Source organism: Nostoc favosum CHAB5714 (assembly GCF_020829495.1).
Taxonomy (GTDB): Bacteria; Cyanobacteriota; Cyanobacteriia; order Cyanobacteriales; family Nostocaceae; genus Nostoc; species Nostoc favosum.
In genome coordinates, this window is record NZ_JAIVFQ010000025.1 from 1 (window position 1) to 57,671 (window position 57,671).

The following is a 57,671-nucleotide window of genomic DNA, read 5'->3' on the forward strand; positions in this document are numbered from 1 at the left end:
GAAATCGCGTTCCAAACTATATTCCCACACTTGGCGGTGTTATTTCTTTTACAAGACATTCAACGCCTGAGAAACTTAGCACTTAGTCAAGGAATTGACATTCAAATTTCCAGGTGCAAGATATGAGGTTGGTTTTATCAATAAACCAGGGACTATTACTTCCATCGCTCCTGGTACAACGGTGAATGGCTTCTCGATTCAGCTAGCGGTTGAATCAGGTGTAACTTCATCATCATTAACCGTTGCTAACATTGCTCAATTGTTTGGTCAAACACCTGGCACTAACGCCCCAGTATACGACGAATCTGGCGACCAAAATCCCAGCAACTACGACGGGACTCCAGGCAGTATGACACCTCCTGTGGGTACAGATACCAATGCTGACGGTGTTCCTGATACTCTACCACTTAACAGTGTTGATGACGGCTATATTGATACCCCCACAACTCCTGAAACTGGAGTTGACACGGGTAACAATAATAGTGGCGATGGTTCAATCGGTGGTGAGGCGAACGTTTTCACAGTGCAAGCACCTGTGGCTTCAGCAGTACTCAACGGCCCACAGAATAAGCCAGATGCTACTGGACTAACGGATCAAAATGATGACTTCACTAACAAATCTTCACTTGTTCCTGCTGGTACAGCCCCTGGTTCCACATTAGACCCCTCACCAGTTGCCTTCACTAACACCATTATTAATAGTGGTACTGACACTGGCACTATTACACTAACCCCAACGCAACCAGCAAATAAACTAGATTTACGAGATAACACTCAGGTGACTATTACCTATGGTAGTAGTTCTGCTGTCTATACCTACGATCAAACAGCAGGAACCTTTACACCAACTAGTGGTGCAGCAATTACAATCCCTAACGTTGCTCCTGGTACAACTGTCAACTATGGTGTAGAAGTTAATCTACCAAGCGGTACTCCCCTCTCAACTGATACTATCGCCAACTACACGGGCGATAAAGAATTTGGTTTCCCTGTACCCATTACTGCTTCCATTAATGCCAACGGGAGTATTAGTACAAACATCACCATCGATCGCGTCTACACTGGCTTCCTGAAAATGGTGAAAGTGTCACGAGTTCTGCCAGGAACTGGGCCAGCAGTTGGTGCAGGTCAAGATGACTTTGAGTCTACACCAGCTTACACAAATCCCGTTACCAATACTGTTATTGATCCGAATTCAGGAACTGCTGATGTAGCCAGAAAGCCTGCTCCAGGGAACATTATTGAGTACCAAATTCGGTACAAAAATATTTCTGATACTCAAGCTGGAACCGGTAACGTGATTTTGAATGCTGATAAGGTTGTGATCACTGAAGATGGTACTGTCGGGGGCAACAACTGGGCGCTAGACAACGATGTTAGTGGTCAAATTGATACCAGCAATATCGTTGGTTCAGCTAAAGATTCTGGGGCTTCAACTATTCAGTTCTTCAGTGGTAGTCCCGCTAATAGCTCTGGCATCGACCAAACCGGAACCACGGTTAACACTGATATTACCAAATATGTAGATACTGCCACTGGACAGGTTGCACCGGGTGTTCAAAGAACATTTACCTTCCAACGCAAGGTTAATTAGATAGTTTGATCTTACTCCCCTTTGTTTGCAAAGAGGGGTGTGATAGCACCTATGTTTTTGTAGTTGGCGCTTTAGCGCTAAATCGCCAACTACGAACTGATTATTCCCCAGCAACAACAGGGAAAGATAAATCAGCAATCGACATTCTAGAAGTTTTTGAGGTTATTGACTATGAAGCGGCTTTCTTTTGCAAGTTTAGGAGCGATCGCACTCATTGCTACAGTACCATTTGTCAGTCAAGTGCCGGGAGTGGCTTCTCTATGGCATTCTACAAGTGCTGTTGCTGAGAATGTCAAAACTCAAGGGCAAATACAGTTGCGCTTAGAGGCAGAAAAGCAAGTAGTGGCACAGGATCAACAAGGTAAGCAAAGCAAGACATGGCAACCTTTAAAAGGTCAAGCTGTGGTGCGACCAGGAGATGTGCTGCGCTATACCTTGAGTGGGGAGAATAAGAGCGATCGCGCAGTTAAAAATCTAACTCTAAATCAGCCCATTCCCAAAGGAATAATGTACGTACTGAAATCTGCTAATGCCACTAATAATGCCAAAATTACTTACAGCATTGATGGTGGACGCAGCTTTGTTGAAAATCCCACTGTTAGAGTAACCCTCCCTAACGGCAAAGTGGAAACTAAACCAGCACCAGCAACTGTTTACACCCACATCCGTTTGCAAGTTCCATCAGTTGCAGCAAAGACGATAGTCAAAGCGACTTATCAAACTCAAGTGCGCTGATTCAACAATAATTACTAATTCGTAATTCGTAATTCGTAATTCGTAATTCGTAATTCGTAATTAAACCGATAGCGCAACGTTGGCCAGTATTCGTACTTCTGCAAAGAAGCAAGTTACGCGCAGCGTCTGTTAGAGAGCGTCATTAGTAATTACGAATTACGAATTGTTAATGTGGCATCCCAGAGGAGACATGTTTAGTGATCCTTCCTGACAAAAAAAAGCAGAGGAGTTCTAACAATAGCTGGTGCCGACAGTTAACAGCAACTGTTCTGCTGGGAAGTGTGTTGCATACTACCATCCCTACACCAGCAACAGCACAACAGGTCAAAAATCTTATAAATCAAGCTACTTATACTTATACAGATCCTGCTAATAGTTATCAATTTCGGGGAAGTTCTAGTCAAATCAACCTTACACTTGATCCATTAGTTGACCCATTAGGGCGGATTTTAGGTTGCGCTGGCCAACTTTTACCTGATTATACAGGTTTTTCAGTTAGCGTATACGAACCTAATCCCAGCGACCCAACGGGGACAGAATTGGGAAACTTAGTTCCTCTAACTCGAACAGAGTTACCTGATATTCCTAGTAACAACGTTTCCGGTGGTAAATCGCCAAATATCGAGAATAGTAACCCTTACTTCGTTACGAATAACCCTGCGGGTGTCTACAATTTCCTACTCGATCCCAACAAAGGTCAAACCGATCCAGGTAGAACCTACATTTTTGTAGTTAATCCACCACCAAATTCTATCTACAAACAACGGCGGATCAAGATTCAAATTATTGCTAGCACTGGTACACAAGGTAATAATATTGTGCGATACGTCGCTACCTCTCTAGATGGTCAACCAATCAGTCTCACAGGCGAAACTAAAGTAGACCAAACAGTTGTTTTAGTTCCCGATGCAGAAACGGTGGGGCTGGATTTATTAGCATTTGAATTCACCACAAATTTGTGTCAACCCAATCAGTTGCAGATTATCAAAACAGGCGATCGCGCTGTGGCTGAACCTGGAGATACTGTGATCTACCGTCTCTCAGTAAAAAATCTCGCTGATGCTGGTTTGAATAATCTAGTTATCACCGACAACCTACCTTTAGGGTTCCGCTTTTTACCTAAATCTGTGCGGGGAGAAATAGATGGACAGCCAGTTACCATCACCGCCGAAGGTAATGGAAACACGCTGACATTCCGCACAGACATAATAATTCCTACAGAGAAAGTCCTGAATATTGCCTACGCGGCTCAACTAACAGCCGATTCTTTGCGGGGAACAGGTCGCAACAGTGCGATCGCTAATGCCCAACGATCTGACAACGGTTTTAGCACCAAGGATGGGCCAGCAACCCACCAGTTGAAAATTCGTCCAGGAATCCTCTCTGATTGTGGCACAATCATTGGTCGCGTGTTTGTTGACAAAAACTTTGACGGTGAACAACAGCGTGGTGAGCCTGGAGTTCCAAATGCGGTGATTTTTCTGGAGGATGGAAACCGCATCACCACAGATCCGAATGGTTTGTTTTCATTAGCCAATGCCTTACCAGGAAACCATACAGGTGTACTCGACCTCAGTAGTGTACCCGGTTACACCTTAGCTCGCAACGATAAATTTCGTGAACGGAATAGCCAATCTCGTCTAGTGCGTTTAGAGCCTGGTGGCTTGGTACGCATGAACTTTGCAGTTACCCCCGCCTTTCAGGAGCCAGTCAAGAAATGAAACCCAGACTGCACTGTGTAACTACATTTAACATCAGGTTGATAGGGGCGATGCCGGTAGTAGCTCTCAGCCTTATTTTGTACCCTGCAATAGTCAAAGCAGAACCCGTCAATGAAAATCTCTTTTTCTCTGATTCCCCTTCGCAAGCAGATAAGGGGGCTGAAGATCCTTACTTTTCACGGGATCTGAAAAACCTCTCTCCAAACCTCTCCCCTAGAAGGGGAGAGGCTTTGAATTCTACCCCTTCCCTACAAGGGAAGGGGGCTAGGGGCTTAGATTTCGCTTTGGTTGTTGCAGATGATGTGAAAAATCAGATCGAAGTTCAAGCAGATCAGAACAAAGTGCTTGAAAAAAGTATGGATTCAAATTCTCCCCATCTTTTGGGAAGTTCGTTGGAACTTCCCTCAACTTCTTCAGCACCAACTACTGATACTTCAATTCCAGATGTTCAGCCAAGTGAAACGGAAATACAACCATTTCAACCAGCAACCTCCGTAGGTTTACCCAGAGGCTTACGCAAAATAGCCGGAATCGAGAACAAGAATAATCGAAGTAAAGATACGGAAACACAGTTGCAAGCTTCTCCAAGGGAAATACAACCATTTCAACCAGCAAGTACCGTAGGTTTACCTAGAGGCTTAAGCAAAATAGCAGGAGTAGAGAACGGGCAAGGGGTGAATGAAAATTTTTCCGTGTCCCCCACTCCCGCCATTTCCACAGCAATCAAAATCCTGAATCCAACGGCTGACAGCGTTGTAGATGTACAAGCTACCACAGTAACTGTGCAATTTGCTGCTGGAAGTCAGGTGGAATTGCGGGTAAATGGCGTGTTGGTAGACTCTTCTTTGGTGGGACGGACAGAAAGTGATGCCACTACCAACTTATTAACGCAGACATGGTATGGTGTCTCGTTAAAAGAAGGTAATAACACCATCTCTGCACAAGTAGTTGGAGGAAAAGAATCCCCTGTAACGGTGCAAGTCGCAGTCCGGGGAGCGCCACAGCGACTAACTTTAGAAACTGTTGAGTCTCGTATCCCGGCAGATGGACGTTCCATAGCCACAATTCGGGGTCAACTCATTGATGCAAGTGGCAATCGCTCTAATCGTGATGCTGTTGTCACTTTGATAGCCACTGCTGGGGAGTTTGTCGGGAAAGACTTCAAACCCGATGAACCCGGATTTCAAGTGGAGGCGAAAGGGGGACAATTTACAGGGATTTAGCGATCGCAACTCAAAGCAGAAACTGTCCGAATTCGGGCGATCGCTAATGATTTAGAAGCCTTTACCCAACTACAATTTGAAACGGCACTGCGTCCGAGTTTGGTGACAGGAGTAATAGATTTACGTTTGGGCGCTAGAGGTACAAATTATTACGGCAGTTTCCGTGATTTCCTCCCTCCTGACAAAGACAACGGGACGCAATTAGATTTCCACTCAGCGATATTTGCCACTGGTGCGATCGGGGAATGGTTATTTACAGGCGCATATAACAGTTCTCGTAGCCTCAATGAAGATTGCAACTGCGATAATCGTCTGTTTAGAACTTACCAATCCAGTGAGCAAAATTATCCTGTCTATGGCGATAGCTCGAAAGTTGATGTCGTCGCTCCTTCCATTGACAGCGTATATCTGCGTTTTGAGCGCTCAACTGGTATTCCCGGATCTTCCTCTGATTATGCCATGTGGGGTGACTACAACACAGAAGAATTTGCGCGGCGATCGCAGCAATTTACTTCTATCACCCGTCAACTCCACGGTTTTAAGGCTAACTACAATTTAGGTAACTTACAAATTACAGGTTTGTATGGCAACCATTTAGAAGGGTTTCAACGAGATACCATTGCTCCCGATGGTACTAGTGGTTATTACTTCCTATCTCGCAGAATACTACAACCAGGTAGCGAAAATGTCTTTATTGAGTTAGAAGAACTCAATCGTCCTGGGACTGTACTAGAACGCAAACAGCTTAACCGAGGCCCAGACTACGAAATCGACTACGATCGCGGCACATTATTATTCCGCGAACCCATCCTCCGCACCGATATTGATCAAACCGGACAAGTATTGGTACGCCGGATTGTTGTTAGCTATCAATACGACAGCGAAGATTCTGATAGCAATATCTATGCTGGTCGTTTGCAATATAACCTTTCCCGTAAGCTGAACTCTGAAAGCTGGATTGGAGCAACTTACGTTCAAGAAAATCAGGGAGTGCGTGACTTTCAACTCTACGGTGCAGATGCGCTGATTTCTTTGGGTAATCAGGGTAACTTAATCGCAGAATATGCCCATTCCACTAATGATTCTGACGTTGTGGGAAAGGTTAGCGGTGAAGCGTACCGACTGGAAGCTGAGGGACAAATTACTAATGGAATTCAAGGTCGTGCTTATTATCGCTTTGCCGATACAGGTTTTGCCAATAATGCCACTATCAGCTTTGTCCCAGGACAAACCCGTTATGGAGCGCAGGTTACAGCTAAACTGACCTCAACCACCAATGTCAGAGTGCAATATGACCACGAAGACAATTTTGGGATTGCTCCCCAACCTCTAGATACCTTTGAAGAACTGTTTACACCGCGTTCTGAAGCGATACCTGGGAGCAAAGTTGATAATTCGCTGACGACGATTTCCGCCGGGATTCAACAACGCTTGGGTAAAGCTACCTTTGATGTGGATTGGATTCATCGTCATCGAGAAGACCGCATCCCCGACAGCGCCCTAAGTAGTACTTCTGATCAACTGCGTTCACGAAGTGCGGACTCCGTCCGTTCGCGTTTTTCAGTCCCCATTGCGAAGAACTTGACTTTTCAGGCGCAAAATGAATTAAGTTTATCTTCCCAAAAAGATACTGTTTACCCAGACCGTACCATCTTCGGGTTGAATTGGGCAGCAATTCCTGGTGTGAATATCAGTTTGGCCCAACAGTTTTACACTAGCGGTCAATATTCGGGTAATTCCATCACCAGCTTGAGTGTCAACGGTGAACACAAACTCGGATCAGATACTACTTTGATCGGTCGTTACTCAATTTTGGGTGGTGCGAATGAAATGACTACTCAAGGAGCAATTGGTCTAAATAATCGTTGGACTATTGCTTCGGGATTGCGGCTGAACGTTGCTTATGAACACGTATTTGGCAACTTCTTCGGACGGACTGGAGCAGGCCAACAATATGCCCAACCCTTCGCTTTTGGTCAATCAGCATCTGCGATCGGCTTTGATGGTGGCGATAGCTACAGCGTTGGGCTGGAATACTCTGATAATCCGCAGTTTCAAGCCAGCGTCCGTTATGAACATCGTTCTTCTTCTAGTGGTAGCAATACAGTAATTACCGCAGGTGCTACGGGTAAAATTTCTCCGGCTCTCACAGCTTTAGTACGTTATCAACAAGCCGGTTCTTCCAATCAAAAGCTTTCAGGATTGGGAGATACTGCTAACTTGAAGCTGGGTTTAGCTTACCGCGACCCCAATAGCGATAAATTTAATGCCTTATTGCGTTATGAATATCGCCAAAATCCATCAACCATCCCTGACACCATCCTGTTAGGGAGTGGTACGGGTTCCCAAGACCATACCTTTGCTTTAGAAGCTATTTACGCTCCTAACTGGCAATGGGAATTCTATGGTAAGTATGCCTTGCGTAACAGTACTTCTTACATAGCCAGTGATTTAGCTGGTACTAGCACAGTAAATCTGGCCCAATTACGCGCTACCTATCGTTTGGGATATAGCTGGGATTTGGTGGGTGAGGCTCGTGTAATTAGTCAGTCTAGCTACAGCGAAACAGGGTTTGTTGTAGAAACAGGCTACTACCTCACGCCTAACCTGCGCGTTTCGGCTGGATATGTGTTTGGTAAAGTTGATGATCGGGATTTTTCAGGAACACGTTCTGCGGGAGGCGCGTATTTAGGCTTTACGGTTAAGCTCAACGAATTGTTTGAGGGTTTTGGACAACAAAAGATTCCGCCACGCCAGCCACAGGAATCTGCAATGAAAACTTTGGTGAATAAACTCAAAGCCGCAATGACAGGGATGCAAAGGCGTGAAATATAAAGCGGTTATTTGTACAGACGTAGCACCACTAAGTCTCTACAAACCGAAGTAATGACAATTGAATTAAGTGATTTTGCTTAGAAGTTCAACCCTTACCCGTGGGAATACTATTGTAGTAACTTTGAATCTAGTGAAAAAACGCTTCAATTTTCATTCTGATATCTGTAAATTTAATTTATAAATTCAACATTATTGCTTGCAAATTATGTATTTTTATTGGAATTAAATGATGAAATCTTTATTGAAAAATTTAAGAGCGATCGCCATAGTAAATATCGATGAAAATGATAGATTTACTCCGACTATAGGCAACCTAATAAAAAAAACTATGGAAAAGCCATTAACAATTAGCTGCCAAAAACTATGGCTGAGTAGCTTCGGCTTTTTTTTGTGTATTTTAGGAAATAGTATTATCCAACCTAGCTGGGCTGAAGGCAGCAAAGAGTTAGTTTCTGATGGTGGATACAGACCCTATCTAGAATGGTCAGATTTAACAGCAGCAGGTATTGTTCGGAAAACCACACTCAAAGTTTATGTGGAAGCGGGAGAAACAGTTAATCTTGGCTCTAGTGTGATTACTAGTTCCTCGAACCCACAAGATATCGTTTACCGCAGTCCCTTTAATAATCAAAATGGCTTTTGTGATGTTCTGAATTCTGGTTTTGGTTTCATTGACACCGTTGCCAAAGAAGGGGCCGGCCCCTTACCTAATCCCGGTGGCTATACCCCTTGTAGTTTTGTCGCTACAGAAACTGGTATTTACGAAGTTCAATTTCGTTCTCCAAATACAACTGGTACAGGTAATCCGCCGCCTAGAACCACAACGGCAGCATTTCCTACAGGTAGTACTCAACTTTCAGGGGTAGCCGCTTGGGATATTACAGTTCGAGATGGTAACGGCGTTACCAAAACAGGGCGAGTATTTACCAACTATATCGCTATGAATATGGGGGCAAATGCTAGTGGTGGCACTCCCGTAGCACTCAACTCTAAGCTTTATATTCAAACCAAAGATGGGTATCGGTACGAAACTGACATGAATGGAGTCGATCCCTTTGGTTTCATCTTTTTTGCTAATAGCCGAGGATATATTGATAGAACAAATAACAGCACTGTTTACCATTCTGCTGGCGGCGCTACTGATAATAGTTTGAACTTTAGCGGTAATGTGCGAGTCCAAGATCCAAATGTTGCTGATACATCAACAGACATTACCCACCTAGTTTTTTTCAATCGACCCGACACCGCAACCCTCAATGGTTTGAGTATTCCTATAGCAGCGACTGTTCCGACAGTACCGATTTCGTTCAAATTCACTGGGGGTACTGGAGGTAGTGGGAACCAAACTCCTGTGGGTGTCGGAGGCAATTTTAGCTTCAACGCTGTCTCAACTGGTAGCTATCAAATAATTATTGACACCAACAATGATGGCATTTATGACCCTAGTAGCGATAGAGTACTACAAAATGTGCTGTCTGTCGGCTCAAGTGTGGTGGCTTGGGATGGGAAGAATGCAAGTGGGACAAATCTCCTACCTCTACCAGGAAATGTACCATACAATGCCATAATCACAACACGGTCTGGTGAATATCACTTTCCTATGTTGGATGCCGAAAATAATCAGCTGGGGTTTAAAATCACAATGGAAAACCCTCCTAGTGCTTTCCCCAACCTTGTAGATCAAAATGGACAGCAGGTTGGATCGACTACCATTTATTACAACGACAACAATTATACTACCGCTAATAGTACGGCGATGAACTTAAATCCTACGGGAAGTATGGTAGCTACTAACCCACGTAATGCCGCTAGAGGGATCAATAGTGCGTTAGGAGAGCATGAATTTAGTGGTAGTTATGGAGACTTTAAGGGAATAGATACTTGGACATATTTCCCAAGTCAAGCAATCACTACTCCCTTGGTAATTACTACTAACACTCAAGCAAATGTCAGAGGAACCAAATCTGTTCGCTTCCTCACAGACAATGATAGTAGTGGAACAGTGACTGTAGGCGATCGCATCGAATATACCATCACTTACTCCAACCTGAATCCAGGTAATAGCGATGCAATTAACTTTGTCATTAACGACTCATTACCCTCACAGTTAAACTCTGTGAGTGCAGCAATTACTGCTGCAACTTCGGGGAATAACATCACAATCAATCCTAGTTACAACGGTGCTGGTGTTGTTGCTGTTACAAATTCTGGAACTCTACGTGTAGGCGATACTATCACCATTAAAATTACTGCCACGATTAATAATGCCAATGGCGGTAATCCAATTAGTAACCAAGCAAATGCTACTTTCAACACACCAGATAATGCTACGGGAACTGCTGGTACAGTGTTCACAGATGCAGACTCTGCTGGCGCTACGAATAACCCACCTACCCCCGGTAATTCGTTCTTGCAAATTACTGATAATGGTGTAGACACTGGTAATAATCCTGCCAATACGGCAGATGATGACCCCACTTTATTTACAGTATTAAATATTATTAGTTCTAATCCTAAGTTGCTGTTAACTAAACGCATTACCCGCATCAATAACCAAGATTTAACTGATATTGTAAATGGTCGCAGTGACGTTGTTATTACTGATGCCAACTATGTACCAGAACCCTATGCTACTGATGATGACGATTCTAAATGGCCTGCTAATTACTTGCGAGGATTGATTAATGCTGGCACTGTTAAGCCAGGAGATGAATTGGAATACACCATCTATTTTCTTTCCAATGGTCTGGGTAATGCAACTAATGTTAAATTCTGTGACTTAGTTCCGACTAATGTTAATTTTATTCCTAGTGCTTTTAATAGTATGACTCCTAATGATGGTGGCTTACCAGGGGCAGATCAAGGTATTGCCTTAGGTATTGGTTCCACTACACCGACGGTTTATTTGAGTAATGTAGCAGATAGCGATCGCGCGCGTCTTTATATAGCTAACGACTCAGCTACACCATCATACTGCGGTCTCAACACCAATGGTGCAGTTGTGGTCAATATTACAGCCCCAAGTTTACCCAATCTACCCCCAGCCACTGGATCTGGCACACCAGCTAATTCTTATGGCTTTGTTCGCTTCCGCGCCAAGGTGAAATAGGGCAAGGGGAAGCGAGCAGGGGGAAAGAGGATTTTCCGATTTTTGCACAGATGTGGTAAAACTGTAACTAATTAGCCGGATATGATATCACCCCTCAAAATTAGAGCGAACGTACAGTAATGAGTCCAGGAAGGTGGACGAGAACTTATGTAGTAGCAAATTATATTCGCCCAATCCTTTTAAAAGATTTTCTTAGACAGACAAGGCTTGTTTGACTTCAACTGGTTCACCCGTCAAGCTAAAAGGGCGAACTTCGGTAATTTTTACCTTTACTAACTGCCCTTTCAATTCTTTGATGTCGCCACTGAAGAATGTTAGACGATTACCGCCAGTGCGTCCCATCACCTGAGCTTGATCTTTTGCATTTTGGTCTTCTACTAAAACTTCTTCAATGCGTCCAAAGTAACGTTGCGATCGCTCGGCTACTTTCAAGTTTCCTAAATGATTCAGGCGTTGGAGGCGATCGCTTTTAATTTCTTCACTTAGCTGATTATCCCACAACGCGGCTGGTGTCCCTGGACGCGGCGAATATGCTGCTGTATTTAACATATCAAAGCCAATATCTTCCACCAGTTTCAGGGTATTTTCAAACTGTGCTTCTGTCTCCCCAGGAAAACCGACAATCGCATCGGCACTAATGGAAGCATCTGGCATATACCGCCGAATCGTATCGATAATCCGGCGATATTTTTCATGGGTATAACCCCGCGCCATCGCCTTTAAAAGTTCATTATCCCCAGATTGAAAGGGAATATGGAAGTGTTTGCACACCTTTGGCAACTCAGCACAAGCCTTAATTAATCTCTCTGTAAAATAACGGGGGTGGCTAGTAGCAAATCTTAACCTTTCAATCCCTGGTACATCATGGACGTAATAAAGTAAATCTGTGAAGTTGTGCAGATGCCGTCCTTCTGATGTTGCTCCCGGCAAATCTCTGCCGTAAGCGTCAATATTTTGACCAAGTAGAGTAATTTCCTTGTAACCTTGCCGTCCTAATTCTTCCATTTCAGCTCGGATAGCTGAGGGTATACGAGATTGTTCAACACCGCGCACATTGGGAACTACACAGTAGGTGCAGCGTTCGTTACAGCCGTAAATTACATTTACCCAAGCTGTTACCTTACTATCCCGTCGCGGCTGGGTGATATCTTCAATAATATGAACAGACTCGGTTGCGACAACTTGGTTGCCGTCGAAGACTGACTCCAGCAAATCTTTGAGACGGTTGGCATGTTGTGGCCCCATTACCAAGTCTAATTCTGGGACTCGCCGCAATAGCGCTTCACCTTCTTGCTGGGCAACACAACCTGCAACTATGAGTGTTAAATCAGGCTGCTCATGCTTACGCTTTGCTTGTCTGCCGAGGTAGGAATATACTTTTTGCTCGGCATTATCCCGAATTGTGCAGGTATTGTAGAGAATTACATCTGCATTATTCGGATCTTCTGACCATTCAAAGCCCATGTCTTCCAAAACGCCAGCCATGCGCTCTGAGTCAGCTTTATTCATCTGACAACCGAAGGTAGTGATGTGGTAGTGGCGTTTAGAAGTGGTCATGTTGCTTAGTTAACCAGTTAGAGTGAGGTTATTCTTTAGCCTCAAAGTCAACTTTATCATAAATATCTGATAGAATGATTTGAAATTGAATAGAGGATAGTGTTACAATACTACTCTCTTCTTCATACTCTGAGAAAATCCATTTATTTTCGTCAGTTTTAGAATACTGTTCTAGATGATTTTTGTACTGATCAATCAGAACATATTCCTGAAAACTGGGGATGGTGCGATAAGCCGCAAATTTTTCATCTCTATCATAGCTTCTGGTAGATTTGGATAGCACTTCACAAATCACTAAGGGATTAGTAATTGTATCTGTACGTCCTTCAGAAAATTCTAATGAACCTGCAACAACCATGACATCAGGATATGTATGAATTCGCTTTTTGGGAATCCATAGACGTTGATCGGCGACGAATACTCGATAAGGTTGTCGCTTCAAAGCAAAATTCAGGGTTGCACTCACATTAAGAGCTATTTGGTTGTGATTTGGTGTTCCACCTGTCATGGGTATAATTTGACCATCTATATATTCATGACGATACTCGGAAATGACTTCTAGTTCTAGGTATTCTGTGGGAGAATAATGGCGTTTTTCTTGTAATTGCATAGGGCAAGATTTTTGGGATTTTTGATTTTGCATTGACCAGATGCGAAAAATTTATGTCTGATCAATGCTATTTGTTTTTTTGTTTTTTAACGCAGAGGATCGCTAAGGGAAACGCAGAGGAAACGCAGAGGGTTTGTTAGGCTGGGTTCCAAGTGCCGTGGAAGCTGTGGGGGATGACGCTGGGTAATCCTAGTTTGCAAACGGGTTCGGCATCCAGGCGATCGCTATCAAATATCCAAACTTCGCTAGTATGAGAATTAGCATCGTAGACAACGGTTAGTATCCAAGCTTGTTCAGGGTTTTGGGTGTCTTGGGCGTGGATGGGTTCTGAAGGATAACGGTTTTCTCCTAAGTCTGCTTCGGTGAGGGTTTCAGTTTTGTTGTCGAAGCGGGCGATCGCATTTACTACTTCTTGGCTAATATCTGTTCCTGAACGGAATGTTGACATATATGTGTAACGGGAAGGTTGTCCGACGTTTTGCTGTGGTACATTCGGAAATTCACAATATCTGTTTAATAGTTGCTGAATTGACGTAACTTTGCCAGTTTGGGGATGCAGATGAACTCGCCCTAGTGTACTTTTAGCTGGGGTGTGAGTCTCACCTGTAGCTACTTCCTTGAGATATTGGTTAGTTTGAAAATCTTCATAACGGGCGATATCCACAATCACTGAGCCGCTAGCATCTACATAACCGTTACCAAAATGCCATTGGAACCAAGGTTCGGTTTCTCCACGACTCACCACAGATAGGGTTTCTCGATCAATAACTAAAATCTGAGTTCCTAATCTAGGTTGCCACTCTAGCGAATCACTATAGTTGTTTATCCCTATTAGCAGGGGTAAGACATTCACCCGCACTGGCGGAAGGAAAAATACAATATATTGTCCTGCTAAAATAAAATCATGCACCAATGGTATACCATCTAGCTGGTATGCGGCTTGTTGGATAATCCGGCCAGTCGAATCGCTTTTGTAAATATTAAGCGTCGCATTTAGTCCAGGGCTGATGCCAAAGTTAAAAATCTCCCCTGTTTGCTTGTCACGCTTATAATGTGCGGAATAGTTTAATCCTTTAGTTAACCCCCCTAAATCATCTTCGCCCGAAGTTTCTAAAGTTTGTAAATCGAGGGCGTGGGGTTTACCACCTTCCCACAGCGCCAAAAGTTTATCTGGAAGTGCTAGCACTGAAGTGTTGGCAGCATTCTTGATGGGCTTTTGCCATTGATTCCAAATTGGCCCTGGTGCAGTCATGCCATAATTGCCGTAGAGTAGTTTACCTGCTGCGGCTTCTTCTTGATAGCCAGAGGTTTGCACGTAGCGATAAACCCCGGTTGCGACTGCATCGTTAAAATTTACAGCCAGAATTGCTCCATCTCCATCAAACCAGTGTCCCATGCGAATGCCACCGCGTTCTAGCCGTGCGGGGCCATTGCGGTAAAGTGTGCCACGCAAACCATCTGGAATTTTGCCAGAGAGTATTGGCAGTTGGGTAGGGGGAAATTCTGTAGCTGGTTTAGCGTTAGCGAAGCTCACCGTACCCCTACGGGGAAGCAAGCTACGCGTAGCGTCTCGCAGAGAAGGTATCGCACCTGCCCAAGCTTTTTTATTTGACTTTTTCTCAATGGTATGCATATAAAATATTTGCTTGATAAATTATCGATGTACATAGTTGCATTCTTACATTTTCATCTTTGTTGCAATTTTTTAACAATGCCTCTGGCTGTAGATGTATAGAGGCTTTGACAGGATATTATATCATGTCCGCCAAGTTACCCATAATAAAAGAACCCCACCCCCAACCCCTCCCCGCTTGCGGGGAGGGGAGCGAAAGCGTAGCTTTTGCGGGGTGGGGTTCTTCGGGTTTAATAAGTAATCAAGCGGACATGATATTACTCGTTAAGTGAGCTAGCTCATAGTAACCAATAGGAATAACCACTAAATTGAAGTCAATCAACATTCCCAGTGGTTCAAGATACTATGATTAGCCAACAAACAATAGATATCGTTAAATCTACAGCACCTGTTTTGAAAAAGAACGGCCAGCGAATTACAACTCGGATGTATGAAATTATGTTTCAAAACCATCCAGAAATCAGAGAGCAATTTGATATGTCTGCTCAAGCAAATGGTTCTCAGCCTGCGAGGTTGGCTACAGCAGTTTATGGCTATGCTGCCCAAATTGATAATCTGCCTGCTTTAAAATCGATGGTGGAAAAGATTGCCCATCGTCATGTGCAAACCCATGTTACACCAGAGCAATATCCTATTGTTGGAGAAAGTTTACTGCAAGCGATGAAAGATGTTTTAGGGGAAGCAGCTACAGAAGAAGTTATGGCGGCTTGGAGTGAAGCTTATCAGGCATTGTCTCAGGTTTTCATTCATAGAGAACATGACATATATATAGATGAAGAGAAAAAACCACAGCTTGTGCATTCCTAACGATAAGACTTAGTGTCATAACAACAGCTTGAGGGTTTGTTATGACAACTTCAACGTTTATAACCACAGCTTGAGTGTTTGTTACAACAACTTCAACGTTTCTAACTACAGCTTAAGCATTCATAACAACAGCTTAAGTTGTATTAACAACAGCTTCAACTTTACTTATAATAACTGGAGTTGTAGTAACTACAGCTTGAGCATTCATAACAACAGCTTAAGTTGTATTAACAACAGCTTCAATTTTACTTATAATAATTGGAGTTGTAGTAACTACAGCTTGAGCGTTTGTTACAACGACTCAAATTCTGCTAATGAAAGCTTTTAGCGTAGCGACTTCAGCAAGCGGGAACTCTTCTAAATATAGTTTCGTTGCTTCTCGCAAATTAGCGATCGCTTCTTCTATCGTCTCTCCTTGGCTGGCGGTTCCCACCTCTGGACATTCAGCTACATAAACATCCTCTTCCCAGTGCAAGATTGCTGTAAAGGTTTGAGTTTTTGTATTTTTAGCCTGTTGTAATGATATGATGTCCGGGTAATTAACCATAATAACCGGAACCCCACCCCGCAAAAGCTGCGCTTTAGCTCCCCTCCCCGCAAGCGGGGAGGGGTTGGGGGTGGGGTTCTTTTATTATGGGTGATTTGGCGGACATGATATGAACTCATGGAGCGTTTATCTGGCTATCTTTTCATTTTTCTATTGTTGCTTAACTATCTGGAACCAACAACATCCGCGCCTCAATGGCTTCCCAGGTTTGGGGTGACACCCGCACTGCTGCTTGTTTGCATTGGATGATGAGGTGAGTAGCGTAGAGATAATTTCCCAGTGCTTTCGCTTCTTCCTCAGATAAATCAATCATTTCTAGGGTGAGATGGAAAGCTTTGAGTAAGGTTTGTTGCAGGTGTTTAGCAAATGCCAGATGCACTTCCCTTGGCTGTTTATCATCAGGAATTTTCGCTTTCAGTGCTTTTAATTTAGCGACCAGTGTAGTAAAATCAATGTTGTTGGTGAGATAAGAATAGCCGTTGTGATTTAAAGCTGTGATATGTTATGGCGCTTGTGGTATTCAATAATATATTGCTCAGATGCTTGATAAATTAATTTTGTGGTTTTCTCATCTAAAGGGCGGTCAAGTGTGTTTATATAAATAATGTCAGCAAAATGTTTAACTGCTGCATCTGGTGCAACTTCCGGCAGTGCAATCAGCTGATCTAAAGTGACATGATTAACTCCAGATAGTGCAATAATGTAAACGCTCATCAAAGACTCCTTATTATAAAATAAGCAAGATGTCTGCTTCACGAATAGACTATTACATTTTTTACAGTTTTCATAGTAGTAAATACCTGCCCTTGTGCAGTGATTTGGTATGATATGAAGCAGGTTCTATAAGCTACAAAAGGTGAAACAGCTAATTCCGGGTCTATTATGACAACTACACCAAGCTTCAATTCCTGGGTTATCTGTCCCCAACCAAATCCTCAAGCCAACTTGCGTTTATTCTGCTTCCCCTACGCTGGTGGGAACTCGGCGATTTTTCGCACCTGGCCTAATAATCTACCTAGTAATGTCGAAGTCTGCGCTGTGGAATATCCGGGACGAGGAAGACAGATTAAGTCAGCACCATTGACGCGATTAGAATCTCTTGTTGAAGCGATCGCTCCAATTCTCATGCCATACTTAGACAAACCATTCGCCTTCTTCGGTCACAGTATGGGCGGATTAGTTAGCTTTGAGTTGACCCATCTACTTCGTCAGTATAGTCTTGCTCCCTTTCACCTCTTCATCTCTGCTCGTCGCGCCCCGCAAACCCCGTTCACAAAACCACCCCTCCATATCCTATCAGACCCTGATTTGCTCAATGAGCTACGCAGTCTTAACGGTACACCCAAACCAGTACTAGAAAGCCAGGAACTAATGCAGATGTTCCTCCCCATTTTGCGGGCAGATTTTGCCGTTCTGGAAACTTATATTTACACTCAAAAACAGCCTCTGGAGTGTCCTATTACTGTTATTGGTGGTTTGCAAGACCAAGAAGTTAATCATGAGGAACTGCAAGCATGGCAAGAGCAGACGATTGCTGCTTTCTCATTACATGAGTTCAACAGTGACCACTTTTTTATCCATTCACAGCAAGAATTATTATTAAAACTTATATCTCAAGAATTGCAGATGCGTCAGCGTAGCTCGTATTAGTACAGCGCGGTTTTAAACAAGCAAAAGCCTTGATATACAAAACTTTTGACTTTTGACTTTTGACTTTTGACTTCCGCCTTGCGGTACTGGTCATCACACAAAAAAGAGTTAGGAGTCAGAATATAGAATTTTCCTGACTCGCTGAACTTCTTATATACAATATTTCTACTGTTTATTTTTGGGTAGCGATCGCTAACTTTGCCCCTTCAACTTGACGTACCCGATCCATCACCGCTACTACCCGACCATAATCAACTTTCTCATCAGCATTAATAATTACCAACACTTCTGGGTTAGAACCAACTAGAGTACGTACTTGCTTTGTCAAATCATCAATTTCAATTGGTTTACGGTTCAAACTCACTTGTTCTTTTTCATCTACCGTAATCGTAATTTTAGTGGGAACTTGCTGTTGTTTCGCTGTGCTGGCCTTCGGTAAATTTACTGGTAAACCTTCTGAGCGGGTTAAAAACAGAGTTGACATGATAAAAAATGTCAAAATTGCAAATATCACGTCAATCATCGGCACGATGTTGATCTGTAATGGAAGTTCTGGCTCATCTGGTAGACGCATACGTTTTTTCTCCTCGTTCATAGCGACGGCGGTAAAGTAATTCTAGCTGTCCCCCATACTCCTGAATTAGTGCAATTTGCCGTTGGTACAGTCCCCGGAAGGTATTGGCAAACATGAGTATGAATATAGCAACTATCAATCCTGATGCTGTTGATACTAGAGCCTCACTAATCCCAGCCGTAACACTTGCCGTTTTGCTACCTCCCACGTCACCAAGATTTAGGGAAGCAAAGGAGGCTATCAATCCTAATACTGTGCCGAGAAGACCCAACAGTGGTGCCAGACTAATGATTGTCTCGAAAAGGTTTTGGAAACGTTTTAACACAGGTATCTCAGCCTGCGATTCGCTTTCTAAGGCCAAACGAAATTCCTCTGGATTTGGCTCCTCTAGTTCTAAAGCCGCCAGAAAAATCCGGGCGAGTGGCAAATCTGCGTTTTTCTGAAGTTTATCCATTGCACCGACAACATTATCGAGACGGTAGAGATTCAAAACATCTCGCACCACGCGGCTTTGACGCTGATTAATCCTTACCCAAAACCTGATCCGCTCGATGATCAGTGCCACACCCAATACCGAAAACGCCAACAGGGGCCACATGACGATACCACCTGCTGCAAACAAATTCTGAATTCCCATGTAGTGCCTCTATAACGTCGTCCACAATACAAAATCAGACTACCAGAATCTAGATAAAAGCTGAAACTTTTTCTCAATAAAATATAAAATATAATGATAAATTTTTCAAATGTAATGCTTATGACTTTTATTTACTTGTTTGTTTGTTTTACATAAATTAATTTAATTTAATTGCAACAAAAATTAATTTTGTCCAAAAACCATGATATTGATGGTTTGATAAAGATGTTTTTGCTAGTGCAGGGTTCCGTAACGCGATCGCAATTAATTTTAATTTTTTACTTGATATTTGTAACCTTGCATTCTAAGATAACTAAATTAGTGAGAATAGGTAGCAATAGCTATGAGCTTTTCTGGCATTACTGTCGAGCAACGTTCCAAAGAAGTTGAGGCTCTCAAGTCTTTTCTGACTTACAGTCTAATAGGTTCACTGGCGCTGCATATCGGCGTACTGTCCTCAGGCATAAGTAATTATTTGACGAGAGTCCCTACGGGAGAAGAAGAACCAATAGAGGTGGCGATCGTTGATTCTCCGGCTGCGGAACCAGAAAAACCGCTTGAAAAAATTCCAGAAGAACCCAAAAAATTACCAGAAGTTGTTCAAAAACAGTCTATAGAAACTCCCCAAGTACAAAAACCAGTACAAGAATTTATTGAAAGACCAAAAATTGAACCAGTTGAACAACCAAAACAAACTACTCAAATTCAGCCAGTTGAACAACCAAAACAAACTACTCAAAACCCACAGCCAACAAATACGCAAATTGCTCCGAAGCCATTCGTCCCTGTTACAACTGTTGCTCCTCAAGGTGGCTCAGGTGGCGGCTCTGGTGTTGGTTTAGGCTCAGGTAGTGGCATTGCTGTAGGTACTGGCAGTGGTACTGGCACTGGCGGAGGTACTGGCACTGGCACTGGCGGTGGCATTGGCACTGGTACTGGCACTGGCACTGGTAGCGGTACTGGCACTGGCACTGGTAGCGGCACTGGTAGCGGCACTGGTAGCGGCACTGGCAGTGGAATTGGCAATGAAGTAGGAAACCGTCCGCCAGTAGCAACAGCGCCAACAGTGCCAACACCTCCAAAAATTAACAGTTCAGGTAATGCTAATGGTCGTGCAGCCTGCCGCGAATGTAATGCCAAATATCCAGAGGCAGCAAGACGGCGAGGAGTTGAAGGCAGAGTAGAAGTAGCTGTCGATAGTGATGCAGAAGGCAATGTTACCAATGTGCGGCTAACCAGATCCAGTGGAAACCGTGAATTGGATGAAGCCCAATTGAGACAAGCGCGTGAGTGGAAATTAAAACCCACAGAAGGTGGTAGACAAGGGGTGTCTATAGCCACTGAATTTGCCATAAAAGGTTCACGGCGATCGCGCCAAGTTCAAGAACGGCAAGCACAAAGAGAAGCAGAACAAAGAACTCGGCAGGCAACTACTGCAAACTCGACACAGCAAACTTCAACACGCAGGCGACGAGAGTTAACACCCGCATCTAATGAAGCTAGAGCCACAAGACCAGCAGAATCTCGATTGAGTCGGCGGCTGCGTCGTCAGCCTGTGGAAAGCGCTGCCCCCAGATCATCTGAAGCTAGGACAACTCGCACTCAAGGAAATGCAAGAGAGTCTTTACGCCGTATCCGGCGTGAACGAGCGGCTACTAATTCATCACAACAGCCACAAACAACCACAAATCGGAGGCGGCGAAGAGATAATAACACTAGCCAGAACAAGTTGCGGGACTCTTTGCGCCGTTTACGCCAACAACCTCAATCACCTCAATCGCAACCTGCTGCTCCCAGTCAAGAGTAGCTACGGTGGTTAAAAGTGATGTCCCGCAAGGAACTGAAGTTCCTTGCTAATAGCAAAAGTCATCTGAAAGATGACTAAGATATACCCAAAAATCTTTAGTCTACTTGAGTAGACTAAAGCTTCTAGCGTTGAACTTTAGTTCCAGGCGGGTGAGTCAGCCAAGAGTTATCAGTTATCAGTTATCAGTTATAACTGTTAACTGTTGACTGTTCACTGATTTAAGCTATTTCTAGGCTTTTGTTGACACCAATGCAGTTCGGTCTTCTCCTAAAGAGAGAGGTTAGTCGAACTCACCTTAATCTAAATCCGTAGATGGACGCAGATGGACGCAGATAATTTTGATAATTAATTATCTGTGTTCATCTATTTTGATTAGTTATGAATGAAGAATTAGCAACTAATTTTAAGCTACACATTAACCACTGGACTGATGCTGCTGCTCGTAAGGCTTTTGTCTGTGATGTTACATTTGAAGGAAGGATGATAAGTGATGTCTACGACGGGCTACGCCTACGCGCTTTTTCTCATCTAGAGCAACCAATACCCCACTCTCTACAACATAAGTGGGTATTATTGTCAAGTGAACTTGCGGTAAGTATAAATAGTTCACTTCCTTGCTTCGAGGTGAGTGATGCAGCCTAAAGTTATTTTTGGGAATGCTGCCAGCGAAGGTGCAAATCGCTGGGGTTGGTTTATGGGTTACTTTATCACCCCAGATGATGATCCTCGCTCAACCACAGCGCTAGAAATGAAGTGGGGTGTCCATAAAGCAGGAGACTGTAGAACCGAGTGGGGAGTAAATGACACCGCAGCCACTCTTTCCATCTTGATTAATGGCCAATTTTGCCTTCAGTTTGAGGATAGGGAGATGATTCTATCTCGTGAAGGTGATTATGTGCTGTGGTGTGCGGGTGTGCCACATTGTTGGGTTGCTCAGTCCGACTGTACTATTTTGACGGTAAGATGGCCTTCAACACCAGGTGATAGTGTAGCAGTGCGATCGCCACAATAATAATTTTAAAACCACATTCCGCACTTCTTTGGAATAAAGCGGTAACTATTCACGGTTAGACAAATTAAGTTCAAATCAAGCCAAGAGCAAGACGGACTTTTATACTTAGTACATGAATAGTATGGTGGTGTTAATGTTCCAGCAGTAGCGCGTGCTTTCCTAAGCGAATATTTGCTCAATTGGACAGAAAATTCTATTTGGAATAAAGTGCGAACTTGCATGATTGCCAATTTTACAACTTATTAGTCAATAGTTTATATAGCGGTTCCCATTCAGATGTGGTACAACATTACATCACGAGGTGTAGGGGCACGGCAGTGCCCATTGGTGTCAACTTAAGTTACAAATAGCTTAACTGTTGGCTGACTCACCCGCCTTGAACTAAAGTTCTTTGGCTTTTAGCTAAAGTCTACTCAAGTAGACTAAAGATTTTTGGATATATATTTAGTCATCTTCAGATGACTTTCGCTATTAGCAAGGAACTTCAGTTCCTTGTGGGACATGAGTTTTGCGTTAAGTTGACACGTATGGGCAGTGCCGTGCCCCTACGGGTGTACCTCACGTAAACTCCAAGCGCTATAGCTTTTGATGACACATTAACACAGTCAATCTCCCAAATATTAAGCAAAGTTACGTCCAGCACTGCTGTGAATAATGAAAATGGTTGCCTTTTTAATTGGAGCAAATTTTATAATTTTATTTTAGATTACTCATCCTAAATTAAAGAATCTTAATCAAAAATCTCATCTTAAAGGATGTATTTCAATATTTCTAAGGACTGATGAAGTAGTGTTAATTGTCATAGTTAATTGAAATTACTTAATTTAATATCAGGAGTCGTTATTGTGGAAAGTAATAGCAAACAACTCATAATTATTGGCGGAGCCGAAGATAAAAAGGAAGATTGTGAAATCCTGCGCGAGTTTGTACGACGTGCTGGGGGTACGAAGGCAAGAATAATAATTATGACAGCAGCAACAGAACTACCTAGAGAGGTTGGAGAAAATTATATTAGAGTATTTGAACGGTTAGGATGTGAAGATGCTCGGATTGTTGATACGGAAACTCGTGATGATGCATCTTCTTCTAGTGCATTAGAAGCTGTCAGCAAAGCCACAGGAATATTTTTTACTGGAGGAGATCAAGCTCGGATCACAAGCGTCCTTAAGGACTGGATGTCAGCTACAGCCTGATCTAAGCGTTCTTGATTGCGGGCTGCGTAGGCGTAGCCCGTCGCAGACATCGCTACATTTACACCCTCACTATAAAGTGCTTTGGCGGTGGCTAAACCAATTCCCGCACTTCCTCCTGTGACGATCGCTGTTTTACCTGATAATTTTAGTTCTAAACTCATACTACCTTACGCTCAAAAATGTAATTTACTTGCGAACCAATAATATTGCCGATTGAGAGCCTGTATTGTGGATATCCAAGATGACTCGACTTTCCTCAGATGTACAACCCAGAAGTATCTTGATTTCTGTATCTCGCTTTTCCAAGTCAACACCACAAATGACGGCAGTTACTGTTTTACTAGACAAGCTACCTATCCAGACATCAATATCATTTCCATCTCCAGAGCGAGTGTCTTGTAAATATCCATAGTCAAGCGGATAAACTAAGGATGGATAACGTGGATGTAATGACCCTTTTGGGCGTTCTATCTTGAGGTTACTAGCGGCTACAAGCTGATCTAGCTTGAACCAGAAGTCATACCTGCAATCGATCAACTCCATAGATTAATTATTTCTTTTTAGCTCCAAATCCCTCTATAATAAGGGATTTCCAAGAAATAAATTATCCAATCTTGTGGGATAAGCATCTTGCTTGCCCGTAATCAAGTCCGGGCGATACGCTCATCCCACAATAAATAGTTGGATATTTTTTGTTTGGAAGTTCCTAACGTTAATGATATTTAATAAATAAATTTACTTGCTCTGTACTTTTTTATTTCTGGTCATAGCTCTCAGACTGCTTTGCATTTTTCAACACCATGTTTGCACAACATGACCCTTCAACTGTTGTCCTAGCCAAGGTGTATTTTGTGAAAGTGTATAAAGACTTTTCCGTTCGACTTTCCAGGTTTGCTGGGGATCAAATAAAGTAAGTTCTGCTGGTTGATGAGGTAGAATCGCACTGACTTTTTGCCCCAAACACTCTGCTGGACTGCTACTCAATGCCCGCCATAATTCTAAAGCGGTAAATTCTTCAGTTTCAACGAGATATTGCCACAGCAAAGGTAATGCTAACTCTAAACCAATTGCCCCTGGAGGTGCTTCGGCAAAGGCTTGGACTTTTTCTTCGTAGCTGTAGGGTGTGTGATCAATAGCGATCGCATCTATCACACCCGCACGCACCCCTGCACGTAACGCCGCCACATCACTAGGATTTCCTAAAGGTGGGTCTAAATGCAAGCTAGTGTTATAACTCTTAACTGCTTTTGTATCAAGTAAAAGGTGCATCCAGGTGGTGCTGGCGGTGATGGGTAAACCAGCAGCCTTGGCTGAAGCGATCAGTTCCACGCTGCGAGATGTGGAAACGCGCATGATATGGACTGGTGTACCGATGGTTGCAACCAATTCAAGCATTGCTGCTAACGCAGTAGTTTCTGCACTGACGGGTATTGGGGGTAAACCGAAACGCAGAGCATCTGGCCCTTCTCTCATTACACCATTTGCTGTTAACTGGCGATCGCTAGGCCAAAATGCTATTGGTTTACCCAACGGCTGGACATACTCTAACACTCGCCGCACCAGCGCCAAATTCTCTAAGGGCTTACCATCGCTAAAACCAACAACTCCAGCAGACGCTAAATCTGCCAATTCCGTCATTTGCTTCCCAGCAACATCTAGGGTGATAGCACCCCAGAGATGAAGCAGGGGGAGAGGAGAGGCAGGGGGAGCAGGGGAGGCTGGCGTTGCAGGGGGAGCCGAATTAATTTTTTCCTTCTTCCTCATCTTTCCGTATCTCTTTTGCTGCAATTGTGCTAAAAGTGCAGGGTTATCAATAGCTGGGGATGTATCGGGTAAGATGCTAACTCTGGTAAAGCCGCCAGCAGTAGCAGATTGTAACAGAGACAACAGGGTTTCCCGTTCTTCAAACCCTGGTTCACCGGAGTGGCTGTACAAATCCACCAACCCCGGCCCGATAACTAATCCCCGACAATCTCTGATTGGAGTATCGGGGCTGATGTCAGTAATGTGCGAAGCCACTTCTTGGATATAACCATCAGCAATCAGCACATCAAAGAGTTCATCGATTTCAGAAACTGGGTCAATTACCCGTACTTTTTGCAACAGTTCAGTCATAAAAGTTTTTAGTTATCAGTTAGGGGTAGAGACGCGATTAATCGCGTCTGTACAAGAGTTAGGAGTTAGGAGTTAAGAGTTAGGAGTTATTTGTTCCTCGCTCATCACTTCTAACTTTATTCATCACTCATAATTTTTCACTCCTAACTTTATTCCTAACTCCTACCTCCTCACTCCTAACTTTTTCACAAGGCCCCTGCTGCTGTTTTATCTAGTACCCCTCCACCGAAGTGAGTGGTGATGTTCATCGCTTGCAATACTGGTAAACCATCGATTCCAGAAGGGTAGTCAATAACGCTAACTGCACCATTACCCTGGCGGAAATTCCAGAAATTTTCCAGCGATAAACCCAGAATGTGACAAAGTAAAGTTTTGTTAGTTGCGTCGTGAGCTACTACTAAGACAGTTTTAAATTGATTCGTTGATGCAGCTTCCAGAATTGATTGCCAAGCTGCAACGCTACGTTCCCACACCTCTTGCAAATTTTCCCCTTCAGGCATTTGCACTTGGGTCGGTACTAACCGCCAGCGCTGCAATTCTCCGGGAAATTCTTGCTCTATCTCTATTTCTAATTTTCCTTCCCAGAGTCCGTGACTAATTTCTCTTAAACCATCTTGCAAGTCTAACTTTACATTAGGATGTTGTTTTAGGATGATCTCTGCTGTTTCTTTAGGGCGCAGCATTGGGCTACTGCAAGCATTATCAATCGCTACCTCTTGGAGAAATTCGCCTGCTTTTTGCGACTGTTGTCTACCGTTGTCGTTGAGGGGGACATCAATTTGCCCTTGAAACCTGGTTTGGCGATTCCAGTCGGTTTCACCGTGACGCACCAATAACAACCGTATTCCTTGATGATCCGGTCGCAATGAGGGTAGACTTTCCCCAGTGTGTTGCGTCTGATTTAAGGATTCTAGCTGAACTGGTTCCCCCAATCCTCCAGCAAAATTTAGTACGCTGATGCCACAGTTAGATTGTTGTATTGAATGGTAGCGACTTGGAGGAATTCCCAAGGCTGTGCTAATTAAGGCGCGGTTAATGCCGTTATGTCCCACGATGAGAATAGTTTCGCCTTGATGTTGGGACAAAGTTTCTTGCCAAAACTGCCGCGCTTGTTCGTACAAAGCAAGAACGGGAAAATGTTCTCTTGTCCCTTGTGCATCATTCAGCAGCATCCGCAGTTCGTCGGGGCGTTGATGCCAAGTGCGGTAGTCTTCGGCAAATTTCTGCTTAACTTCAGCAGTCAGCAGTGCTTCCCATAAAGGTAAGTCGATTTCTAGTAGCAAATCAGAAACTTGGATTACAGCAGACTGTTCAGCATGAGTAGCTAACTCACTATGGATAATATCTGCTGTGTGTTTCGCTCGTTGCAGGGGACTGCTGTAAATCGCATTAAATAAAATATTGCTGAGGGCTTTGCCAACAATACTTGCATCGTTACGACCTTTTTCGGTTAATGTTGACGCATCAGTGCGTCCCTGAATACGCCGCTCGGTGTTATAACCGCTTTGACCGTGGCGTACAATGATGACACGAGTCATCTAAAAGCCCTCCTCTTATCTAGACGATTAATTCTACTGCAAAATGATTGCACATTTAGCGACTTATACCATTTCACTTTAATAATGATACAAATATGCTGGTAGGGGCTTGTCTTTGCCATGCCCTTACGATAAATTTATATCTATCAGGATTTTCGTGAATTGGTATTAGGAAGGCGGATTTAGTCAGGTACGAAACTTTATTCTTGTAGGGGACGTAGAATGAGCAGCTAAAACCGCCGTTGTGTTAACAATGTTTGCTAACAAAACTGTTTTAATTCTATATTAAATTTAGTTTAAGTTAAGTAACTAAGAACAATTCAATGTATATAGCAATCCTAAATCATTCATGAAAATCTCTCTTTATTCTCTCTGCGTCTCTCTTGCCTCTGCGGTTCGTTATACCATTTAGACATAGCAGTGAAAATGACGCAGGCACAACTTATGAATTGTGCCTACCAAGCATTTTGGGCAACCCGTAATTAATTAAAACTACAGCATTAACCTTTATATCTATATCTGATTATTCTCTCTGTAAATCCAACTGTACTTGCAATCCGTCATTGTCACTCCCAGACTGAGCCGGCGCTAATAAAACAGAAGTGTCTGGCTGTGATAATGATTCGTTAAACTGTATTCTGACGGGAGTTTTGTTACCTCTTCTATTATTGTTGGAGATGCTTGCTGGATTAGTTTGCTCAAAAAACCTTCTAAAGTCTTCTTGGGCTGTTCTATGATCAATTCCAACGAGAGAATCACCAGTTAATCTGTATTGTTCTAGATTTGAGCTTGATGTTGGTGACTGTGCGTATACTTGGCTTCCTAAGCTTGCAAAGGCTGCCGTAATCCCCAAGAAAGCAATAATTTTGGTGTTCATCTGTTTTATCCAAATTATCTTTAATATTGCTCGTCTCTTATTCTCTGGGAAAATTATTTGAATTAACTCTATCGTTAGGTTCTACTAAATTAATTGTATTGCGTATATACTTAGAGTGTCAATGGTGAATGTTGTTTTAAGCATTACCAAGCTATAACTAATGGCATCTCTTAGGAAATTGGATTACTTGGTTCATTTTCCAAGCGATCGCAGTTAAGTTCGTTGAGATATACCAGGATGAAATCAGGGATATTATCAGGTAAATCAATGGTATTCCCTTCTCTGATTGCCTGACGATAACCGACTTCTCTACGAGATGGTCTGCGTAGCTTGCTTCTTTGCAGGAGCAAACATCTACGGTAAAAATCAGGTCAAAAAAATACTCAGTAATTTTGACAGTTCTAATCTAAGCGATCGCTATCAATATTATTCCTGTTCTAAAATCCTTTCTATATCTTGTCTTGCATAGAGAATCCGGACAACTTCAATGTTTTCATCTCGCTCAAAGTAAAAAATTAGATACTTTTTAAACGCCTTAACAGCCCATTTACGTAAACCTTGTAAACAAAGATTATCTACAGGATAACGGCTACCCATTCCAGGCATTCTTGCTAACTGTGCAAAAGTTTCTCTTACAGAGTCAAAAAACAAAAGTGCCGTGTCGGGGTTTTCTTGGGCAATGTAAACAAAATACTCATCAATATCTAAACTGGCTTTGGGTGTAATGACTATCCGCTTTGTCATTATTTCTCTTGATGCAACTGGTTTATCAACTGCGTGCGTTTTTGTTGCCACCATTCATCATTAATTTCTATTGCCTCTCCACTTTCAAGTCCTGCAATTAAAAGTTCTTCTATATGTTCTTGCATCTTGCGTTTTTGGTCTTGAGTGATTAACTCTTGTAGATATTCGCTAACTGAACCGTAGCCACCTTCAGCCACTTGTTCTTCAACAAAGACTTTCATCGACTCAGGCAAGGAAATATTAATGTTACTCATAACCTTGGCAGTTAGGTTAAACTATTTATTCCATCTTATCAAGCTTGTTAGGCGTTGTCTTTGGAGAAATTTCTGCGATTAGCTTGCCCCATTGCATTTGTGTTGATGAGACGAAAAGCGATGTTTAACGACAAGCCGAGGAAGCGTCTACGCATTTAATCGGGGATTTGCACAATGTGAGCGATTGCATTTCCCAAACGAGTAAAGTGATTTGGATTCAGGGTAAACAGAGCGTCTTTAACATCAAAGGTTTCTGGTAATTCTGCCTCTACAACTAAAATTCCTTCTTTTCGATAAATGTTTGGCTGCTTAAGAGGCAGTACATTGGTCATCGAGGAGTTTTGTTGAGTATCTTCTTCAGTGACTTGCTGACTCAGTGTGGCAATTTTTTCTGCAATAGCTTGCAAAACAAACTGCTCAGTCGAAATTCCCTGACTGCTTGCCCATTTTTCAATCTTTTGTTGGAGTTGGGGAGGAAAGTTCATAGACGTAAATACAATTAACACTCCAATTGTAAAAGGCGATGTCTACGATGGTCACTGAGCGGCTGGTGAGCGGCTGGCCCTGAGCGCAGTCGTTCGCGTTAGCGTCTCCGACAGGAGAAGGGAGTCGAACCATGTCGTACCACTTGCCTACGGCACGCTTTGCGAACGTGGAAGCAAGCTAGCAAGAGCGTCTCGTAGAGAAGTGCGGGTTACGCCTACGTGCAAAGCCGGGTAGGGGCACAACATGTTGTGCCCCTACGATATCTGTACCTCACGCCTGTTGCAATCTGCTGTATGTGTATCTTATTAATACACTGCTTTTGCTCTAAATTTTGCCATTATGTTAATAAATTTAGATTCACTTCAGCATTACTTGCTCAATTTCTTGCGTGTAATATCTACGCTTTTTGATTTGCAATCAGTTGTCGTCACTAACATTGCGCTTTAAGTTAGTAAAATAACGAGTTTAGTTACCACCACTACGATTTTTGTTACAAACATCATAATTTTCGTTACAATATTACAAATTTGTTACTAAAATAACCAGTTTAGTTACTACAACTACGATTTTCGTTACAAATATCATAATTTTCGTTACAATGTTACGAGTTTAGTTACCACCACTACGATTTTCGTTACAAACATCATAGTTTTATCGGATATTACTTAAGCTATAGTTACATTCAGCACCAAATCTGTGGATTTTACTCAACCAAAACCAAGCTTTAGTAAGGCAAGCTAGCTCTAGAACACAATAAAAAGAACATAATTATGCCTCGTAAAAAGCGTACATATCGCGTTCTAGAAAAAGCTGAATTGAGAATGTCCGGACTCAAAGCAATTGATCCGAGCATGGATTTTGGCGATGCTCGCAACTTGCAAAGTATCACACAAATAATTCAGCAGTATCGTAGCAAAATAGAAGCTTATAATACTACTCTAGCTGTGATTGACTCTTACAAAAATGAGATGAAAGAGTTGGAAACAACTTTGAGCGACTTGACGGAAAAAATGCTCCTTGGAGTTGCCTTTAAATACGGCAAAGATAGCCATGAATATCAAATGGCGGGTGGTGTTCGCAAAAGCGATCGCATCCGCAAAAGCACAGCGACACGTTTAAAGACGACTCCCAAGGAAGCGGCTAGTGAGAATGCTAAAACTGCATCATAGTCTTAGTGGACTGGATGGAGCGATCGCAGGATAAATTGTTGGTAAATTGAATCTAAATTGAGTTTCTGATATTATGTTTGCATAAATAGTTATGCTAACCAATTACACCCCACCCCCAACCCCTCCCCGATGCTTTGGCTACGGTGTACACACAAGTGCTGTCCACATAGGTTTCAACTTTTTTACCCACATTTTGTCAGAGTTAAACTGTCACACTCACCGACATCCTGCCCAGAACTAAAGTTCAGGGCTAATAGCTGAAGTCCACTTAAGTGGACTAATATGATGTCCGGGTAATTAACCATAATAACCGGAACCCCACCCCGCAAAAGCTGCGCTTTAGCTCCCCTCCCCGCTTGCGGGGAGGGGTTGGGGGTGGGGTTCTTTTATTATGGGTGATTTGGCGGACATGATATAAATTGATCGTTGAGTCCACTTAAGTGGACTTCAGCTATGAGACTCGGAATTCATTCCGAGGCGGGATAGAAACGCAGTGCGAGATTTTTTAATAAAGATGACAAGACTTGTGTGTACACCGTAGCCTTACCAAGGGGAGGGGAGACAAAGCATAGCTTTGGCTCTTTGGGGTGATTCGGGTTTAATAAGCAATCAAGCAGACATGATATCAGAGACTCAATAAATACATTCCTATACTCTGTATGGTAACGAGGAATAACTCCCCACTCCCCATTCTTAGACCTTTTTCCAAGGGAGTTTGACTGTAAAACGACTGCCTTTCCCTAACTGACTTTCAGCATGGACAGTACCACCATGCAACTCGACAATCTTTTGCACCATTACTAATCCTAAACCAGTACCTGAAGAACCACGGGTAGAGGGATTTTCAACCTGCACAAAAGGTTGAAATAATTTGAAAAGGTCATCGGAAAGCATACCAATACCCGTATCTACCACGCTGAAAAAGATATATTCATTTGTGGAATTTGGCTGGACTTCAATCCAAACTTTGCCTCCTTCTTTAGTAAACTTGATAGCGTTAGTCAATAGGTTGATAAATACTTGGCGGATGCGGCGCTCATCGACTTCGATGGGTTCGAGTTCTTCAGGTATTTGTACACTCAGTTGGATATTTTTCTGGAACGCTAAATGTTTGACAAAACTGAGACTAGAGTCACATAATCCTTGAATCGAAGTAGCAGCTAGTTGCAGTTCTATCTTGCTGGATTCGATGTCGGTAAGCTCAAGGATCTGGTTAATCAATTCTAGTAAATTCTTACCACTGGATTCGAGAGTATTTAGGGACTGGCGCTGTTCTTCATTTACAGTACCGTACACTTCATTTTGGAGTGCTTCTGTGATTCCAAGAATGGAGCTTAAGGGAGTTCTCAATTCATGGCTCATATTTCCTAAAAAGGTTCTTTTGGCACGATTTGCGACTTCGGCAGCTTCTTGAGCCTCACGCAGAGCGGATTCTGCACTTTTGCGTAAGCGAAGCTCGTCGTAGACATCGCATACTTCTAAAGTTAGGGCGACAAATTCCGCAATTGAGCTAACAAAGTTTTGCTCGCTCATTTCCCATGTCCGGGGAATATCAATTTGTTCATACAAAACTGTTCCCACCACTTCGCCCCCAACCCAAATGGAAGTATTAATTAGGGATACAATATTCTTCGGTTTTAGCAGTTCATCCCATAATTCTTGTATCCGTAAATCGGTGCGAGTATCGGTGACAGCAATGATCCGGGCAGATGTCAGGGATTTAAAGTAGATGGGATAATCTGCAAGGTTGCGTTCTATATCTGCCGAATGTCTCTGGTTGCTACGTTCATAGAGACTTATACATTGTAGTTTGGTGCGTTCGCCATCGAATAACCACACACTGACTCGTTCTATTTCTAAAGCATTTGCTGCTTTCTCGGTAATAACTTTGAATGCCGTTTCCACCTTTCCTTCAGAAATCGCCCTGTGATTTGCCAGTTCTGCTAACACCCGATGATGCTGGCCGAGTTTTTGCTCACTGTTAATTCGTACTTGAATCTCTTGCTGTAATTCTTGAGTTCGCTGCTTAAGTTGCAATTCTAACTCTTCATTTTTGGTTATCTGTGCAGTAAAGGTTTTGCGTAACTGCTGCATCATCTCGTTAAAAGATCCACCCAGCACCTCTAGTTCTTTAATGCCCTGTACTATCACCACTGAGTCTTCGCCATTAGTCAAATCTGCTAAATCTTTTGTCGCCGTGCTGAAGTACAAAATTGGCTGAGTTATCCAACGGGCGGTGATAATTCCCAGTAAAGTAGCTAATCCCAATGCTCCCAAACAGAGAAAAATTGTGGTTTGAGTGTTGCGCTCAATCTGTCCTATAAAGTCTGCTTCTGGGACAGCCACTATTATCAACCAATTCACATTTGGTTCACCCTCGAAGGGTCTAATTTCTAAAAATTGTCGTTTGCCGTCAAAGGAGAAATCTAGCTGCTGTAAACTCTTAATCTCGTCAAAGTTACTAAATTTAGTTGTTAAATATTTAGCGGTTGCTTGAGTCAAGGAATTCCTGCTTTGAGAAGCTGCCAACCTAATGGGTTTACCATTTTGTAAGCGGAATGGTTCTTCGGTTGTGGAACTTGCTATTAATAGCCCCGATCGCTCGATAATAAAAATCTGCCCAGACTTGCCAACTTTAATATTTTGCAGTAAATCCCCAATTTGTGATATATGAGTTAGAGTGCTGTTGACACCGAGTAACTGACCTTGGGAGTTATATATAGGTTGAGATGCACTAATCAGAAGTGTTGGTTCAGTCAGGGGTGTAAAAATCTCACTAAAGCTGAAGTTTTTGGCGGTAACTGCTGCTTGATAATCAGGACGCGATCGCGCATCATAGTTTTTGATCACCTGTGGTAGTTGGGTACGTTGACTAAGAGAGTCAATTTTGTAAGTGTAGAGGTCGTACCCAGTTGACTTGTCGGCTTTTCTGAGTAAAAATTGGCGATCGTTGAGCTTTTCCACCGCTAGATATTCTTGCTGTTCATTGCTTGCCGTTAAAGCGATAGCATCAGGAAAAATTTCTAACTGCTTTATTAAGTATGACTCCCAGGTTGCCAAATTTTCCATCTTCAGCAACCCGATGTCAATGACATTTTGATTACCGCGTAGTACTTGACGCGGGGTTGAGAGATAAGTCTGTAAATTCTGCTCTACTCGATTAGCGACTTCATAACGCAATTCGGTAGCTACCTCATTGACTGCCTTTTGCCCATTGTGGATCGATAAATATGCAGTTAATCCCACAGCGAGCAAGATTTGCAGCAGAAACAACGCTACCAAAATGCGACGTAGGGGTACGCCTTTAAACAGAGAAAAAACACCACTTTGTTTAGTATTTTTGTTCATCTGCCCACTCCCCCTTCCTGTCCTGTAGTACTGAGTACAATACCTTGACTTCGGACTCCTATGGACTTATGCATAGTTTGTACTCGGTCGGGTCAAGAGTCAATATAACACTTCTGGTAAAAAACAAAACGTTAGTTAAAATTGAGTACAAAAGTAAAGCTTGTTTTCTTCCTTCTACTGGTGTCCTGATGGATTTATCTAATATATGGATATATCCAGTCTTGTTCAGTCCTATCTAATTCAAAATACTTAATTAGAAAGGGTGCTGCTGCCTTGCGCCCCGTCAGGTATTCATCTGTTGCAAAGATTTCTGAAAATGGTATGATATCATGTTCGCATAATTAGTTATGATTTCCACAGTCATTGCACCCCACCCCCAACCCCTCCCCGCTTGCGGGGAGGGGAGACAAAGCGACGATTGGCGGGGTGGGGTTCTTCGGGTTTAATAAGTAATCAAGCGGACATGATATGATATCATGTTCGCATAATTAGTTATGATTTCCACAGTCATTGCACCCCACCCCTTAATCCCCTCCCCGCAAGCGGGGAGGGGAGACGAAGCGTAGCTTTGGCGGGGTGGGGTTGCGAGGGCATAATTAGTAATTGAGTGGACTTGGTATAACGCAATATGCAAGGGTTTCACGTTAAGTTGACACCTATGGGCGCAGCCTCTCCTAGACAAGTATTAGTCATTAATACCAATGACTAAGGACAAATGACTAATGACTAAATCGGTGCGCGGCTATTCCTCCCACCCCTTTTATTGAGATGAGATTCCCGCAGATATTCGTTGAAACACTACTGAAAGATTATTAGCTGGCATTTGGTAAGTTTGTTTCAAGGTGAGATTTTGTGAGCTAGCTGCTGCTACAACATCATCCAAGTTACGTATACCCCACTCTGGATTTTGGGCGCGTAAAGAGTTGTCAAAAGCTGCATTACTCGGTGCTGTATGTTCTCCACCTTGTTTGAAGGGCCCATACAAATAGAGAATGCCTCCTGCTTTTAGGATACGCCCTGCCCCTGCCATTAGCCCCAGACAGGCTGACCAAGGTGAAATATGAATCATATTGATGTTGACGATGGCGGTAATTGGCGAAGTATCCAGCCACTGGGTTACTGCCCCTTTCTCCACTGCCCAAACTGGTTCTCTAACATCAAGCTCAAGCGGTGGATAGATATTATTACATACATTGTGTTCAGTCCATGCAATAATGCTGGCTCTTTTTTGTGGATTTGTATCTGTTGGTAACCACATACAATCTCTGAGTCTGGGCGCAAAAAAGACTGCGTGTTCACCAGTACCACTGGCAATTTCCAAGATAGTGCCACTCCCAGGCAATACTTGTAAAAGTACTTCTAGAATTGGTTCACGATTGCGCTCGGTTGCTGGTGCGTATTCTCGTGCGTCTTGTAGTGTCATCCGTATCGTTTTTACATACCTGATTTCATTTAAAGCGACGGGAAACTCCATCCCCTCGTGGGTGTTCCGGGATAGTCGCCCCGTCGCTTGGGGCATTGGGCATAGGGCATTGGTAACTTCTTCCCCATGCCCCATGCCCCATTCCCTTGTGGGTGGAGTTTTTCATCTTAGTGGCTATTGTCTAAAAACCATAGGAAAGAGGTATTACGAATTACGAATTACGCAAAGTATGTATTAGTAAATTACTCTAAGAAAGTAGGATCGAAAGTAGGGTCGAATCAGACCAAAACTGGTTAGAATTTACACCTGATAGCAGTAATGTTTGTTTAGTGTCTCCAGAATTAAAACTCAAAAGGAGACCATCATCACTATCGATTATATTTCCTTGATAAAACATTTCATCTAACCAAGTGTCAGCGTCAATACCATCCAAGCCCGTAAATTCAAGCTTATCAATACCAATTTTAAAATCTTGAATGACATCAAACTCACTTTTCAACAATTTATCGCTAACTTTGAAAATATTATCGAAATTGATATCAATACCAATACCAGCTAGTAAATCTTGGGTGCGACCAAGCTTACCTGCCAACGAGCTATCGTTAACGCCAAAGTTGAAAACAAATTTGTCATAGCCGTCGCCACCAACTAAAACATCATCCCCCTTACCACCAATCAGAACGTCATCATCCCAACCGCCATTTAGACTATCATTGCCTTGACCCCCAATTAGAGTATCATTCCCTTCGCCGCCTTCGAGGATATCATCGCCTTTCCCTCCATCCAGCTTGTCATCCCCTAAGCTGGCATAAATTTTGTCTTCCCTGTTACTTCCTTGAAGATCATCTTTCAAAACCGTGCCATAAGTAACATTTTTACCTAAATTGTTGATTAAAGTATCTCCTAAAAAAATAATATTACTGAGATTCATTTCTATTATTGTTATGTTGATGTCACGCTCCCAAGTTTTTTTATAACTACCAACGCTCTTTACTTTGAGGGAGTCCTCACCATTATCGCCGTCAATATCAGTAGTTTGCGGGATACTCTTAATACTAATATTACTACTTTTGCTAGATTTCAAATCAGCAATCTGCTCAGAGGAAACTAACTTACCGTGGATACCGAAATAATCTAATACCTTAGGTTTATAAGGATTTGTGGTATCTACTACCATTAAACAAATTATCCCCTTAGCCTGGTTATATTCAGTACCATAATTTTCAATTTCTTTAGCTTTTAGTGCTAAGTCTGCATTGAAATCGAAAGAGAAGGTTTTATAAGCATCAACTTTAAAACTAGCAACCACTTGTATTTCACTACTGGCAGTTCCTGCGAAAGAACCATCTAATCCGATGCCAGTGATGTCACTAAAGAGCCAAGAAAAAGTTGGGTCACTCTCATAAATAGCTCCGGCTTGAGCCGTAACAATAGCAACTCCACTTTCAACCAACGCCTCTATCTCAGTGGTAGTCAAAGTTCCTGAGGGCTTTTGACTATACTTTGAGGAAGAAGTAGACCCATTAGCGTTAGCAAAGTTAGGGTTGGGATTAGGAATTTGATTTACAGTTGGCTTTAAAAAGTGTGTCTGTGGCTGCATAATATTTTCTGTTCCTGTTAAGTACTTTGTCTACAAAGATGTATGAGTGTATGCAACCCTATTTTGTGGAATTAGGCATAACGATCGCACAATCTCATAATTTCAGCAGTCATGTCAATTATCCAGGGCGATCGTATCTAAATTATTTTTGGCCACAAACAAGGTATTGTTACTTTTATCCTCTATTGATGATGAGCTATATTTAGTACCGCCTTGCAAAAGTCAGGCATTCAAAAGTTTTGTATATCAAGGCTTTTGCAAGTTTTAAAATGGTAGCTTCATTTCCGCCGCGCTGTACTAGTTAACCAGGTCAACGTTTACTACAACCGCAATTGGCTCAAAACCGCTAGGAAGTTCGGCAAAAATAAAAGTATCAGTTATCTCAGAGTTAGTTTCAAGTTTATAATTCCCAATTGGAGGAAATTGCAACTGATCAATACCCTTCTCAAAGCCCAAAATAAGAGCATAGTCATTCTCGCCAGCAGCTGTATAATAAGAGCCATTCGCATCCCCAAGCACAAATATATCTTTCACGCCATCGCCAGAAATATCTGTGACGTCGCCCTGATTGTCAACCGCACCGCCACCTATTAACACATCTCTCTCAAATGATGTTCCTGTACCACCGCCAAATCCATTGAGAGTGTCACTACCAGCACCCCCTACGAGAAAGTCTTCAAAGAATCCTTCAGGAGCATCTGGAGATCCGTTAGTACCTCCAATTAAATTATCATTACCATCGCCCCCAAATATTACGTCACTACCCTCATTTCCAGTGAGGGTGTCATTGCCAGCATTCCCAAAAAGCAAATCATCACCAAGACCTCCATTAAGGCTATCGTTATCGCCACCCCCATTGAGGGTATCATCGCTGCTAGTTCCTTGTAAGATTGCCATATTTTTTGTCTCTCAAAGTTGTAAATTTTACTATTATCTGCGCTGCTTAAATATTATTTATATTCTTGGTTCAAGCAGGGCGATCGCATCTAAATTATTTTTGGCCACAAACAAGGTATTGTTACTTTTATCCTCTATTGATGATAAGTAACCGCTCAATAATCCGAGGTAAATTGCTCAGTGACAAGCGTCAAATAGCGTAAAATCTTTCCTGAACTGGTAGGTCGCCTCGATTTATTGAACGGATACGATGATGAACTATACCTATGTAGTCAGGTTAACGTTTGCTACAATCGCAATTAGCTCATTACCGCCAGGAAGTTTGGCGAAAATCAAAGTATCAACCTCAGTTATCTGACTTCTAACTTCGAGTGTATAATTCACAGTTGTACTAAGTCCCAACTGATCAATACCCTTCTCAAAGCCCAAAATAAGAGCATAGTCCCTGTCGCCAGCAGCTGTATAATAAGGGGCTTGCGTATCCCCAAGCACAAACACATCTCTCACGCCATCGTCAGAAATATTTGTAACGTCGCCCTTATTGTCAACCGCACCGCCACCTATTAACTCATCTCTCTCAAATAATCTTGCTCTAGCACCGCCAAATCCATTGAGAGTGTCACTACCAGCACCCCCTACGAGAAAGTCATCAAAAAATTCTTTAGGAGCAGATGGAGATCCGCTAAAACCTCCAATTAGATTATCATTACCATCGCCCCCAAATATTACGTCACTACCCTCAGCTCCATTGAGGGTGTCATTGCCACCATTCCCAAAAAGCAAGTCATTACCAAGACCTCCATTAAGGCTATCGTTATTGCTACCCCCATTGAGGGTATCATCGGCGTTAGTTCCTTGTAAGATTGCCATATTTTTGTCTCCTAAAGTTGTAAACTTTACTATTATCTGCGTTGCTGCTTAAATATTATTTATATTCTTGGTTTAAGCAGGGCGATCGCATTTATACTACTCTTGACCACTAAACAAGGTATTGTTAATTTCATGTTCTATTGATGATGAGCCATACCTATCTAGTCAGGTCAACGTTTGCTACAATTGCAATTAGCTCATTACCGCCAGGAAGTTTGGCGAAAATCAAAGTATCAAGCTGAGTTATCTGAGAGGCTGTTTGAAGTTGATAATTCACAGATGGACTAAGTTGCAACTGATCAATACCCTTCTCAAAGCCTAAAATAAGAGCATAGTCACTCTCGCCAGCAACTGTATAAAAAGCGCCTTTCGCATCCCCAAGCACAAAGAAATCTTTCACGCCATCGCCAGAAACATCTGCGACGATGCCGTTTCTGTCAACCGCACCGCCACCTATTAACTCATCTCTCTCAAATAATTGTACAGTATCATCACCACCTGATCCTGCACCAGCGCCAAATCCATTGAGAGTGTCACTACCAGCACCCCCTACGAGAAAGTCCGCAAAGAATCCTTCAGGAGCATCAGGAGAGCCGCTAAGGCTTCCAGTTAGACTATCATTACCATCGCCCCCAAATATTACATCACTACCCTGACCTCCATCAAGGGTGTCATTGCCAGCATCCCCAAAAACAAAGTCATCCCCTGCACTTCCGGAGAGATTATCATTTCCGAGTCCCCCATTCAGGGTGTCATTACCGAGACTTCCAAGGAGGGTATCATCGCCGCTATCCCCATTCAGCAAGTCATCACCAAGACTTCCACTCAGCAGATCATCACCGCTACCCCCATTCAGGGTATCGTTACCAAGGTTGCCAAACAAGTTGTCATTCCCATCTCCCCCATTCAGTAGGGAATTACCACTGACACCTGTAGATATCCTGTCATTACCGCCTCCCCCAGTCAAAGTATCGTTACCACCAAGACCAAAAATCCTGTAACTCTTAGTATTAGTGTTTCCTTCTGGGACATTTAATAGATCGTTGCCGCTAGTTCCTTGTAATAAAGTACTCCCACCTCCAGATGTACCGTTATTACCGTCTCTCCCGGTCAAGATATCGTTACTACGACTAAAAAGATTCGCGATCTTATCAGCATTATTATTGTCTCCTATATTGTTGCTGTCATTTCTTTCTACAATTGCCATATTTTTTTACCTCGCAAATTCTTGGTTGAAGTTGCCAATGTGTAGTGGGTAATCATCCTAATAGGATGTTTTAAAAGTATTTTGCTGTGATTTTAGACACTTCTCGATCCCCCTAACCCATGCCAGTCGGTCAAAATAATTCGTAATTTATAATTCGTAATTCGTAATTATTACTCCACGACTGAAGTCGCTTGCTCGTCCCCTTTAAAAAGGGGGATTTAGGAGGATCTAAAACGTTTTGATAGCAACAATAGGACTTTTAAAACATCCTTTTAGCTATTTTTGAGCGTTAGGTTCATTGCTAAATTATTGTTTTACTCAAAAATATTTGTAAAAACTGCCCTAAAAATAGGCTAAATTAGCCCCTCACAGGAAACTATCACCTATCGAATTGAAGCCTGTAAATCCGAAGTTGCTTAACAGGTTATTATTTATTCCTATCCCAATCCCATCACCTAAAGATGAATTCAAATCAGTGATGACATTAGCACGCCCAGAAGCAGAAGTTGTTGTTGTACCTAGAAATAAACTGCGATTAGTACCTCTGGTAAGTGTATCAGTGCCTAAATTGCTGACGAAAGTATCGTTATCTTGACCTCCTAATAGCAAATCGTTCGCGTTACCTGCGGTGTAGGAATTCGTGGCTACCACGGTACTCCTATTGGATCTTGCTCTTGGTACGAAAACTTCTTCACTCCTGTTAATGGTTAAACCTGTAGGGGAAGCAATGCTGACGTTGATGCTGCCGCCGGCACCACTCATATTGACGTAGGACAGACCTGTTAAAAAAATACTGCTCATTAGATTTCCTCTTGATCTTGCTAGATATAATATATACCGACTTGACCAGAGAGGAGAGGAGCAAGGAGCAGGGAGCAGTGGAGAAGATGGTGTAATTTCCCTACCAAGAGGGTTTCAGAGCAAATAAATTTATTGATGCTTAATGTTAAATATTTATTTCGAGATGCATTACGACAGGAAATAATACGTCCAAGTTTCAGCAGACATAAATTTATTTATGGCGTTCTCCCCTAAGCTTTGTGCCCCCTGCCCCCTTTCCTCTTCTTTGACAGATAGTTATGATACTAAAGCTCAAGTATGAGTAGCCACAAACTGAAAACGAACGTAATAATAGGGGTTTGTGCCCTTACGAATCAGCAAGCAAACACCATTAGTAATAGAGCGATAAGTTTGATGGTATGGGTAATGCTTACCGCTTGAAGGTAACTAGGGGTATCGTCTCTTATGCTGAAGTTAACGTTGTTTTGTGAGTTTTGTGATATCCCTGGCTTTAGCTGAAATGTCCAGATGGTAAGACTTATAAAAATGTTTTGGTTTACTGAGTATGGTACTTGTTTAGATGCTGAACTTTGGAGGCGCTACCCTAGCATTACTCGACTTGACAAGAGACTTCCTACATTAACAAACAGATATCATTTTGCATAAAGAGGTAAGTCTTGCAACTGTCTAGTTAACTGTGTTAGGATTTAATTGAATTTAGAAAATTGCTGAAAACTATAAACCAAGATAGTTTTCAGCAATCTTTGAACATCCAACAGTAGGTTGAGTAGAGTACAAGATAACCCAACAAAACAATTGCTATGGAGTGTTGGTTTTCTTACTCACTCTAACCTGCTTTTGTTTTTAGGCTTCAGCTTAACTAATCCAGTTGGATCAAGTATTAGCGAACGGTAGCAGCAATAGCGTTAACGAAAGTCTCAGAGCGATCGTCTTCGACTTGAACACCACCAATAACGCTGCTGAAGGTTCTGTTTCCGGTAGCATCAGCACTAACAACTAATTCAGCAGTGTTGCCTTGGATACCATTCAAGTTAGTGTTAACTGTCTTGGTGAAGCTTTCATTAACAACAGCTCTAACTGTCTTGTCTGCTGTGTAGATGTTGGCGATGTTAGTACCACGACCACCAAGAATTTCTTCGGAGGTATTTTCCAAGTAGTTTAGATCAGAAATAATCATTTGAGTTTCTCCTGAAAAGTTTAGCTTTTGGGCGGAATCTTTGGCGTTACAAAGTTGTCTTTGTTAGCCAATTATACGGTAGCAGCAATAGCGTTAACGAAAGTCTCAGAGCGATTGTCTTCGACTTGTACACCACCAATAACGCTGCTGAAGGTTCTGTTTCCGGTAGCATCAGCGCTAACAACTAATTCAGCAGTGTTGCCTTGGATACCATTCAAGTTAGTGTTAACTGTCTTGGTGAAGCTTTCATTGACAACAGCTGTAACTCTCTTGTCTGCTGTGTAGATGTTGGCGATGTTAGTACCACGACCACCAAGAATTTCTTCGGAGGTATTTTCCAAGTAGTTTAGATCAGAAATAATCATTTGAGTTTCTCCTGAAAAGTTTAGCTTTTGGGCGGAATCTTTGGCGTTACAAAGTTGTCTTTGTTAGCCACATAATTATACGGTAGCAGCAATAGCGTTAACGAAAGTCTCAGAGCGATTGTCTTCGACTTGTACACCACCAATAACGCTGCTGAAGGTTCTGTTTCCGGTAGCATCAGCGCTAACAACTAATTCAGCAGTGTTGCCTTGTATACCAGCCAAGTTAGTGGTAACTGCCTTGGTGAAGCTTTCATTAACAACAGCTGTAACTCTCTTGTCTGCTGTGTAGATGTTGGCGATGTTAGTACCACGACCACCGAGAATTTCTTCAGAGGTATTTTCCAAGTAGTTTAGATCAGAAATAATCATTTGAGTTTCTCCTGAGAGTTGTAAATTATTTGTTTGCGGAATCTTTGGCGTTACAAACTTGTTTTTGTTAGCCACATAATTACTATAATTCATTTCTCAGGAAAGTCAATACTTTTTTTGATAATTTGTTTATTAAAAAAACTAATATATTGCCGCTTAAAACGATCATATACAAGCATATACAAGCATTGTTTAAAACCCAAAAAAAGCATACTAAAATTAGACAGTAATTGAATTTATTACTGCCCATCAAGACTTATAGCGATTTAATTTAAGTTTTTAATCGCGCTAAAACAGCATTTTGTGGATGGATTTACAAAATAGACAAAACGAAAACAATATTAAATTTTTAAGCAAACAATAGGAGCATCGGTAATATTTTGTAACACTAGAAAAATCTACCTTAAATCAGATAAGATAGTTAGCTAAAAAAACATTTGGAATTTAATAACCTATTTAGTCTTAATAAATAAGATATCTAGGAATTATTCGTGCGATCGCACATACATTTGCATCTGAACCTATCTGAGCCAATAGGGTTCAGTTAACAATACCTTCAGCAAAAACAGAGGTAGTCTAGCTTTTACCGAAATAGCCCAACACAAGAGTGTGCAATACTCGTAAGGGAAAACCTCAAGCACTAGTCCCGACGGACAGGACATGCAGCAACCTGCTTATCTACGTTCCCTGCGGGACGCTTACGCGCAGCTTGCTTCCCCGGAGGGGTACGCGCAGTGTGTCGTAGACACATGCTGATGCATCTATGTCAAAAAAACTGACTTTGATCAAGTATTTTACGCTTAATCCAAGCGTACTGCTATCTGAGTAACTGTTTTCATAGCCTTAATTTGTTGCTTTAACCAATCAGAAAATGATTTTCTAATGGTTTTTTGACGCAACTGTTCATCATAGTTGGGGTTCAATGATTTCTTTCACCCAAAAAGGGAGAGAGAAGTCTTAACAGGGAACAGGAAATAATTTTTAAAGTTTAGCTGTGAGTCTGAAGCTCACTCAAAAAAAAAGATGTTTTTCGAGACGCGTAGCGTAAGAATTGCGTTGTCCAAGTTTTCAATCCCACCTTTAAAAATGTGGGTTAGTGGGTTGTGATCCCTGCTACCTGTTGGTTGGGAGGATTCTGAATGGTAGCAGAAATAGCATTAACGAAAGTTTCAGAGCGATTCGCTTCGGTTTGCACACCACCAATGACGCTGGAGAAGGTATTATCGCCAGTAGCATCAGCGCTAACAACCAATTCAGCAACGTTTCCTGTTAAACCACCCAAGTTAGTGGTAATTGTCTTGGTGAAGGTTTCATCAACATTAGCTGTAACTGTCTTGGTTGCAGTGTAGGAGTTGTTGATGTTGGTACCACGACCACCGAAAATTTCTTCCAAGGAATTTTCCAAGTAGTTTAGATCAGAAATAACCATTTGAGTTTCTCCTGAAAAGTGCAACTGTTTTTTAGGAATATTTTTCTTAACCAGTCTGTAACTGGTTATACAAATACTACAGTTTTTTCCTTGAAAAGTCAATTTTTTCTGATAAATTTGTGATTTAAAAAACTAATGTATTTAAGCTTAAAAAGGAACATGTATACTATTAGCTAATATTAAAAAAAGCTAAAATAATTTTAGGCATTAATAACCTTAGTTACTGCCCAGCAAGACTTATGAAGATTAAACTTAATTTTTTGAAGCACTAAGCTGGTAAGTTGTGGATATATTCACAACTTACTAAAGAGAACAAATTATTAAATTTTAAGCAAGCATACCAGCATCTATAACATTTTTGAAATCTAAAAGCATCTACCTTTAGTCAGATAAATTTAATAACCTATTTAGTCTTGGTGAATGACATATCTGGCAATTCCTCCTGCGATCGCACATTTGCATCCGAGTCTATCTGAGTGACAATTTTCATCGCGTTGATTTGTTGCTTTAACCAATGAGAAAATGATTCTGTAATGATTTTTTGCCGCAATTGTTCATCTAATTGGGGTTGAATAATTTCTTCCACCCAAATTAAATGCACTCCCTTGGGTGTTGTAATCGGTTTGAGAGCATTTGGTGGTGCAGCAGCAAATACAGCTGCTGCAATCTCTGGACGAAAATCTTTGCGGTATCGGAGTCCTTGATATCCATAAGCACGGCGGAGTTCTGGTTCTGGAATATATAAACGAGCAATTTCAGGAAAATTGATTTCGCCTTCTTCTAGGGCATAAAAAAGCTCTAAAGCCAAGTCTCGATCCTCGAAGACAACTTCGTAGGTAACGGCGGCGACATAATCTAGTTGGTGTTCATAAAAGTGCTTTTCAAGTTGATCAGAAAATAGATGATTTGCCAACTTCCGCGAAAGGATGTTGTTGTAGGCTAATTCTTCAAACTCATTCACAGACAGGTGGTGTTTTTCTAGCCATGTCCAGGTTTCTTTAGCTTTGACAAGCTTTTTAGCAAACCTTAAGCTATCTCCTTCTTGCTGTAGTTCTTCTGGTGTGACTGTAATTCCTAGCTCAAGAGCTGCTTCGGTAATGATGCTTTGCGAAGCGATCGCCTCCACTACATCAGGTATTTGACAGGAGAGTTTGAGGCTGTGAATGATATCTGAGGTTGAAATAGTGAAATGTTCGGACATGATACAAATTCCTTCATAGAGCATTCCTTATCTCAAACATAGATAAGATGGAGTTTTGATGCTTAACTTATTTATTATTCAAACCCGATTTTGAAGCGGGGTCTAGGTCACAATGGTTCTATGCAGATACAGATTTAGTTGATAATTCCTGATCAATTTTTTCTGCTAGTTTGTAAGATATTAACGGGGGATTTCGGTAGTTGCTGGCAGTTTTTCTAAATCCCCATCGTCTAGCTTCAACTTCTGAAACTCCAAACTCTGCGGCTAGCTCGTGGTAAGACCAGCCATATTTCCTCATTAGGTCAATTGGATGCATATAATAACCTTGCTAATGCTGTAGCTCTCTAGGGTGAGTTCTCAACCTGGTAGGTCGAGGGCAAACTTGATATGCGCGAACTGGAAATGTTGACTAAATCTCTAAACCACCTTTTTGCAGTTTCTTGAACGGATCTAAAACAAAATCAATCACCCGCCTCTGGCGAATGATCACTTCAGCATTTGCTGTCTGACCGGCACCTAATGGAATACGTTTGTTGCCATTTTCGACATACTGCTGATCTAAGGTGATTTCTAACTCATAGTTTTCGATGTTCCCTTGGGGTGTTTGGGTAATTTTCGAGTCAGGAGAGATCCAAGTAACTTTCCCTTGCACGATGCCATACTCTTGGAAGGGATAGGCATCAAATTTGACTTTAACTGGCATTCCTACCTTCAAGAAACCACTATCCTGATTAGGCATACTAGCTCTGAGTACGAAGTCTGCATTCTTGGGTGCGATTTGGGCAATCCTTTGACCGAGTTGTACTACTGCTCCTGACTTCGTGGTGGGTAATTCAAAAATCACCCCATTAATCGGCGATCGCACCACTCGTTGCTGTATTTGAACTTTTATAGATATAATCTGGCTTCTAGTCTGAGCGACTTCCGATTGCACTGCTGTTATTTGTGTCTGTAGGTCTTTTAGCTGTTCCTGATTTTTCATTACAGCCAGTTGTCCGGCTTGCATCAAACTTTTATAGCTACTTTGTTCCTCTTGCAGTCGCAGTTTTGCTTGTTTGATATCAGACTCTAACGTTTTGATAGTTACTTGATAACGATTTAGTTCTTCCGCTAAACGGAATTCTGCTTGTTTGATATCTGATACAGCCCTGCTATAGAGTCGTTTACTTTCTTGTTGTTCTTTTTTAAGTTGATCAATTTGGGTTGCAGAAACTGCACCATCCTGAACGAGTTTGCTAAAGCGTTCAATTTGCCTAGAATCTATACTCAAACGGTTTTTAGCCGATTGCTTATCATCGTGAGTGGTGTAAATCTGCTGCTGGGCTTGCTTAACTAATGCTTGTTTTTCTAACTTTTGCAGGTTATGGCTACTCAGTTTAGCATCCAGGTTTTGCTGCGCCTGGTTAACTTGAGCCATTTTTTCTAATTCTTGAAATTTATTTTGTTGCTCTAAAAGGTTAGTTGAAATTAAAAGTTGATTTTTGAGCAATTCCAGTTGCGATTGCCGATTTTGTAGCCCTTGCAATTTGCTCTGTACTTGTTGCAGTTCCGTTTGCAAGACATCAGACTCTAGTTCTACTAGAACCTGGCCGGCTCTGACTGTATCTCCTTCTTTGACCATAACTGTTTTGACACTCCCACCAGCTTGAGCGTCTAATTTTTGAGTTGCGCCTTTAGGTTCTATACGCCCTCTAGCACTACCAGTCTCATCTACTTTCGACAGAATTGCCCAAGGCAAAAACAGACCAGCAAAGCCTATGAGTATATACAACAAACCACGAGTCCAAATCCGAGGTAAGGCATTAAGCAATGCTTCAGTACCGTAGTACAAATCTTGACTATTGCTTTCTGCCTCAGCAACTTCTACAGATTCCTCTTGCTGTGTGTAACTTTGATACTTATCTGTCTGATCTTGAGGAAGTGGGGATGATCTATTGGGAGATGGCATAGTTTTAGTTCCGATAACAGTACATATATATGAAAGAGATGAGGGAGATGAGGGAGGTGGGGGAGATGAGGGAGAAGAACTATTAATTATTTATCAATGCCCAATGCCCAATGCCCAATGCCCAATGCCCAATGCCCCATGCCCAATCTCAACTGACTTGAGCCAGTTGTTGTTGATTCAGGTAGTAATAATGACCTTTTTTAGCGATTAATTCGTCGTGGGTACCGCTTTCTACCAAAACGCCTTGATCTAAAACCAGAATCAAGTCAGCGTTGCGGACTGTAGAGAGGCGATGGGCAATGATTACACTTGTGCGTCCTTGAAGAATTGTTTTGAGGTTGTTTTGAATAATTCTTTCTGATTCGGAATCTAGATGGCTGGTGGCTTCATCAAATAGTAATAATCGAGGATTTCCGAGCAAAGCACGAGCGATCGCTAGGCGTTGGCGTTGTCCACCAGAAAGCATACCGCCGCTTTCACCAATTTGGGATTCGTAACCCATCGGTAGTTTTTGAATAAATTCATCGGCTCCGGCGTATTTTGCGGCTTGGATAATTTCTTCTGAAGAAGCATTTGGATGAGCGATCGCAATATTTTCCCGAATAGTCCCACCAAACAGAAAAGTATCTTGGTCTACAACACCGATTTGAGAACGGAGCGATCGCAAGGAAACACTAGTGATGTCACGACCATCAATCAGTAGTTTGCCATCTGTCGGTGGATATAAACCTAAAATCAATTTACTCAGGGTTGTTTTTCCAGAACCACTGCGCCCCACCACTGCTACCATCTGTTCTGGTTGGATTTCAAAGTTAAGATTTTCTAAGACGTTAGTCTCACTTTCTGAGTGATAGCGAAAGGTGACATTCTGAAAGCTAATCTGACCGCGCAGCTTACCCAACGCCTTCCGGGGTTTAGTTTCTAAGTCTTCTTCTGGTTCCGCCTCCAACACATCATTTATGCGTTCGGTGGAAATCACGATTTCTTGCAATTGATTCCACAGCATAGATAGCCTCTGGAAAGGACTCAAGACGTTACCCACCAACATATTGAAAGCAACTAATTGTCCAATCGTCAGTTCGCCATTAATTACCTGAGTCGCTCCGTACCACAGCAATGCAGTATTTACAAAAGTTTGGATAACGCCACTGATAATTTGCAGCTGATTACCAATTATTTGAGCATTAAAGCCTTTTTTGATCAAATCATTCAGCAGTTCCTCCCAACGCCAGCGCACAGTCTGTTCAATTGACAATGAGCGGACGGTACGAATTCCACTTAGGGATTCTATGAGATAGCTTTGTTCTTTAGCGCCTGCATTAAAAATTTCTCTGGAGATGCGGCGCAAAATATTTGTGCTAGCCAGCGCCAAGATAAAAAATGGCGGTACTGTACACAGCACGAATAATGACATGCGCCAGCTATAGGAGAACATCAAGCCCAGATAAACCACCAATGTCAGCATATCCAGCAAAATGGAGAGTGTCTGACCGGTAAGGAATTGCTGAATTTTCTGGTTTTCTTGGATGCGCGAGACTATATCCCCAACAAAACGCGACTCGAAATAAGAAAGGGGCAAGCGGAAGGTATGTTTGATAAAACCTACGAGTAGGGCGATGCTAACGCGGTTAGCAGTATGAAATAGAAGATATTGCCGTAGAGCATTAACAGCCACACCAAATAACCCAAAAATAATCATCCCCAAACCAATGGCGTTTAAGGTTGTAACGCTACGTTGCACAAGTACTCTATCGAGCAATAACTGAGTGAATACTGGCGTTACCAGTCCAAATATTTGGATTAATATCGAAGCTGCAAAGATTTCTAATAGTGCCCGATAGTGAGGTTTGATTAACTCAAAAAACTTCCAGAAGCTTGTACTTTCGTTTTTAGTATTTTTTAATAAAGCTGTAGGTTGCAGTAACAATGCATAACCACTCCAACCTGCTTGAAATTCAGCTTTTGTCAGGCTGCGTTGACCAAGAGCCGGATCACATACAATCACCCGCTTTTTGCTGATTTCATAGACAACGATGAAGTGTTTGCCTTCCCAGTGGACAATTGCAGGTAAAGGTTGTTCTGCTAATTTATCAAGAGTGGCTTTCACCGGACGAGTGGCAAAACCCAGGTTTTCTGCTGCTGTTGCCATAGCCTTTAGAGATGCACCACTGCGGTTGACGTTGGTCATATCCCGCAGGCGATTGATACTAAAATGCTTGCCCCAATAGTTACCAATCATTACCAAGCAAGCAGAGCCACAATCGGCAGCGCTTTGTTGTGCATAGAAGGGATAGCTCTTAGTGAGGCGTCTCCACCAATGCCCCACTTGCACCTGTGGACTGGGAAAGTAAAAACGTGCTTTTTTTGGTTGTTGTTGTGACTGCTGATCTCGTTGGGGAAAAGGAATGATTTTGGATTTTGGAGATTGGGAAGTTTTTTCCCCACTCTTTACTACAGACGTGATTAATCGCGTCTCTCCCCACTCCCCACTCCCCAGTCCCCAATTCCCCAACTCCGGCAAGTATTCTAGTGCTGTTTGCCGATGGTCGTTTTTCAGAATGTAAGCAATTGTTGGTTGAGTTGCCTGCCAATCACCTTGTTTTGGTTGGGCAAAGATTGTGCCTGGCGTCAAAAAATGACCTTCAGAATGCCGCAGTTGACCTCTGTACAATAGCCATAACTCAGAATCTTGGGATACTTGCGTAGTTAGAGAGCCAGTTTCTAAATGCTGTCGCTCAAAGAGAGATAAAGCTTTGAGCATCCCTGGTACAAGTGAAGTATGGCACGGTAATTGTGAGGTTTGGCGACATAACAATAGCAAATCCCAAAGTTCTGCACGGGCAAAAAGGCGATCGCGAATATTAGGATACTTGTCTATCAATGTTTGCAATGCGTCTTGCCTGAAATAGCCAAGTTTTAAGCTTGTCGAAGCTCTGACTACATAAGGACTAAAGTCAGCTTCGGGAAAAAGCGTCAATTCGCCGAAAACAGACCATGCACCAAAGGTAGTGATTAAATTCTCAGAGCTATCCAACAGTCGGACTTTACCTGTAAGGATAATATAGATACCAGGATTCGTCTGTGCAGATTGCCAGAACTGCTTTGCTAGTGGTGGCTCCACAATTTCCATTGCTGCCAAGAAGTTTTGTAATTCTTGTTCTGAAAGCTTTGCACCCAAGGTGTACAAGAGCCTTTCGCCTACATCTTCCCCAGAAAGCACGGGTGGCATTTTCTAACCTCCAAGACGAAATTTAGCTATTGGTCTAAATTGAAAAAACAACAATTAGTATTATTTGATTCTCTTGTGTTCTGTGAGGAAACCCTAAGCCTCCTGTTAAGAAAAGAGTTTTTTTGATAAAAAGGTATTTTATTTGACAATCACTAATGTGAATGCTAGATTATTGGGCTAGACGTTTGCCTAACTAAACATTTTTGCTCGCAAAACAGTACCCCTTGAGGTGTCTTTGGTTGCCACAAGATTCGTGTTTTCAGCAAGAGGTTAAAGAAGAATTTAGAAGCAAAGCGTCTACGGCTTTGCCAAGCAAGGTATTTAAATCAATTTAGTGGGGATGCTTCAGTCTACAGTCGGTAACCTCCAGCATTAAAAGGCTGGCTTTGGGCAGGCTACAGTCCAGAGACGAGAAAAACTATAAAGCACATCATGATTTTTTGAGATTTTACCAGTCAATAAAAATCTCACTTAAACAATATTGCTTGGTTTGCTTAGAAGCTACTAAACTCAATCTTTTTACAGTCATGTTTAGTCTCTTTAAACATATACCCAAAGAGCTATGTAAGTTTTGTTACACCTCCTCTAGCGGAATTAGTCTGAGTGGTTAAATAGTTTTGCGATAAACATATTTACATAATTAGCTTACACTGATTAACTTAAAGTTTGAATAGCCTACGCTGATTTTCGTGTAAATTTTCTGAAATATTACATCAGGGACAATTCTTTACAGAAAAAACACAATTCCCACCCCTTTATACATTAAATCTTTAAACAGATAGACCACAGAATATGGTGCAAATAACAGCACATAATACTCTTGGTTCGCACATTTTGTCGGGAGTTAGAAACAAAATCTACTCAAGGGTAAAAGACTGGTCGCCAAGTTGAGTATAAATAGTCGTTAAGAACCCAAGCAGAGCAAGAATACGCTATAAATACGTAAATGGCTGTAAGCAAGTCTGGGTATAAATTTGAGGCTTTTCAACGAAGAGGCTCTTGGTTGGGGGCTAAAAGCTTGGGGGAAATGACCCCATTAATAGGCGATCGCTATCTTAGTCCCCGATAAATTATGATTCCACTTTGTTTATATTAAGGATGTGTCTATTACAAATTATGAATTAGTATAGGACTCGTATTTGATTTCTGAAAAAAATCAGTACACCCCGAAAAGGCTTCTTCCCCACTCCCCACTCCCTACTCCCCACTCCCTTTCTACACAAATAATTTCAAAAATCAAAGCGGACTGCTATATAAGATTGTTTTGGCAGTAGCGATCGCCTGATCCACGCTCTCCACAATATAAACATTTTCTGGCGATAGTTTTTTGAAGAAAACCTTACTTTCTTCATCGTTAGTCAACAAAATTACTTGCTTACTTCCTTTCAAAGCTAAGGCAATTTCTGAAGCAGTTCCTGCACCCATACCGCAGGCAATTACCACATCACTAGTGAGAACATTAATATTATTTCTAGCATTCCCCATGTCTGTGAAAATAGCAATATCCACTGAAGAGGAAATACTGTCTTGATTCTCGCTGGGAAGAATACCAACAGTTAAACCCTCAGCAGATTTTGCACCTTTACTTACTGTATCCATTACACCTACATTTCTACCGCCTGTGAGTAAAATCCATCCTTGTTTGGCAATAAGTTGACCTAGCGTATAAGCATTTTGCAAATCATTTGTTGTCGCATTTTTTCCAGGCCCCATTACCCCAACAATAATTTTTCTCATAGAATTTCAATTTCTAGCAGCGTTTTATAAGTAGTTGGTCTTACTGGAGCAATTACTACATGGGCATAGCTATTATTACTAGATAATTGTAAAAATTGATCAAATTATAAAATAAATAAATCAACTATTCTCAGAAAACATAAATTATATCAAGTTCGGATAATTACCCATAATAAAATAACCCCTCCCCGCCTGCGGGGAGGGGAGACAAAGCACAGCTTTGGCGGGGTGGGGTTCTTCGGGTTTAATAAGTAATCAAGCGGACATAAATTAGCTTATCTTCGACTGAATCTGCCTCTAACTCCCGAATTAGAATGATTATTACTACACAGGTGAATATTTAATTTTCTGAAAGTCTTATGTAGTTAGGGTCTTGGCGTTTGCCTGATACTGGCTTTTAAATTTTATAATGCCAATTTTAAAATTATTCGTTTTTTGCATAAAACACAAAATTTGAGGTGAATAATATTCTAAGCTTGTCTGGGATTTGTTGAAGTTTATACTATGGACTATTCCTGCTGTTACGAGCGCTTGGGGATTGTCTGTATAAACTGTGTCAACTTTTATAAGTGATTTCAATTCTCTGGAATCATATTTAGTCACACTGAAGTTAGAACTCAACGTTAGTTAACAAAGGATTGATATGCGCTTACCTATTGCTATTGGTGCAATTTTAGTAGCATCTTTCAGTTTTAATGCTCCAGTAATGTCTGTGCCTCCTACGCATGGAGCAAAAGCAGAGATTACTAACTCGAACTTAACACAGCTAAAAATTAATCGCCAATTGTGGAATCGACAAAAAATTAACAATTATCGCTACAGAGTTAGCAATAGTTGCTTTTGTCTTCCCGATTTTAGAGGCCCATTAATCATTGAAGTACGTAACGGCATCACAAAATCTATCACGAATGCTCAAACTGGTAAGCGAGTAAATTCAGAGCTATTACAACAATATAGTACAATTCCTAAGCTCTTTAATTTGATTCGGAATACGATCAACGGTGGAGAATCCGAACTAACTGTGGTGTACAACTCACAACTTGGTTATCCAACCCAAATTAATATCGGTAATCTAGCTGCCGATGCTGGAGTATTTACTACAATTAGCAATTTTGAAGTGCTTCATCATGGTTCATATATAAAGCGATGAGGCTGTTTTTGACAATCGGATAAATCCCTACTAAAAAAACCTCCCTGTGCTTTTAAGCCAGGGAGAGGTTAATGCTACAAAAATAAATAAATAACCGTGATTTATGATTGCCAAGATGTGGTGCATATTATGTTAATCACCTTTAGCGCGGAGTAGATTAAATAATTCGTAATTCGTAATTCGTAATTCGTAATTCGTAATTAACTTCCGCTCAATAATTGCTTGATAATGCTTACCTGTAACTACCATATAGCCCACTCGTAAACCAGGCATTAAAGTTTTAGAAAAGGTGCTTAAATAAGTCACCAAATTATTTTTATCTAAAGCTTTAATTGGCGCTGGCACAGCATCGAAATTTATTCCTTCATAAGCATTATCTTCCAAGAATTACGAATTACGCAAATAGGAGACTTTACCAAATCCGCCTCCGCCAGGAGTTTCTATCACAAAAACATCCCCAGGTTTCATCTCTACTGTTGCTGTGCTGTCTAAATTCTCTTCAATTCCATTGTGACGTTGTATCCAGTTGCGTCCGACAATTCCGGCTTCCCCACCATTTAATCCAAAGGGAGGGACAACCCGATGGCTAGAGAGAATATTAGCTGTCATGGGTTCTAGAAAACGGATGCGGCGGACAACTCCATTACCACCGGAATATTGCCCTTTACCACCGCTATCGGGACGAAGACTAAAGCTTTCTAAAAGTACAGGATAACGGGTTTCTAAAACTTCTGGATCGGTCAAGCGGGAGTTAGTCATGTGGGAATGAACACCATCAGTTCCATCAAAATCAATTCCTGCCCCAGAGCCGCCGCAGATAGTTTCATAATATTGATATTGCTCATTACCAAAAGTAAAATTATTCATCGTTCCTTGAGAAGCAGCCATGACACCTAAAGCGCCATATAAAGCATCGACAATGGTTTGAGAAGTTTCGACATTACCCGCTACTACTGCTGCTGGATAAGTTGGATTCAGCATACAGCCAACCGGGATAATAATTTCTAGAGGCTTAAGACACCCAGCATTAAGTGGAATATTATCATCAACCAAAGTCCGAAAGACATATAAAACTGCTGCTTGAGTTACAGCTTTGGGAGCATTAAAATTACTATTTAGTTGCTCAGAAGTCCCAGTAAAATCAATGGTAGCACTACGAGTTTCTGGGTAAATCGTTACTTTAACTTGAATTCGTGCCCCATTATCCATTTCATAAACAAATGATCCATCCTTGAGAAGATTGATAGCCTTTCTCACCGACTCCTCAGCATTAGCTTGCACAAACTTCATGTAAGCTTGAACAGTATCAACCCCGTATTGTAAAACCATTTTATGAAGTTCTTGTACTCCCCGTTCATTTGCGGCAATTTGTGCTTTAAAATCAGCGATATTTTGGTCAGGGTTACGAGCAGGATAAGTATGATTTGAAAGGTGTTGTCTTACTGCGGGTTCTCGGAAATTGCGCTCTTCAACCAAGAGAAAATTATCAAAAATAATTCCTTCCTCTTCTACTGTGGTACTGTGGGGAGGCATTGAACCAGGAGTAATTCCACCGATATCTGCTTGGTGTCCACGAGAAGCAACAAAAAAGAGGGGAGTGGGGAATGGGGAATAGGGAGTAGGGAATAGAGTATTTTCACGACTCTCTAGAAAAACAGGGGTAATTGCAGTTACGTCAGGAAGATGTGTTCCCCCATTATAAGGATTATTAGATAGATATACATTCCCTGGTTTTAGGGTGTCGTGTTTTTCGTTAATTAAACTGCGGACACTTTCACTCATTGAGCCTAAATGTACAGGAATATGGGGGGCATTAGCAACTAATAATCCAGAAAAGTCAAAAATAGCGCAGGAGAAATCTAGCCTTTCTTTGATATTTACAGATGCTGCCGTATTTTGGAGAACAATTCCCATTTGTTCGGCGATAAATTGATAGAGATTTTTGAATATTTCTAAGCGGACGGGATCTGGTTGCGTTGTTGTGTACATTTTTAACTCCTTTTTAGAAAAAAACACAAACATTAATACTTATAAAGTAAGATACTCATCCTTCAAATCACTAATAACTCGACAAAGCTGGCGTATTTCGGAAGGAAGAGAAGAAAACTTTAACATTGAAAACCTCCTAATAATTTTCAGACAGTTCAGTTAGTAGTTTTGGCTAATGAAATTTAAATAATTCGTAATTCGTAATGACGCTCGTTCCGACGCTCGATGACGACGCTCGTTCCGACGCTCGTTCCTCGCTAACGCTGCGCTATCGCTAACGCTGCGCTATCGCTTTGCGCGTCGCTAACGTAATTCGTAAATTTTGTTTTGTAATGGGGATTTAACCCCAACACGAAACTTGCTTTTTTATTGAACCTGGGGACTTAAACCCACGGAACTAGTTAAATTTAAAAGCTCTATACAAGACGTTGCAAAATTAAATGATTACGTTCAGTTAATCTTGCTTTCCAGTTAGGTTCTACTACAATTGTGCTAATTTTTTCTACGACGATCGCAGGCCCATTAATACTATCTTCTGGTTGTAAATCTTCTCGTCGATAAACAGGCGTATTCTGCCATCTATCAGCAGTAAACATCCTTACTATCTCAACGGCTTCGGTGGCTCCAATTATAGAACGTGTACGAGTAATTAAGGGTTCTTCGGGAGTCTCCATTTTCTGAATTACTTCTACTGAGACGGATTCAACAATTAAAGTTTTATCTAATTGAATGAAACCATAGCGGGATTTATGTTCATCCTCAAATTCTTGCCGCATCAATACCACATTATCGGCAAACTTAACGGTTAAAGTAGAGTTAGTCCCTTCATATTTTAAGTAAACTTTTTGGACTATTTCTGTTTGAGCATTAGCTTCATTTATTTCACTTCTAGCTTGAGTTTCTAAATATTCCATTAACTGCTGTAATTGAGGGATTAATGCTTGGGTTAAAGGCTGTTCTACTCCTCCTTCTCTTATTGCACTGACATCAGCTAATCCCATTCCATAAGCAGAGAGAACACCAGCATAAGGGTGGAGAAATATCTTTTTCATTCCCAAGGTATCGGCAATTAAACAAGCAACTTGTCCGCCTGCGCCGCCAAAACAACAAAGCACATATTGGCTGACATCATAACCCCGTTGCAGACTGATTTTTTTAATTGCGTTCGCCATATTTTCCACTGCGATCGCAATAAATCCAGCCGCTACTTGTTCAGGAGTACAATGAGTCAATGTAGCGGTTTGAATATCTTGGGCTAATTGTGTAAATTGCTCAATTACAGTATCTTTATCTAAAGGTAAATTGCCATCAATTCCAAAAACCGAAGGAAAATATTGCGGGTGGATTTTGCCTAACATCACATTAGCATCAGTAACCGCTAATGGCCCCCCACGTCGATAACAAGCAGGCCCAGGATTTGAACCAGCAGATTTAGGGCCGACACGATAACTAGAACCATCAAAAAAGAGAATTGAACCGCCTCCAGCCGCAATGGTATTAATTGCTAATACGGGAACTCGCATCCGCGCTCCAGCAATTTCCGAATCTAGTTGTCGTTCATACTCTCCTTTAAAGTGGGCGACATCTGTACTTGTCCCTCCCATATCAAAGGTAATAACTAACTCAAAACCTGCTCTTTTACTAGTTTGGACTGCACCGACAATACCCCCAGCCGGGCCACTTAAAATACTATCTTTGCCTTGAAATTGTTGGGCTGCGACTAAACCGCCGTCAGATTTCATAAACATTAATTTGACTCCAGGTAACTGACTCGCTATTTGGTTGACATAGCGACGTAGAATAGGAGTTAGATAAGCATCTACTACTGTTGTATCTCCTCGGCTGACTAATTTCATTAACGGACTAACTTGATGAGATACAGATATTTGTGTAAAGCCGATTTTTTGGGCGATTTGGGCGATTTGTTGTTCGTGTTCAGGATAGCGATCGCTGTGCATAAAAATAATAGCACAACTCCGAATTCCTGTGTTATAAACTGCTTGTAAGTCATTTTTGACTTGTTGAATATTTACAGGAATTAATTCATTGCCATGAGCATCATAACGTTCATCAATTTCAATCACCTGTTCATAAAGCATGGTTGGTAAAACGATATGACGAGCAAAGATGTTAGGACGATTTTGGTAGCCAATTCGTAGCGCATCTTTAAACCCCTTGGTTATGAGAAGAACAACTCTGTCGCCTTTCCTTTCTAACAGCGCATTTGTTGCTACTGTTGTCCCCATTTTTACTACTTCCATCGCTTCAGTAGGAATGGGTTCGTTGCTGGAAATACCCATGATATCCTGAATTCCTTGGATAGCTGCATCTTGATATTGTTCGGGATTTTCTGAAAGTAGTTTGTAGACTATAATCCATTGCCCTTTAGGTAGAGGAACAATTAAAAAACGTTCAGGATGTTTTGATAGTCCGTCTATAATTGCTTGATTATTAGTAAGGGCAACAATATCTGTGAATGTACCACCGCGATCAGCAAAAACTTT

Annotated in this window: 47 protein-coding genes and 3 pseudogenes (1 of these 50 running past the window's edge); 14 read left to right on the plus strand and 36 right to left on the minus strand. The window is 41.8% G+C overall.

Features of this window, described 5'->3' with window-relative positions:
* Positions 1–127: 127 nt before the first annotated feature.
* The 5 genes and pseudogenes from LC586_RS17640 to LC586_RS17660 all read left to right on the plus strand — a co-directional run.
* Positions 128–1,594, plus strand: a pseudogene (locus LC586_RS17640) (DUF7925 domain-containing protein); the annotation flags it as partial.
* 171 nt (positions 1,595–1,765) lie between these two features.
* A complete protein-coding gene (locus tag LC586_RS17645) occupies positions 1,766–2,329 on the plus strand; it encodes a hypothetical protein (RefSeq protein WP_229486050.1) in 564 nt (187 codons plus the stop codon).
* Between the two features lie 200 nt (positions 2,330–2,529).
* On the plus strand, positions 2,530–4,050 hold the full coding sequence (locus LC586_RS17650) for a DUF11 domain-containing protein (protein ID WP_229486117.1): 1,521 nt from the start codon (positions 2,530–2,532) through the stop codon (positions 4,048–4,050).
* A 356-nt stretch (positions 4,051–4,406) separates the two neighbouring features.
* Positions 4,407–8,108 (plus strand): annotated as a pseudogene (locus tag LC586_RS17655) (TonB-dependent receptor).
* 226 nt (positions 8,109–8,334) lie between these two features.
* Entirely contained in the window at positions 8,335–11,217 is a 2,883-nt protein-coding gene (locus LC586_RS17660) for a DUF11 domain-containing protein (protein ID WP_229486051.1), read from the plus strand.
* Positions 11,218–11,409: 192 nt separating this feature from the next.
* Here the strand turns inward: LC586_RS17660 and miaB are convergent, their stop codons facing one another.
* The 3 genes from miaB to LC586_RS17675 form a co-directional block, all read right to left on the minus strand.
* The gene (miaB, locus tag LC586_RS17665) at positions 11,410–12,774 is read right to left on the minus strand and encodes a tRNA (N6-isopentenyl adenosine(37)-C2)-methylthiotransferase MiaB (protein WP_229486052.1); all 1,365 of its coding nucleotides are present in this window, start codon (positions 12,772–12,774) and stop codon (positions 11,410–11,412) included.
* A 28-nt stretch (positions 12,775–12,802) separates the two neighbouring features.
* Complete coding sequence (locus LC586_RS17670) at positions 12,803–13,384, minus strand: Uma2 family endonuclease (protein ID WP_229486053.1); 582 nt, start codon at positions 13,382–13,384, stop codon at positions 12,803–12,805.
* A gap of 136 nt (positions 13,385–13,520) precedes the next feature.
* On the minus strand, positions 13,521–15,017 hold the full coding sequence (locus LC586_RS17675; protein ID WP_229486054.1) for a carotenoid oxygenase family protein: 1,497 nt from the start codon (positions 15,015–15,017) through the stop codon (positions 13,521–13,523).
* A gap of 345 nt (positions 15,018–15,362) precedes the next feature.
* Between LC586_RS17675 and LC586_RS17680 the strand changes: the two genes are divergently transcribed.
* Positions 15,363–15,824, plus strand: coding sequence for a globin domain-containing protein (locus LC586_RS17680; protein ID WP_229486055.1), 462 nt, complete (start codon positions 15,363–15,365; stop codon positions 15,822–15,824).
* A gap of 301 nt (positions 15,825–16,125) precedes the next feature.
* Here the strand turns inward: LC586_RS17680 and LC586_RS17685 are convergent, their stop codons facing one another.
* From LC586_RS17685 to LC586_RS17695, 3 genes are all read right to left on the minus strand, one after another.
* Entirely contained in the window at positions 16,126–16,371 is a 246-nt protein-coding gene (locus LC586_RS17685; RefSeq protein WP_229486056.1) for a type II toxin-antitoxin system HicB family antitoxin, read from the minus strand.
* Positions 16,372–16,531: 160 nt separating this feature from the next.
* Positions 16,532–16,870: an NACHT C-terminal helical domain 2-containing protein gene (locus LC586_RS42690; protein ID WP_438822913.1), complete on the minus strand. Its 339-nt coding sequence runs from the start codon at positions 16,868–16,870 to the stop codon at positions 16,532–16,534.
* The gene (locus LC586_RS17695; protein ID WP_229486058.1) at positions 16,858–17,085 is read right to left on the minus strand and encodes a hypothetical protein; all 228 of its coding nucleotides are present in this window, start codon (positions 17,083–17,085) and stop codon (positions 16,858–16,860) included. Before LC586_RS17695 ends, LC586_RS42690 begins: the two co-directional genes overlap by 13 nt.
* Before the next feature lie 168 nt (positions 17,086–17,253).
* On the opposite strand from LC586_RS17695, the gene LC586_RS17700 reads away from it, so the two are divergent.
* A complete protein-coding gene (locus LC586_RS17700) occupies positions 17,254–18,021 on the plus strand; it encodes a thioesterase II family protein (protein ID WP_229486059.1) in 768 nt (255 codons plus the stop codon).
* A 172-nt stretch (positions 18,022–18,193) separates the two neighbouring features.
* Here the strand turns inward: LC586_RS17700 and LC586_RS17705 are convergent, their stop codons facing one another.
* Both LC586_RS17705 and LC586_RS17710 read right to left on the minus strand, forming a co-directional pair.
* A complete protein-coding gene (locus LC586_RS17705; RefSeq protein WP_229486060.1) occupies positions 18,194–18,595 on the minus strand; it encodes an ExbD/TolR family protein in 402 nt (133 codons plus the stop codon).
* Entirely contained in the window at positions 18,579–19,232 is a 654-nt protein-coding gene (locus LC586_RS17710) for a MotA/TolQ/ExbB proton channel family protein (RefSeq protein ID WP_229486061.1), read from the minus strand. Before LC586_RS17710 ends, LC586_RS17705 begins: the two co-directional genes overlap by 17 nt.
* 343 nt (positions 19,233–19,575) lie before the next feature.
* On the opposite strand from LC586_RS17710, the gene LC586_RS17715 reads away from it, so the two are divergent.
* The 4 genes and pseudogenes from LC586_RS17715 to LC586_RS17730 all read left to right on the plus strand — a co-directional run.
* Positions 19,576–21,039, plus strand: coding sequence for an energy transducer TonB (locus LC586_RS17715; protein ID WP_229486062.1), 1,464 nt, complete (start codon positions 19,576–19,578; stop codon positions 21,037–21,039).
* Between the two features lie 378 nt (positions 21,040–21,417).
* On the plus strand, positions 21,418–21,681 hold the full coding sequence (locus LC586_RS17720; protein WP_229486063.1) for a hypothetical protein: 264 nt from the start codon (positions 21,418–21,420) through the stop codon (positions 21,679–21,681).
* Positions 21,671–22,051, plus strand: coding sequence for a cupin domain-containing protein (locus tag LC586_RS17725; protein WP_229486064.1), 381 nt, complete (start codon positions 21,671–21,673; stop codon positions 22,049–22,051). Before LC586_RS17720 ends, LC586_RS17725 begins: the two co-directional genes overlap by 11 nt.
* Before the next feature lie 842 nt (positions 22,052–22,893).
* Positions 22,894–23,223, plus strand: a pseudogene (locus LC586_RS17730) (cyanophycinase); the annotation flags it as partial.
* Here the strand turns inward: LC586_RS17730 and LC586_RS17735 are convergent.
* From LC586_RS17735 to LC586_RS17775, 9 genes are all read right to left on the minus strand, one after another.
* Positions 23,193–23,405 carry an SDR family NAD(P)-dependent oxidoreductase gene (locus tag LC586_RS17735; RefSeq protein ID WP_229486065.1) on the minus strand — a complete coding sequence of 71 codons (213 nt, stop codon included), beginning with the start codon at positions 23,403–23,405 and terminating at the stop codon, positions 23,193–23,195. The pseudogene LC586_RS17730 and the gene LC586_RS17735 overlap by 31 nt on opposite strands.
* Before the next feature lie 25 nt (positions 23,406–23,430).
* Entirely contained in the window at positions 23,431–23,787 is a 357-nt protein-coding gene (locus tag LC586_RS17740) for a hypothetical protein (RefSeq protein ID WP_229486066.1), read from the minus strand.
* A 249-nt stretch (positions 23,788–24,036) separates the two neighbouring features.
* Positions 24,037–25,359, minus strand: a complete 1,323-nt coding sequence (locus tag LC586_RS17745) for a dihydroorotase (protein ID WP_229486067.1) — start codon at positions 25,357–25,359, stop codon at positions 24,037–24,039.
* Positions 25,360–25,544: 185 nt separating this feature from the next.
* On the minus strand, positions 25,545–26,897 hold the full coding sequence (locus tag LC586_RS17750) for a histidine phosphatase family protein (protein ID WP_229486068.1): 1,353 nt from the start codon (positions 26,895–26,897) through the stop codon (positions 25,545–25,547).
* A 523-nt stretch (positions 26,898–27,420) separates the two neighbouring features.
* Positions 27,421–27,774: a hypothetical protein gene (locus LC586_RS17755; RefSeq protein ID WP_229486069.1), complete on the minus strand. Its 354-nt coding sequence runs from the start codon at positions 27,772–27,774 to the stop codon at positions 27,421–27,423.
* A 170-nt stretch (positions 27,775–27,944) separates the two neighbouring features.
* A complete protein-coding gene (locus LC586_RS17760; RefSeq protein ID WP_229486070.1) occupies positions 27,945–28,124 on the minus strand; it encodes a hypothetical protein in 180 nt (59 codons plus the stop codon).
* A 76-nt stretch (positions 28,125–28,200) separates the two neighbouring features.
* Positions 28,201–28,518 carry a type II toxin-antitoxin system RelE/ParE family toxin gene (locus LC586_RS17765; RefSeq protein ID WP_229486071.1) on the minus strand — a complete coding sequence of 106 codons (318 nt, stop codon included), beginning with the start codon at positions 28,516–28,518 and terminating at the stop codon, positions 28,201–28,203.
* Positions 28,518–28,772, minus strand: coding sequence for a type II toxin-antitoxin system ParD family antitoxin (locus tag LC586_RS17770; protein WP_229486072.1), 255 nt, complete (start codon positions 28,770–28,772; stop codon positions 28,518–28,520). Before LC586_RS17770 ends, LC586_RS17765 begins: the two co-directional genes overlap by 1 nt.
* A 155-nt stretch (positions 28,773–28,927) precedes the next feature.
* Positions 28,928–29,257, minus strand: coding sequence for a hypothetical protein (locus tag LC586_RS17775; protein WP_229486073.1), 330 nt, complete (start codon positions 29,255–29,257; stop codon positions 28,928–28,930).
* A gap of 771 nt (positions 29,258–30,028) precedes the next feature.
* Here LC586_RS17775 and LC586_RS17780 point away from each other — a divergent pair.
* On the plus strand, positions 30,029–30,427 hold the full coding sequence (locus tag LC586_RS17780) for a hypothetical protein (protein WP_229486074.1): 399 nt from the start codon (positions 30,029–30,031) through the stop codon (positions 30,425–30,427).
* Between the two features lie 693 nt (positions 30,428–31,120).
* On the opposite strand, the gene LC586_RS17785 is transcribed toward LC586_RS17780, so the two are convergent.
* The 14 genes from LC586_RS17785 to LC586_RS17855 all read right to left on the minus strand — a co-directional run bounded on the left by LC586_RS17785 (position 31,121) and on the right by LC586_RS17855 (position 47,062).
* A complete protein-coding gene (locus LC586_RS17785; protein ID WP_229486075.1) occupies positions 31,121–33,775 on the minus strand; it encodes a sensor histidine kinase in 2,655 nt (884 codons plus the stop codon).
* Positions 33,776–34,535: 760 nt separating this feature from the next.
* Positions 34,536–35,198 (minus strand): DUF938 domain-containing protein, encoded by a 663-nt coding sequence (locus LC586_RS17790; protein ID WP_229486118.1) that lies wholly within the window; start codon positions 35,196–35,198, stop codon positions 34,536–34,538.
* A gap of 247 nt (positions 35,199–35,445) precedes the next feature.
* Positions 35,446–36,798 carry a calcium-binding protein gene (locus tag LC586_RS41165; protein ID WP_306423264.1) on the minus strand — a complete coding sequence of 451 codons (1,353 nt, stop codon included), beginning with the start codon at positions 36,796–36,798 and terminating at the stop codon, positions 35,446–35,448.
* Between the two features lie 297 nt (positions 36,799–37,095).
* Positions 37,096–37,695 carry a calcium-binding protein gene (locus LC586_RS17805; RefSeq protein ID WP_229486076.1) on the minus strand — a complete coding sequence of 200 codons (600 nt, stop codon included), beginning with the start codon at positions 37,693–37,695 and terminating at the stop codon, positions 37,096–37,098.
* A gap of 264 nt (positions 37,696–37,959) precedes the next feature.
* Positions 37,960–38,565: a calcium-binding protein gene (locus LC586_RS17810; RefSeq protein WP_229486077.1), complete on the minus strand. Its 606-nt coding sequence runs from the start codon at positions 38,563–38,565 to the stop codon at positions 37,960–37,962.
* A 157-nt stretch (positions 38,566–38,722) separates the two neighbouring features.
* On the minus strand, positions 38,723–39,772 hold the full coding sequence (locus LC586_RS17815) for a calcium-binding protein (RefSeq protein ID WP_229486078.1): 1,050 nt from the start codon (positions 39,770–39,772) through the stop codon (positions 38,723–38,725).
* 366 nt (positions 39,773–40,138) lie between these two features.
* A complete protein-coding gene (locus LC586_RS17820) occupies positions 40,139–40,573 on the minus strand; it encodes a hypothetical protein (protein WP_229486079.1) in 435 nt (144 codons plus the stop codon).
* An 880-nt stretch (positions 40,574–41,453) separates the two neighbouring features.
* Positions 41,454–41,750: a hypothetical protein gene (locus LC586_RS17825; RefSeq protein WP_229486080.1), complete on the minus strand. Its 297-nt coding sequence runs from the start codon at positions 41,748–41,750 to the stop codon at positions 41,454–41,456.
* A gap of 71 nt (positions 41,751–41,821) precedes the next feature.
* Positions 41,822–42,115: a hypothetical protein gene (locus LC586_RS17830; protein ID WP_229486081.1), complete on the minus strand. Its 294-nt coding sequence runs from the start codon at positions 42,113–42,115 to the stop codon at positions 41,822–41,824.
* A 75-nt stretch (positions 42,116–42,190) separates the two neighbouring features.
* A complete protein-coding gene (locus LC586_RS17835) occupies positions 42,191–42,484 on the minus strand; it encodes a hypothetical protein (protein ID WP_229486082.1) in 294 nt (97 codons plus the stop codon).
* Between the two features lie 1,093 nt (positions 42,485–43,577).
* Positions 43,578–43,913 carry a hypothetical protein gene (locus tag LC586_RS17840; RefSeq protein ID WP_229486083.1) on the minus strand — a complete coding sequence of 112 codons (336 nt, stop codon included), beginning with the start codon at positions 43,911–43,913 and terminating at the stop codon, positions 43,578–43,580.
* A 403-nt stretch (positions 43,914–44,316) separates the two neighbouring features.
* Complete coding sequence (locus LC586_RS17845) at positions 44,317–45,114, minus strand: peptidylprolyl isomerase (RefSeq protein WP_229486084.1); 798 nt, start codon at positions 45,112–45,114, stop codon at positions 44,317–44,319.
* Positions 45,115–45,232: 118 nt separating this feature from the next.
* Positions 45,233–45,430, minus strand: a complete 198-nt coding sequence (locus LC586_RS17850; RefSeq protein WP_229486085.1) for a hypothetical protein — start codon at positions 45,428–45,430, stop codon at positions 45,233–45,235.
* Positions 45,431–45,523: 93 nt separating this feature from the next.
* The gene (locus LC586_RS17855; protein WP_229486086.1) at positions 45,524–47,062 is read right to left on the minus strand and encodes a beta-barrel domain-containing protein; all 1,539 of its coding nucleotides are present in this window, start codon (positions 47,060–47,062) and stop codon (positions 45,524–45,526) included.
* Between LC586_RS17855 and LC586_RS17860 the strand changes: the two genes are divergently transcribed.
* On the plus strand, positions 47,049–47,273 hold the full coding sequence (locus LC586_RS17860) for a hypothetical protein (protein WP_229486087.1): 225 nt from the start codon (positions 47,049–47,051) through the stop codon (positions 47,271–47,273). The genes LC586_RS17855 and LC586_RS17860 overlap by 14 nt on opposite strands.
* Here the strand turns inward: LC586_RS17860 and LC586_RS17865 are convergent.
* Together LC586_RS17865 and LC586_RS17870 are read right to left on the minus strand one after the other, a co-directional pair.
* Positions 47,211–50,291 carry a peptidase domain-containing ABC transporter gene (locus tag LC586_RS17865; RefSeq protein WP_229486088.1) on the minus strand — a complete coding sequence of 1,027 codons (3,081 nt, stop codon included), beginning with the start codon at positions 50,289–50,291 and terminating at the stop codon, positions 47,211–47,213. The genes LC586_RS17860 and LC586_RS17865 overlap by 63 nt on opposite strands.
* Positions 50,292–51,527: 1,236 nt before the next feature.
* Positions 51,528–52,028: a TIGR00725 family protein gene (locus LC586_RS17870; RefSeq protein ID WP_229486089.1), complete on the minus strand. Its 501-nt coding sequence runs from the start codon at positions 52,026–52,028 to the stop codon at positions 51,528–51,530.
* A 643-nt stretch (positions 52,029–52,671) separates the two neighbouring features.
* Between LC586_RS17870 and LC586_RS17875 the strand changes: the two genes are divergently transcribed.
* Positions 52,672–53,178: a DUF6174 domain-containing protein gene (locus LC586_RS17875; protein ID WP_229486090.1), complete on the plus strand. Its 507-nt coding sequence runs from the start codon at positions 52,672–52,674 to the stop codon at positions 53,176–53,178.
* A gap of 132 nt (positions 53,179–53,310) precedes the next feature.
* Here the strand turns inward: LC586_RS17875 and LC586_RS17880 are convergent, their stop codons facing one another.
* The 3 genes from LC586_RS17880 to LC586_RS17890 all read right to left on the minus strand — a co-directional run.
* Positions 53,311–53,562 carry a hypothetical protein gene (locus tag LC586_RS17880; RefSeq protein WP_498072180.1) on the minus strand — a complete coding sequence of 84 codons (252 nt, stop codon included), beginning with the start codon at positions 53,560–53,562 and terminating at the stop codon, positions 53,311–53,313.
* 3 nt (positions 53,563–53,565) lie between these two features.
* Positions 53,566–55,167: a hydantoinase B/oxoprolinase family protein gene (locus LC586_RS17885; RefSeq protein WP_229486091.1), complete on the minus strand. Its 1,602-nt coding sequence runs from the start codon at positions 55,165–55,167 to the stop codon at positions 53,566–53,568.
* 416 nt (positions 55,168–55,583) lie between these two features.
* Positions 55,584–57,671: the 3' portion of a hydantoinase/oxoprolinase family protein gene (locus LC586_RS17890; protein ID WP_229486092.1), read on the minus strand. Its footprint extends 6 nt past the window's final position; 2,088 of the gene's 2,094 nt are visible here — the last part of the coding sequence; its start codon lies off the right edge, out of view — the gene reads right to left on this strand; the stop codon is at positions 55,584–55,586.

Excerpts from the sequence above, each read along its gene's own strand:
- LC586_RS17645 (WP_229486050.1), top strand. The coding sequence starts at position 1,766 with ATGAAGCGGCTTTCTTTTGCAAGTTTAGGAGCGATCGCACTCATTGCT.
- LC586_RS17660 (WP_229486051.1), top strand. The coding sequence starts at position 8,335 with ATGATGAAATCTTTATTGAAAAATTTAAGAGCGATCGCCATAGTAAAT.
- miaB (WP_229486052.1), bottom strand. The coding sequence starts at position 12,774 with ATGACCACTTCTAAACGCCACTACCACATCACTACCTTCGGTTGTCAG.
- LC586_RS17670 (WP_229486053.1), bottom strand. The coding sequence starts at position 13,384 with ATGCAATTACAAGAAAAACGCCATTATTCTCCCACAGAATACCTAGAA.
- LC586_RS17675 (WP_229486054.1), bottom strand. The coding sequence starts at position 15,017 with ATGCATACCATTGAGAAAAAGTCAAATAAAAAAGCTTGGGCAGGTGCG.
- LC586_RS17680 (WP_229486055.1), top strand. The coding sequence starts at position 15,363 with ATGATTAGCCAACAAACAATAGATATCGTTAAATCTACAGCACCTGTT.
- LC586_RS17685 (WP_229486056.1), bottom strand. The coding sequence starts at position 16,371 with ATGGTTAATTACCCGGACATCATATCATTACAACAGGCTAAAAATACA.
- LC586_RS17695 (WP_229486058.1), bottom strand. The coding sequence starts at position 17,085 with ATGAGCGTTTACATTATTGCACTATCTGGAGTTAATCATGTCACTTTA.
- LC586_RS17700 (WP_229486059.1), top strand. The coding sequence starts at position 17,254 with ATGACAACTACACCAAGCTTCAATTCCTGGGTTATCTGTCCCCAACCA.
- LC586_RS17705 (WP_229486060.1), bottom strand. The coding sequence starts at position 18,595 with ATGCGTCTACCAGATGAGCCAGAACTTCCATTACAGATCAACATCGTG.
- LC586_RS17710 (WP_229486061.1), bottom strand. The coding sequence starts at position 19,232 with ATGGGAATTCAGAATTTGTTTGCAGCAGGTGGTATCGTCATGTGGCCC.
- LC586_RS17715 (WP_229486062.1), top strand. The coding sequence starts at position 19,576 with ATGAGCTTTTCTGGCATTACTGTCGAGCAACGTTCCAAAGAAGTTGAG.
- LC586_RS17720 (WP_229486063.1), top strand. The coding sequence starts at position 21,418 with ATGAATGAAGAATTAGCAACTAATTTTAAGCTACACATTAACCACTGG.
- LC586_RS17725 (WP_229486064.1), top strand. The coding sequence starts at position 21,671 with ATGCAGCCTAAAGTTATTTTTGGGAATGCTGCCAGCGAAGGTGCAAAT.
- LC586_RS17735 (WP_229486065.1), bottom strand. The coding sequence starts at position 23,405 with ATGAGTTTAGAACTAAAATTATCAGGTAAAACAGCGATCGTCACAGGA.
- LC586_RS17740 (WP_229486066.1), bottom strand. The coding sequence starts at position 23,787 with ATGGAGTTGATCGATTGCAGGTATGACTTCTGGTTCAAGCTAGATCAG.
- LC586_RS17745 (WP_229486067.1), bottom strand. The coding sequence starts at position 25,359 with ATGACTGAACTGTTGCAAAAAGTACGGGTAATTGACCCAGTTTCTGAA.
- LC586_RS17750 (WP_229486068.1), bottom strand. The coding sequence starts at position 26,897 with ATGACTCGTGTCATCATTGTACGCCACGGTCAAAGCGGTTATAACACC.
- LC586_RS17755 (WP_229486069.1), bottom strand. The coding sequence starts at position 27,774 with ATGAACACCAAAATTATTGCTTTCTTGGGGATTACGGCAGCCTTTGCA.
- LC586_RS17765 (WP_229486071.1), bottom strand. The coding sequence starts at position 28,518 with ATGACAAAGCGGATAGTCATTACACCCAAAGCCAGTTTAGATATTGAT.
- LC586_RS17770 (WP_229486072.1), bottom strand. The coding sequence starts at position 28,772 with ATGAGTAACATTAATATTTCCTTGCCTGAGTCGATGAAAGTCTTTGTT.
- LC586_RS17775 (WP_229486073.1), bottom strand. The coding sequence starts at position 29,257 with ATGAACTTTCCTCCCCAACTCCAACAAAAGATTGAAAAATGGGCAAGC.
- LC586_RS17780 (WP_229486074.1), top strand. The coding sequence starts at position 30,029 with ATGCCTCGTAAAAAGCGTACATATCGCGTTCTAGAAAAAGCTGAATTG.
- LC586_RS17785 (WP_229486075.1), bottom strand. The coding sequence starts at position 33,775 with ATGAACAAAAATACTAAACAAAGTGGTGTTTTTTCTCTGTTTAAAGGC.
- LC586_RS17790 (WP_229486118.1), bottom strand. The coding sequence starts at position 35,198 with ATGACACTACAAGACGCACGAGAATACGCACCAGCAACCGAGCGCAAT.
- LC586_RS41165 (WP_306423264.1), bottom strand. The coding sequence starts at position 36,798 with ATGCAGCCACAGACACACTTTTTAAAGCCAACTGTAAATCAAATTCCT.
- LC586_RS17805 (WP_229486076.1), bottom strand. The coding sequence starts at position 37,695 with ATGGCAATCTTACAAGGAACTAGCAGCGATGATACCCTCAATGGGGGT.
- LC586_RS17810 (WP_229486077.1), bottom strand. The coding sequence starts at position 38,565 with ATGGCAATCTTACAAGGAACTAACGCCGATGATACCCTCAATGGGGGT.
- LC586_RS17815 (WP_229486078.1), bottom strand. The coding sequence starts at position 39,772 with ATGGCAATTGTAGAAAGAAATGACAGCAACAATATAGGAGACAATAAT.
- LC586_RS17820 (WP_229486079.1), bottom strand. The coding sequence starts at position 40,573 with ATGAGCAGTATTTTTTTAACAGGTCTGTCCTACGTCAATATGAGTGGT.
- LC586_RS17825 (WP_229486080.1), bottom strand. The coding sequence starts at position 41,750 with ATGATTATTTCTGATCTAAACTACTTGGAAAATACCTCCGAAGAAATT.
- LC586_RS17830 (WP_229486081.1), bottom strand. The coding sequence starts at position 42,115 with ATGATTATTTCTGATCTAAACTACTTGGAAAATACCTCCGAAGAAATT.
- LC586_RS17835 (WP_229486082.1), bottom strand. The coding sequence starts at position 42,484 with ATGATTATTTCTGATCTAAACTACTTGGAAAATACCTCTGAAGAAATT.
- LC586_RS17840 (WP_229486083.1), bottom strand. The coding sequence starts at position 43,913 with ATGGTTATTTCTGATCTAAACTACTTGGAAAATTCCTTGGAAGAAATT.
- LC586_RS17845 (WP_229486084.1), bottom strand. The coding sequence starts at position 45,114 with ATGTCCGAACATTTCACTATTTCAACCTCAGATATCATTCACAGCCTC.
- LC586_RS17850 (WP_229486085.1), bottom strand. The coding sequence starts at position 45,430 with ATGCATCCAATTGACCTAATGAGGAAATATGGCTGGTCTTACCACGAG.
- LC586_RS17855 (WP_229486086.1), bottom strand. The coding sequence starts at position 47,062 with ATGCCATCTCCCAATAGATCATCCCCACTTCCTCAAGATCAGACAGAT.
- LC586_RS17865 (WP_229486088.1), bottom strand. The coding sequence starts at position 50,291 with ATGCCACCCGTGCTTTCTGGGGAAGATGTAGGCGAAAGGCTCTTGTAC.
- LC586_RS17870 (WP_229486089.1), bottom strand. The coding sequence starts at position 52,028 with ATGAGAAAAATTATTGTTGGGGTAATGGGGCCTGGAAAAAATGCGACA.
- LC586_RS17875 (WP_229486090.1), top strand. The coding sequence starts at position 52,672 with ATGCGCTTACCTATTGCTATTGGTGCAATTTTAGTAGCATCTTTCAGT.
- LC586_RS17885 (WP_229486091.1), bottom strand. The coding sequence starts at position 55,167 with ATGTACACAACAACGCAACCAGATCCCGTCCGCTTAGAAATATTCAAA.